The following is a 57,671-nucleotide window of genomic DNA, read 5'->3' as shown; positions in this document are numbered from 1 at the left end:
TTGTGTAATCCATTGCCTTAGCAAGCCGTATTTTTAAATCTTCGAGGTATTTTCTATAATTGCTATCCGTAAGTGCAAAATAGACAATCTCTGCAGACAGATGATTTCCTCCAAAACTAGTCGCTATTTTTATATCAGTTAAATCCTCTATCCAATCTAACTTACTTGCAATATAACCTGTCCGTACAGAGCCAGAAAGTGTCTTTGAGAAACTACCAATTTGTATGACTCGGCAAAGTCCATCCAACGCAGCAAGTCTAGGGGCTGGATTTAATTCAAGATCAGCGAAAATATCATCTTCAATTACGATAAGGTTAGAGTTTTCGACAAGTTTCAGAATTTGATAAGCCATTGTTGGAGTTAATACAGACCCTGTTGGATTATGAATACCTGAATTGGTGATATACAGTCGGGGATTATAAGTTGTGATGGCATTTGCGAATGCGTCAAGATCGGGTCCTATTTGAGTATATGGAATGCCAATGATCTGAATTTGATGTACTTTTAATAATGCATGAAAATTAAAATAGCATGGATCATCAACTAAAACGACATCATTTGGCTTAAGAAAGTAACGGCAAATCAGATCAATTGCTTGAGTCCCTGAGTCAGTCAGCAGAATTTGTTCAGATAGTGCTTCTATGCCACGAGTAGACAATTTGCGAGAGATCAATTCCCTGAGTGGTCGCAAGCCAAGTGGTGTTGAATAATCGGTCAGAACATTATTATGAGTTCTAGAAACCGTACGAATGGCTTTTCGTATATTTTCGTGTGGCATCCAATCATTTGGTAACCAGCCACAACCCGGTTTTAATACATTTTCTTTTGCTTCTAAAGACTGCCTAGATATCCATAGAGGATCAATATTACGATCAATAAATTTGGGATGAATTTCTGAAATAGACAAAGGTGCTAATGGAGCTGAAACAAAAAAACCGGAACCTGTTTTAGATTCAATGATGCCTTGTGCAGCAAGTCGTTCATATGCTTCAACAACTGTTGATATTGATAAGCCGAGCATTTTGGCTAAAGCACGCACAGAAGGTAGACGTGAACCTGTCATTAGAGAACGTGTTTTAATTTGCTCATTAATATAAGAAATCACAAAATTGATCTTTGTATTCTTCATCTAATATTCGCCAACTGTATTGTGTTTAATACCAATACAGTTATTTAATATTGTACTGTATTGTCTATGGAGCATTCACCTTATCACAGTTTAGATTCTCTTTATAGATTCGGAGAATATGTATGAAAGCTGTGAGTAATGGTTGGTTAAATGGATTTCTTGCAGTTGTGATATTTGCAGGCTCACTACCAGCTACTAAAGTTGCTGTGATGGATATGAGTCCAACTTTTGTAACAGTTGCGAGAGCTGCAATTGCAGGTGTATTGGGGTTATTTTTACTTATTTTATCTGGTCAGAAGTTACCAAAACGAGAGGACTGGATTGGTCTTTTATATGTTGCAATTGGTGTGGTTATTGGCTTTCCACTCTTTACAGCTTTAGCAATGAAATATGTGAGTGCAGCACATACTATTGTTTTTATTGGTTTACTTCCACTTGCTACAGCAATTTTTGGAGTGCTACGTAATGAAGAGCGACCAAGTTTAACTTTTTGGATATTTTCAATCTTCGGCGCTTTAATTGTTTTCGTCTTTATGTTGTTCCAAAGTCATAGTTGGTTATTTAACTATGGTGACTTTCTTATGTTGCTGGCGATTTTATTTTGTGGTTTTGGTTATGCCGAAGGAGGAAAACTATCTAAACATTTGGGAGGTTGGCAAGTGATTTGTTGGGCATTGCTGATCCCGCTTCCCATCATGTTATTTTTTTCCTATTCATATTTACCAGCTAATTTTGAGTTGATCTCGCTGAAAGCTAAATTAGGTTTAGCTTATGTATCGATATTTAGCATGTTGATAGGTTTCTTCTTTTGGTATAGAGGTTTGGCGCAAGGTGGGATTGCAGCTATAGGGCAATTACAACTACTACAGCCTTTATTTGGATTGGCAATAGCATCAATTTTTTTACAAGAACAAGTGAGTCTATCGATGCTTATAGTGACGATTTGTGTAATTGTGTGTGTTGCTTGCGCCAAAAGATTTTCTTGAATCAGAAATATTTACAAACAATTTGCAGGTTTGGGAACACCCGCCAATCGGCTTAAGTGGCGTGCAACTAAACCTGTATTGAACTTCTGCTGTAGTTCAGCATTGTTAATCTCAGGGTTTACCGTTTTCATTAAAAATTTTATTAGTGGTCGGGTAGCTGGAGAATGTCCAAACTGTTGATAAAACTGACGTACAGCATTTAAAACCTCAAAATGCCATTCTGTAAGCTCCAAATCTAATGATTTAGCAAGCTCCTTAGCAACTTCATGGTTCCAAACGGTATAGTCAACTAAATGTCCGTCTTGATCTAGTTCTAATTGCATAAAATAGCCTAAGCAAAAATTAAAAATATCTTATTTAAGTGTAATACAATGATGAAATTCTAAAACTAAATCAGCAAAATCAGAGTATTGCAAAATGTTGATTTGCGTGTGATTAGTCTGATTTAGTAAATTAACATCTGAATCTAAACAATATATGCTCCGATAATTATTAAAAATTTCATCAGGTACAGCTAACAAAGCTTCACCCATGATCACGATCGGGTCGTCAACTAATGCAAATTGATATAGTTCGCTCCAAACTTTCGCCAGATTGCTATATGGTGCCTGAATGATAATTAATGTTTTTTTGTTCATGGGGAAATCTCAATCACCAATATAAGACATGATCAAATGATCGAACGAATTCTGGAAGCAGGTTAACCAGTTCTATATCTTGATCAGAATTTTGAACCTCATGACGATCTTTATTTTTTTCTTCAATCAGAATTGGTGTCAAATCATAAAATTCAAAACTTTCCACCATATTGGATGCAATTTTAAAAGCATCACGGAATTGATTAAATTGTAGCTTATTGTTTAGTAGGCTAATTGCAGCGTCTTTGAATAATACTTTGACAGATATACCAAAGGTTGCTAAAACCATAGTAGCAGATAAACTTTCGTTGATTTGCAAACTGGTCAAATTGGGCTGCGTTAGGATGACGAGTACAGTTTTCACACAATTTACCTTTTAAAAGCAACACTCTAATAAAGAACTTAGAATTAAAATTGAATTAACCGCGAACAGCTTTGCACAGCATCAGCTAATTCACCGAGACCGACTAACTCAAATCCTTGAGCTAAGTTGTGATGTTGTAGCGAATGACGTTGCGCATTGTCCGCATCAGTGATTCCTCTAGCGAGAGCAGCACTGACACAGACAGGGAGTCGAATACCAAGTTTTTGCCATTCATGTTTCAAATTACGTTGATCATCAGGAAACCACTGAAAATCATTCGCGACTTGAACACCATCTTGGTAAAAGAAAACACGAAACTCTTCATGCTTGTCTTGCAATGCTTGAGCTAAACCAAAAGCATGCCAAGCGATGATAGACGTTGGTGCTGAGGTAATTAATAGTAGTGTACTCATTGAACATTCACTATAGCTATAGTCGGCAAATGATGGACATATTAAAAAGAAGGTAAGTATACAATGATTTTGGTGACAGGTGGTTTAGGCTTTATTGGTTCCCACATTGCCTTGAGTTTATTGGCTCGAGGTCATGAGATCGTCATTGTTGATAACTTAGCTAATTCTACATTGCAAACGTTGGAACGCCTAGAGTATATCTCAGGTATGTATATACCATTTGCCAAGCTCGATGTCCGAAATACACCTGCATTAAATAAAGTCTTTGAGCAATACTCAATAGACACTGTTATTCATACAGCAAGTTTTAAATCTTTAGAAGAATCAGTGTTAAAACCACTTGAATATTATAACGATAATGTCAGTAGTATTATGAGCTTACTCCGTGCGATGCAACGGATGGGTGTTCGGCAATTAGTTAATATTTCCAGTTTAGCCGTTTATGGTAAATCGGATGATCAATTGATAGAAGACACGGAATTTAATTATACCTATTCAAATCCATATATTCGTTCGCAACAAATGGTTGAAGACATCATTGCTGACACTTACAAAGTCGACCATGATTGGAAAATGGTAAATCTAAGATTGTCTAATATTGTTGGTGCATTTGAACATGGGGTTTTAGGGGAATACGTTCCGCAATTGCCCAAAAATATCGTACCTCTCGCTTTGCAGGTTGCTGCGATGCAAAGAGAGTGCATTGAACTCCAAAATCAGGCAAATACTACTGATGGTACTGTTGAGCGAAGCTTTTTACATGTATTGGATGCTTGTGATGCTGTATTAGCATCTTTACATTGGTTATCAACTCAACAAGGATGTTTAGAGAGTTTTAATATCGCCCATAATGATTTAACTTCAATAAGCAAATTAATTGAAGAAATTAGTAAAGTAACCAAAATGGAGATACGCGTGCAGCCGGCTGTTTATCAACATGAGGAGCTTAGTCAGCTTGGGGCGAATATCGATAAGGCTGCGAAAATATTGAATTGGACTCCTAAGCGTTCTTTAACCCAGATGATTGAGGATGAATGGAGATTTTATCTCAATATTTTGAAGGGCAACTAATAAATAATGATTCTTATTTACATTTATAGCTACTTTCATTAGGATAGAAATATAAGCCAAAGCACCATCCGCTCTAGCCCATTTATAAAAGTTTATTGATTGAATTTGAGGTGTTTTATGCAAATGCGAATTGAACATGACACGATGGGTGAGGTTGCAGTTCCAAACAATGCTTTATGGGGGGCGCAAACTCAAAGAAGTTTGCAAAACTTCAAAATAGGAAATGAAAGATTACCAAGAGCAATGATTAGTGCGATGGGGCTTGTAAAGAAAGCCGCAGCAATAACTAATGCTGAGTTAAAACAACTGCCTCAAGAGTTAAGCCAATATATCGTAGATGCTGCTGAAGAGGTGATTGAAGGCAAGTGGGATGATCAATTTCCACTTGTAGTGTGGCAAACGGGCTCGGGTACGCAAAGTAATATGAATTGCAATGAAGTGATTGCAAATATTGCAAATCAGAAGCTTGGTCATGCTTTAGGTACCCAAAATCCTGTACATCCAAATGATCATGTAAATCGAGCTCAATCGACAAACGATTCTTTTCCTACAGCGATTCATGTTGCTGCCGCACTTCAAATTAATGAATTATTAATCCCTGCCGTTGAGAAGTTAAAAGATACTCTGCACGCTAAATCAGAAGAATTTAATGTCATTGTGAAGATTGGACGTACACATTTACAAGATGCAACGCCGCTTACATTGGGTCAAGAATTTAGTGGCTATGTCTCACAGCTTGAACATGGACTTAAGCGTTTAAACCAGGCATTAGCTGGTTTGTATGAATTACCACTTGGTGGAACGGCTGTTGGCACTGGGTTGAATGCTCATCCAGACTATGCAGTTAAAGCAGCTGAACAATTAAGTGGTTTGACGGGACTACCTTTTATAACAGCACCTAATAAGTTTGAAGCATTGGCAGGAAGAGATGCTGCCGTATTTGCCTCAGGTGCTCTAAAAACACTAGCTGTCAGCCTAAACAAGATCGCCAATGATATTCGATGGTTAGCCAGTGGACCACGCTGTGGATTTGGGGAGTTGCGGATTCCTGAAAATGAACCTGGCTCTAGCATTATGCCTGGTAAAGTCAATCCAACTCAAAGTGAAGCTATGACGATGGTTGTTGCTCAAGTGTTAGGAAATGATACGACGATCAATGTCGCAGGTGCATCGGGTAATTTTGAGCTAAATGTTTTTATGCCTGTGATTGCCTATAATCTTTTACAATCTATTCAATTGCTTGGCGATGCTTGTAATAGTTTTAACGATCATTGTGCAGTAGGAATTGAGCCAAATCGAGATAAAATTGATCATTTCTTGCATAATTCATTAATGTTAGTCACAGCACTTAATCCTGTGATTGGTTATGAAAATTCAGCCAAAGTAGCTAAAACAGCATATAAAGAAAATAAAACCCTTAAGCAGGTCGCTGTAGAACTTGGTTTAGTCTCCGAAGCACAATTTGATGAGGTAGTTAAGCCAGAAAATATGGTCTCTCCAAACACAAAATAAAGCACTTTAAATATATCAAGAAGGAAACCTCACTTTGCTGAGGTTTTTTATGAGTAGTTTTTATAAAGTGAACTGCGTACAATACGCTTTTGATTTATTTGACTGTTGCTTTGTTATGCTCAAAATCTATTTAACAGATACTCAAACCCATATCCAATTTTCAGATATTCCAAATGAAAATCCTGTTAAGTTTCTGTTAAATTTAAAAAAAATATTTCCTAGTACAGCCGATCTATTATTACCTGTACTACCTGAAGACAACAATTTAGAAAACGTAACATGGGAAGCTACATCGAGTGATTTTGATGTATTTAAAAAGCTTGTTGAAGGTTGGGGAATTATTGAGCTACGCCTAAGTGCAATCACAACATATAAAGATAAAAATTTTGCGAATGATTTAGTGAAGAAAGCGCAGATCAGACGTAAGCAAATTTCCCAAAAGCATCCTCAGTTATCATTGATTGAGCTTGATTATATTTTAATGCACGAAATCCATGCTTTGATTGATGCTGAATTAGTAATGATTGGAGAAAAATTCTATTTACCTAAGTTAAGAGAACTTTGGAAAGGAAATTTCTCTGAACAAATTTTGCAATGCAAATTCTAAAAATCTAAAGCAGACAAATCGTCTGCTTTTTTTATTCTTGAGCAAATTTAGAGTAGAATAAAGAACGACCTACAAAGAATTACAACATATTCATGTCCGTATTTCACTACGGCATATATATTGCTTATAGGGATATAAATATTATTGCGGGAGAGAAGTTCTTCAATGAACTCGCCGAAGGAGCAACGACCCCGGAAACTCTCAGGCAAAAGGACTGTAATAATATAAATACAATCTGGAGAGCAGTGCTCTTAATGTAGAAACAACACAATCTATTTTCTACACAAAACACTCACCGAAGGGGAAGGCTTAATGATTAATTGGTAATCATCTGCCGAAACTCTCAGGTACCATGACAGATGGGGCTATACAAAAAAGGAATGCTTTGCATTTCTAGGAGTTAGCTATGCCTCATGTTGTTGTTATTGGTGCGGGGATTACGGGTGTAACGTCTGCATATGAATTAATAAAATTAGGTTATCAAGTGACGGTAATCGATCGTCATCTATTTCCAGCAATGGAAACCTCTTTTGCGAATGGGGGGCAGTTATCCGCTTGTAATGCTGAAGTCTGGAATCAAAAAGCAACAGTGCTAAAGGGCATTAAATGGATGAGTAAAAAAGATGCACCATTGTTGCTCAATCCTTCATTCAGTGTGCATAAATATCGTTGGTTGGTCGAATTCTTAACACATATTAAAAACTACAAAGCAAATACCATTGAAACAGTGGGTTTAGCACTTATGGCTAGACAACGTCTTTTTGAGGTGGCTGAAAAAGAGAATCTGTCATTTGATCTTGAAAAGCGTGGCATTTTGCACATGTACCATACAAAAGAAGATTTCGAAATTGCAAAAAAAGTGAATGATATCTTAGTAGAAGGAAAACTTGAGCGTAATGCAATCACTCCAGAGGAAATGAGAGCAATAGAGCCTACGTTGACTGGAGATTATTATGGTGGATATTACACAGCTGGAGATGCGACTGGAGATATCCATAAATATTCAGTAGGCTTAGCACAAAAAACTGAAGAATATGGTGTTAATTATCGCTTTGGATTAGATGTTGTAGACGTAAAATGTTTACAAGACAAAGTGATTATTCAATGTAAAAAAAGCTCTGAAAATATGGATGCTGAATCTGAAGAGCACACTGAAATTGAAGCGGATTTGATTGTTGTGTGTGGTGGTGTGGGAAGTTATCAGTTAGCAGATATGCTTGGAGATAGCGTCAATGTGTATCCAGTGAAAGGATACTCAATCACAGTGCAACTCAAAGATGAACGTAGTGTCAAGAATGCACCTTGGGTCAGTCTGTTAGATGAAAGTGCAAAAATTGTGACATCACGCTTGGGTGCAGATCGTTTCCGTGTGGCTGGTACAGCTGAATTTAATGGCTATAACCGTGATATACGTGCTGATCGGATTCAACCATTAATCAATTGGGTTAACCAAAATTTTGATATTTCTACAGAGCATTCAGTACCTTGGGCGGGATTGCGTCCAATGATGCCAAATATGCTGCCTGTCGTTAAGCAAGGTCGACAATCACGTGTTTTCTATAATACGGGACATGGACATTTAGGATGGACATTATCAGCAGCTACTGCTGTGATTATTAGTCAAGAAATCTCACAAAAATTTCCAAACTAAATTAAAAATGCCGATGTTTATACATCGGCATTTTTTCATAATTCTTCTTAATCGTATAAACGATATATTCCTGTAAAACGCTCACATCCTTTTTGATCACTTTTAATAACAAGTAGAGCTTTTTGAAAATCAAACTGATATTGGCATTTCTTTTCATTATCAATAATTTGGTTCTTTTTTTCGGGTGTGCTGTATGCAAGCAGAGACATAGTTTGAGTTTCAATGCGATTGTTTGGATTGCGGTAGGCTATACCTTCAATTTTTAGCTTATCTTTATCAAGTTGATGAATCTTTAAATGCACAGGAAGCTCAGACAATCTACCATTCTCAAATTTTAAATAATGTTGCGTGAGCGTTTGATTCATCGATGTATAAAAGTTCAAATCATCAAAACGCAAATCAAATTGTTGCTGAAAACATGTCTTTGATTTGCATTGTTGAATTTGATTAAGCCAGAGTTTTTGCGTGTCGTGTAAAAGTTGCAAAGGTGCATCTGTAACAAGATAAGCTGTTAAAAACTTATTATTTAGCTTTTGAACATTATCCGAATGTTGCTGTAAGCAAATTTTCTTTCCTTGAAATTTGCTATTAGTACAATCGATAGATTTCGCGTACACAAATGTTGAGCAAAAACAACTCAATGTAATAATGTAACCCGTTTTCTTTAATTGATTTCTTACAGTGTTAAACAGCATAATCACTTATACTTTCAGTCTAATTTGCTCAACGTACTATAGCGAAATAGAAAGCCTGAATACAAGATTTGTTCGGTATATTGTAAAAGGAAAATCATATGGTTGCTCAAATTCGTATTGGACAAGGGATCGATGTACATGCGTTTGAAGAAGGTGACTTTGTAACTCTAGCAGGTATTAAAATTCCACATACTCAGGGTTTAAAAGCACATTCAGATGGTGACGTTGTATTGCATGCGCTTTGCGATGCGTTATTAGGTGCATTAGCATTAGGCGATATAGGCCAGCATTTCCCAGATACTGATCCACGATACAAAGGTGCTGATAGTCGAGTTTTGCTCAAGCATGTGTATCAGTTAATCTTAGATCGAGGTTATCATCTAAATAATGCAGATATTACAGTTGCATGTGAGCGTCCAAAGCTTGCTAAGCATAATTTAGAAATGCGCCAATCTATCGCGGATGTTTTAGATGTGGATGTGACGCAAATTAGTATTAAGGCAACAACAACAGAACAGCTTGGATTTACTGGTCGTCAAGAGGGTATCTTAGCGACAGCGACGGTTTTAATTTCTCATCAAGTAAAATGATTTGTATTAATCAGTGACTGTTCTAGTTCTAATGTTGATTTTCTTCCTTGTAGCTGTAATGAAACACTGTGAATTAGACCAGTCCAAGTTTCATTAGGTTCCCATACCTGATGAAGTAACTCTTGGGCAGTTGGCATATCCATATCCATATAATACTGACGATATAAATAAATCAAACAACTCGCACGCATATTTTTTGCGCAGTGTAGCCAGACAATTTCATTTTTAACAAGATGATCTATTAAATCTAAAACAAGTAAGCATTGATCAGAGCTTGGAACTTCCCAGTCAATTGGAATGTGTATGTAATTCAGCCCGATATCTAAGCAAATTTGATCTTGGTGATTGAGATGATCTGCAGATTTACTAGTAGATAGATTAATAACGGTACTGCACCCATATTCTTTAATATGATGAAGTTGATCTATAGTGGGTTGCGCCGAGTTAAATAAGTGCTCATGGACAAAGGAAAAGTGTGGTACTTGTGATAAAGCTTGTTCTAAGGAAGTCATAATATCTACTATTTAATTAGTTTGCTTCTCAAAATATGAGAAATTTACACTAAAGTATTTAATCTAATATACGTCTTTTACTTCAAGTCTTCAATTTTTGTCAAAAAAAACAGCATCAATTGATGCTGTTTTTTTCATTTAGTCTTTCTTTAAATTTTCATTAAGCAAGAATTCCATTAATGCTTTTTGTGCATGCAAACGGTTTTCTGCTTCAGACCAAACCACAGAGTTTTTGTGATCAAGCATATTTTCTGAAATCTCTTCGCCACGATGAGCAGGTAAGCAATGCATAAACAAACAGTCTGGATGTGCCAAATCCATGAGTTTTTCATTTACTTGGAAGTCAGCAAATGCTTTTTCTCTTAATTTTTGCTCTTCTTCTTGCCCCATGCTTGCCCAGACGTCTGTCACGATCAGATCTGCATTCACTGCTGCATCTTCAGCTTTATTGAAAACTTCAACACAGTCGGCAAATTCAGCTAAAAATTCAGGTTTCGGTTCGTAACCTTCTGGAGATGCAATTTTGAGTTTGAAACCCATCATGTGAGCAGCTTCGATATACGAATTACACATGTTATTGCCATCACCAATCCATGCAACTGTTCGACCTTTGATACTACCTCGATGCTCTTCATAAGTTTGCAGATCTGCAAGAAGTTGGCAAGGGTGATGATCGTCAGTGAGACCGTTGATTACAGGTACAGTAGAATAAGACGCAAAGCGCTCTACGATGTCATGACCGAATGTACGAATCATAACGATATCTAGCATGCTTGAAATTACACGAGCTGAATCTTCAATTGGTTCGCCACGACCAAGCTGAGTATCGCGCGGAGATAGGAAAATGGCATTACCACCGAATTGGCAAATTCCAGCTTCGAATGAAATACGAGTACGTGTACTTGATTTTTCGAAGATCATTCCCAAAACTTTACCAACAAAAGGCTGGAATACCGTATTGCTATGTTGCATGCGTTTAAGTTCATGAGCACGATCTAAAATGCGTTGCAATTCTAAAGAAGACAGGTCTCTTAAAGTCAGGAAATGCCGAAGCGCCATAATTACTCCCACAATAATTATTGAATAAAAACAATAATTAAATGTTGTTTAATGGGTGGTGAACAAAAAAGGAATTGACTACTATACTATACGCTCAAGAAAAAGCAAAAGAATTAGACTTTTTGATGAGCTTTTAGAAACAAATCAACAGAAAAATCAATATAATCAAATATTTCTTTGTCTTCAGCGGGTACATCTAGACCCATCAAAATACGCCATTCAACATCCCGAAGAATTCCAAAATACATCGTGGCTGAAAATTTCGGCTTTTCGCAAAAAATTTCACCTGAATGATGAGCTTGTTCTAGCGCAAGTGAAACACTGTTTTGAATGTTCATCGCACATTTATTATAAAGATAGTGGGCAAGGTCGGTATTGTTTTGTGATTGCTCAAGAAACATACGCATGAATGCAATATTTTTAGGCTGTATGATGTGTTGATAAAATCTTTGCAGCGTTTGTACAAGGTAATTTCTTAAGTTTGTAACATTACAAATGTATGGTAAGCATATATCTTTGAAGAAGACTTCGCGGCGGTAATCGCAGATCGCAGTGAAAAGCCCTTCTTTATTGCCAAAATACTTATAAATTGATGTTTTTGAACCGCCGGCATGATGAACAATATCATCTAAAGAAACAGCATCATAACCGCGTTCTAAGAACAGATCAGTTGCACAAATCAGCAGTGCAAGTCGACGCTCTTGTCCACGACGAGTTTGAGGTTGTTCACAACTTGGATAACAAAGATCAGTCATTACTCTGGCTTAGATATAGCGGGATTTTTAATAGTATATCAAAAACCCTATGTAAAGTATGGTTATGAGCTAGATCAATGTTTCAAAACGTCTCAAATAAAAAGCGAGTCATATTGACTCGCTTTTTATGGTTTATGCACTGCGGACTTCGTCATCATCCTCGTCATCAGCAGAGTCCATACCAAGCTCCTTTAACTTTCTGGTCAAGGTATTACGTCCCCAACCTAAAAGTTCAGCCGCATGACGTTTACGACCACGAGTTTGTTGAAGTGCTGCATTAATCAATGTTTTCTCAAACATTGGGGTGGCGATGTCTAAAAGTTTCATTTCGCCATTTTTAAGTTTTTGAATTGCCCATTGACCCAATAACTCATCCCAGTGATGAACAGCAATTCGGTCTACGATTGCAGGACTAGTCGTTGCAACAGATGCAGTTGGATCATTGTTCGATTTTTGGAGAGGAACTTGCTTCAATTCAGCAGGCAGATCTTCAGGATAGACTTCACGACCTGTGATCATGACAGTTAACCAACGGCAGGTATTTTCTAATTGACGGACGTTGCCCGGCCAAGGTAATTGCTGCATATAATCTGTGGTTTCAGATCTAAGGATTTTAGGGCTTACACCAAGTTCTTTGCCTGCACGAGCAAGGAAGTGTTGAGCAAGCATCGGAATATCTTCGCTGCGATGAGAAAGCTTTGGAATATGAATGCGAATAACATTGAGACGATGATATAAGTCTTCACGGAAGCGACCTTCATTCACTAATTTTTCAAGGTCTTGGTGCGTTGCAGCAACAATACGCACATCGACTTTTACTGGAACATGCCCGCCTACACGATAGAACTCACCATCAGCAAGTACGCGGAGTAATCTAGTTTGAGTCTCAAATGGCATATCACCAATTTCATCTAAGAATAGTGTGCCGCCATTTGCTTGTTCAAAACGTCCTTGATGTTGAGTGTTAGCGCCTGTGAAAGCACCTTTCTCATGTCCAAATAACTCAGTTTCAATCAAGTCTTTTGGAATAGCAGCCATGTTTAATGCAATGAAAGGTTTTGCACGACGTGGTGAGTGTTTGTGCAGTGCATGTGCAACTAACTCTTTACCTGTACCAGATTCACCGTTAATTAATACGGTGATATGAGATTGTGATAAGCGACCAATTGCACGGAAAACCTCTTGCATTGCAGGAGATTCACCAATGATTTCTGTAGATTGCAGAGGTGCTGCTGCTTTGGTTGCTTCTTGTTGCTGCAGCTTATTGAGATGTAGAATCGCACGATTAACTAAAGCGAGTGCTTCATCAATATCAAATGGTTTTGGTAAATACTCAAAAGCACCCGTCTGATAACTTGAGACAGCAGACTCCAAATCTGAGTGTGCAGTCATAATGATGACTGGAAGTTCTGGATGAGTATTTTTAACTTTAGATAAGAAAGTTAAACCATCAATTCCTGGCATCCTGATATCAGTTAGAATGACATCAGGAGCTTCATCGTGTAAACGTTCAAGCGCTGTTTGTGCTTCTTCAAAATTGGTAACGTCAAAACCTTCTTCTTTGAATGTTTTTTCAAGTACCCAACGCATGGCACGATCGTCATCAATTACCCAAATTTTATTTCGTGACACGGTCTGACTCCCAAGGTAGATATAAGCTAAATATGGTTTTTCCAGGAATGGATTGACATTCAATCATTCCGTTATGTTGATGCATAATATTTTGCGCGATACTGAGGCCTAAACCTGTACCTTTTGCTCGCCCAGTGACTAAAGGGTAAAATACTGATTCTAAAATACTTTCTGGTACACCTGGTCCATTGTCCTCAATATCTACTCTTACAGTTGAACGGTTTAAAACACCATTTATGGTGACGAGACGTTGGATACGAGTGCGAAGGGTAAGCTCTGGTTCAGAATCTACGAAAAATTCTTTATTTTCAGTCATCGCTTGCACAGCATTTACACTGATATTCAGCATGACTTGAATAAGTTGATCTCGGTCGGCCATAACATCTGGCAGAGATAAGTCATAATCACGTGTGATCTTAATTTTTTTCTTGGTCTGGTTCGCGATTAATGATCTAACTCTTTCTAATGGCTCATGGACATTAACATGTTCATAACTTGGTAATTGGCGTGAACCTAACATGGTATCAGCGAGATTAGTCAATCGATCAACTTCATTAATAATGATATCTGTAAATTCTCGATAACTATCATCACTTAAGCTTCGTGCAAGTAATTGTGTTGCTCCACGTATGCCTGCCAATGGATTCTTAATTTCATGAGCAACACCACGAACAAGTTGACGAGCAACTTGATGTTGTTGCACTAAATTTTCCTCTTTCGAAATTTTAAGCATTCGATCGATAGGGTTGAGTTCAATTAATAATAATGGGTGATAGCTTTTACCTGAATTTAATTGGGAAACGGTATAGTCAACATGAATCGGTTTGAAGTTGACATTAATTACCGCTTCACGTCGGGTGTAATGCTGACCACTGTTTAAAGTATTAAGCAAGGCTTCGTAAGTATTAAAAGTATCATCATGTGCATGGAGTAAATTTAAGACAGGTTGACCTGATGCGCGCAATAAACTGATATCAAACAATGCTTCACAAGCTGAATTCAGATAAAAAATATTTAACTTACTATCGACCAATAAGATGGCAGTCGTCAGATTATCTACTAGAAGTCGATAGTCGATAGTGGTGTGTTGATCCATTTGTGAATCGTCCTGTATTAAAATGGCGCAATTAATATCAATATAAAAGAATAGCCATTAACGTATTGAATCTTAATAATGCAAAATACAAGCCAACTTTGTATTAGCGGAATTTCAATAACTTATTTCGTTAATGTTCTATTTATACGTTATTTTTCACATACATTAAGTTATTTTGAAATTTTATAGTGTTCTAAATTGGTGCAATGTTGGTTTTTGTTAAAAATACTGGTTGTATTTTGGTGCATTACACAAAGAGATGGCTTTGCAGCTATGCGGAAGGCGAGAAAAGACATACAATACGCCGATTCAAGTGGAGCGCAGATTCATGAAGACCCCCAAAGTCGGTTTTGTATCTTTAGGTTGTCCTAAGGCATTGGTAGATTCTGAACGAATTTTAACTCAGTTAAAGACTGAAGGTTATCAAGTTGCATCAGATTATGACGGTGCAGATTTGGTTGTTGTTAACACCTGTGGTTTTATTGAATCTGCAGTACAAGAGTCTTTAGACGCGATTGGCGAAGCCATGAGCGAAAATGGTCGAGTTATCGTAACAGGTTGTTTAGGTAAAGACGAAGACAAAATTCGCCAAATGCACCCAAATGTACTTAAAGTAACAGGTGCAGCAGCATATCAGGATGTAATGGAAGCAGTACATGAGTATGTACCTGCACCGCCAAAACACAATCCTTTTATTGACTTGGTACCTGAACAAGGTGTGCGTTTGACACCTAAACACTATGCTTATTTGAAAATATCAGAAGGGTGTAATCACCGTTGTACATTCTGCATTATTCCAAGTATGCGGGGTGATCTAGTATCACGTCCAGTAGGCAGTGTATTAGATGAAGCAGCAGCATTAAAGCGCGCTGGCGTCAAAGAAGTTCTCGTAATTTCTCAAGATACTTCAGCTTATGGTGTGGACACCAAATACAAATTAGACTTTTGGAATGGCCAGCCTGTTAAAACCAAGTTTTACGACATGTGTGAAGCGTTAGGGCAACTTGGTATTTGGGTTCGCCTACATTATGTCTACCCATATCCACATGTTGATGCAGTAATTGATCTAATGGCTCAAGGGAAAATCCTGCCGTATTTAGATATTCCTTTTCAGCATGCCAGTCCGAGCATCTTAAAATTGATGAAGCGACCAGCTCATAGTGAAAATACATTAGAGCGTTTGAAGTTGTGGCGTGAAAAATGCCCTGAATTGGTGATTCGTTCTACCTTCGTGGTTGGTTTCCCTGGCGAAACAGAAGAAGATTTCCAAATATTGCTTGATTGGTTAAAAGAAGCTCAGTTGGATCGCGTAGGTTGCTTTACTTATTCACCTGTAGAGGGTGCAACGGCAAATGATCTTCCTGATCACGTACCTGAAGAAATTAAGCAAGAACGTTATGAACGTTTTATGGAAGTCCAACAGGAAATTTCTGCTGCAAAATTACAAAAGCGTATCGGTCAAAAGATGACTGTGCTTGTAGACAGCTTGGAAGATGAATTTCCAGTAGCGGTGGCGCGTTCTTACGCGGATGCACCTGAAATTGACGGTAATGTTTTTGTAGAAGATATTGATAAAAGTGTGATTAAAGCAGGTGATCTGCTTGAAGTCGAAATTACTGATGCGGATGAATATGATTTATTTGCAAAGTTAATTCAGATTAAGTCTGCTTAATATTAAATGCGATAAAAGAATTTATGAGATTGGTCGGTTTGGAGTAAAAGTATGTCAGCTTCTAAAAATCCACGTTATGCACGTATTTTGTTAAAGCTTTCTGGTGAAGCTTTAGCGGGTAATAAAGATATGGGTATTGATGCCCAAGTCCTTGATCAAATGTCGCTTTCGATTGCTCACTTGGTTGGTTTAGGTGTACAAGTCGGAATTGTAGTTGGTGGCGGTAACTTATATCGTGGAAGTCAGTTACAAAAAGACGGTTTGGTTGGGCGTGTAACTGGTGACCAAATGGGGATGCTGGCTACAGTTATGAATGGTTTAGCAATGCGTGATGCATTAGTGCGTCGCAACATTAAAACACGTTTAATGTCTGCTCTTCCGATCGGAACAGTTGTTGAATCTTATTCAAGTCGTGATGCGATTCGTCATTTAAGCCAAGGTGAAGTTTGTGTGTTTGTAGCAGGAACGGGAAATCCGTTCTTTACAACTGATACAGCAGCTTGTTTGCGTGGTATCGAGATTGAGGCAAACCTTATTTTGAAAGCGACGAAAGTTGATGGTGTCTACAACAAAGATCCAAGCAAATATGACGATGCTGTGAAGTACGATAACTTAACTTTCGATCAAGTACTTGATGAAAAGCTTGGTGTAATGGACTTAACTGCGATTTGCTTGTGTCGTGACCATAATGTTCCATTGCAAGTTTTTGATATGAACAAATCTGGTGCATTGCTTTCTGTAGTAATGGGCGAAAAAGAGGGTACTCACGTTACGAACTAATGTACGTGAGACCGAAAGCTCTTTATACTAATGTTTAAATATTTTGTAATACCTAATGAATAAGTAAGGAAGATCATATGATTAACGATCTCAAAAAAGATAGCGAACAGCGCATGCAGAAAACACTTGATTCTTTAGAACAAGGTTTTGCTAAAGTTCGTACTGGACGTGCTCACCCATCAATTTTAAATGGTGTGATGGTTCCTTACTATGGTTCTGACGTTCCTTTGAATCAAGTTGCTAACGTAGGTGTTGAAGATTCTCGTACGCTTATTGTTCAGCCATTTGAGCGTACAATGGTTTCTGCAATTGATAAAGCAATTCGTGAAAGTGATTTGGGTTTAAACCCAATTACAGCTGATTCAATTCGTGTACCTTTACCTGCGTTGACTGAAGAAACTCGTCGTGACATGCAAAAAGTTGCTCGTAATGAAGCTGAAAATGCAAAAGTTGCTATTCGAAACATTCGTCGTGATGTTTTAGGTGATATCAAAGCATTATTGAAAGAAAAAGAAATTTCTGAAGATGATGAACGCCGTGCTGGTGAAGATATTCAAAAGATCACAGATAAATATGTTGCAGAAGTAGATAAACGTCTAGCTGCAAAAGAAGCAGAATTAATGAAGGTCTAATTTTTATGACCTTACAAGAAGAACCGCTTCTTCCAAAACATGTTGCCATCATTATGGATGGCAACAATCGTTTTGCAAAAAAAAATAAATTGCAAAAAGGTGATGGGCATCGTGAAGGTAAGAATGTCCTTGATCCGATCGTTGAACATTGTAAAAGAGTGGGTGTTCAAGCTTTAACTGTTTTTGCATTTTCAAGTGAAAATTGGAATAGACCTCAGTTCGAAGTTGATTTGCTAATGAAATTGTTAGAAGACACAATTCATGAACAACTACCTCGAATGGAAAAATTCAATATAGCATTACGTTTCATTGGTGATCGTTCTAAATTATCAAATGAATTAAAAGATTTAATGTTATATGCAGAACAAAAAACGGCATCTTTCAATTCTATGACTCTAACGATTGCAATCAGTTATGGCGGAATGTGGGATATGGCGCATGCAGCCAAGTGTATCGCTCAAGATGTTGTAGATGGAAAAGTTCAAGTAGATCAGATAAATGTTGATTTATTCGATAAATATGTCAGTCTAAATGACTTACCTGCCGTAGATTTATTAATACGTACAGGTGGAGATTATCGTTTATCTAACTTCTTACTTTGGCAAGCGGCATATGCAGAATTGTATTTTACAGATACATTATGGCCTGAGTTTACAGTAAAAGAATTAGACCACGCTTTTGATGTATTTTCAGGGCGAGAAAGACGTTTTGGTAAAACATCTGAACAGATTCAACAAGCGAAAATAGAGAATTAATAATGTTAGAGCGGATTATAACCGCATTGGTATTAGTTGCTGTTGTTTTAAGTTGCATGTTTGCAACGCAATCACATTATCCAATGTTTATTCTTATGATCTTAGCTGCGGGGGTGGCTGGATATGAGTGGTTTAAACTTATGCCTCATGGCGAAGCACTGGTTTCAAAGCCTAAAGCTTGGATTTATGGTGGATGCGTAGCAGCAGTTTCAACTCTTGCGTTGTTTTTTGATGATGTTGCTTTATTACTGTGGGCTGCATCTATTTTAACTTGGCTAGGTAGTATTTACTGGGTCAAAAACTTCCCTGAATCTGATAACTGGTACAATGTATCTTTGTATGCCATAGGTTTTATCCTAATTTCTGCTGCGGTCACCGCATTATATTCAGTTTGGCATAGTTCGCCATGGTGGTTAATGTATTTGTTCCTTCTTGTTTGGGGAGCGGATAGTGGTGCATATTTTGTCGGTCGTAAGTTTGGTAAGAAAAAACTTGCTCCAACAGTTAGCCCAAATAAATCAGTTGAAGGATTATATGGTGGTGTTGCGACGACAGTAATTATTATGTTGGTTGTACAATATTCATATTTAAATTTAACTGCTATTCAACTTATCCTATTTTTAGTTCTATCAATCATCACAGTCTTTGCATCTGTTCTAGGTGACTTGTTTGAGTCAATGATTAAACGCCGTGCTGGAATCAAAGATTCTGGTCGCGTTTTGCCTGGACATGGTGGTGTACTTGACCGAATTGATTCTTTGCTTGCGGCAGCACCAATTTTTGCTGCAGGTATGTATATTTTGAAACTCATTGGTGTAGATCTTTAAATGACGCAAGCTGTATGTATATTGGGTGTCACTGGTTCAATTGGTCAAAGTACATTAAAAGTATTGGAGCAGCATCCAGACCAATACAATGTGTTTGCAGTCTCTGCATATAGTCGTTTAGATGAACTTTTAAAAATATGTAAGCAACATCGTCCAAAAGTTGTTGTTGTGCCTAATGAAAAAGCACTTGAGTTAAAACAACTTTTTAATCAAGAAAATTTAATAAATATAGAGATACTCACTGATCAATCTGGCTTGATTGCAATCGCTGAACATGCCGATGTTGATATTGTCATGGCAGCAATTGTGGGTGCTGCAGGATTACTTCCTACTTTGGCGGCTGTAAAAGCTGGCAAAAGAGTACTCCTAGCAAATAAAGAATCATTAGTTATGTCAGGTGATATTATGATGCAGGCTGCACGTCAGCATGGTGCATTATTATTACCTGTTGATTCTGAGCATAATGCGATTTTCCAGTCTTTACCGCATGATTATCTGGATGTAGAAAGAACAGGACAGCCTCAGTTAGGTGTTTCTCAAATCTTATTAACGGCTTCAGGTGGACCTTTTTTAAATCATACTCTTGATCAATTAAAAGATGTGACACCTCAACAAGCTTGTAAACATCCGAATTGGTCAATGGGACAAAAAATCTCAGTCGATTCTGCCACTTTAATGAATAAAGGTCTTGAGCTTATCGAGGCTTGTCATTTGTTTTCAATTTCAGAACATTTTGTTACAGTCGTGGTTCATCCACAAAGTATCATTCATTCAATGGTGCAATATGTGGATGGTTCAACTTTGGCACAAATGGGAAATCCTGACATGTGTACTCCAATTGCACATGCGTTGGCTTGGCCAAAACGTTTAAAAACAGATGTTCCTGCATTAAACCTATTTGATGTAGCTCACTTAAATTTTCAATCTCCTGACACTATTCGTTTTCCAGCATTAGATCTTGCACGTCAAGCCATGCGTGCTGGTGGGTTGGCACCAACTGTACTCAATGCTGCAAATGAAGTTGCAGTAGCAGCATTTTTAAAACAGCAGATAGGTTTCACACAAATACCACAACTTGTCGATTATGCTTTGCAAAATGTACAAAATGCTAAAGCAGAAAATATAGACATCATTTTGCATACTGATATGATCGCAAGACAAATTGCTGAAAAACACATTGTGGATATAGGAGGCTAAATCGTATGAATGCACTGTTTATGATTGTTGCAGCGATTTTGTTGCTTGGTCCATTAATTGCAATTCATGAATTTGGTCATTATTGGGTGGCACGTAAACTCGGTGTAAAAGTTCTAGTATATTCAATTGGTTTTGGTCCTACTTTATTTAAATGGCAGTCTAAAAAATCAGGTATTCAATATCAATTGTCAGCATTACCACTTGGTGGCTACGTAAAAATGCTAGATGAACGAGAGGGTAATGTTGCTACTGAAGATTTGCCGTATGCTTTTAATCGTCAGTCTCCTTGGAAGCGTATAGCCATTGTTGCAGCAGGTCCTTTAATCAATTTGATCTTTGCTATTTTCCTTTTTTGGATTCTATTTTTACCTGCTCAAGAACAACTTAACACGCGCATTGGTAAAATTATGCCAAACACACCAGCTGCTCAAGTTGATTTGAAAGTTGGTGATAAAATCATAGAGGTGGATGGGCAAACAACGCCGACATGGGAAAAATTAAACTATACGCTTGTTGATAGAGTTGGCGAAACTGGACAAGTTTCAGTTGTTGTTGATCGCAATGGTACTGAGAAGCAATTTAGTTTACCGATTAAAGATTTTTTAAAGGATCAGAGCCAATCACCATTGGATGTTTTAGGCTTTCTTCCATACCGTCCAGTGATTCCTGCAACTGTTAAAGAGCTAAGTGAAGATGGTGCAGCGATTCGTCAAGGCATGAAAGTTGGTGATCGTATAGTTTCGATCAATGGTGTCGCCATGAAAGATTGGTTCGATGTTGTTGATGTAGTGCAAAAATCTCCTGAAAAATTACTCAATATTGCTGTTGATCGTAAAGGTCAAATTGTTAACTTACAGGTTATGCCTCAAGGTCAGCGCGATAATATGGGTAATGTATCGGGCGTGCTTGGTGTGAAAAGTGATGTGGGTAAGATCATTATCCCGAATGAATACAAGCAAACAATCCAATATTCACCACTAGAAGCTTTAGGTGTTGCAGTTGATAAAACTGTTCAGCTCTCTAATATGATTTTTAACTCAATTGTTAAAATGGTGCGTGGTTTAATTGGTTTGGATAATTTATCTGGTCCAATTACGATTGCAAAAGTTGCGGGTCAGAGTGCTGAAATGGGATGGCAAACATTTATATCCTTTATGGCATTGATGAGTGTAAGTTTGGGTATTTTAAATCTATTGCCTATTCCTATGCTCGATGGTGGTCATTTAGTTTATTACTTTATCGAAGCAATTCGTGGTAAACCTGTTTCTGAACAAATACAGATATTTGGTCTAAAAGTTGGTATGGTACTGCTCGGTAGCATGATGCTTTTGGCTTTATTTAACGACTTCATGCGCTTATAAGCGCAAATGGAATTTAACTTACTGGAAAATATATGGGCATGCGTCACACACATTTATTAATGCCTTTGGCACTGGTTAGTGCGATGGCAGCGGTACAACAAGTATACGCAGCAGATGAGTTTATTGCACAAGATATACGAATTGATGGCCTTGTGCGTTTAACACCTGCGAGTATCTATTCGATGTTACCAGTAAATAGTGGCGACAGAGTCAGCGATCCAATGATTGCCGAATCGATTCGTACTCTTTATGCTTCAGGTCTTTTTGATGATATTAAGGCATTTAAAGAAAATAATGTCCTTGTTTTCAAAGTGATTGAACGCCCTGTAATTTCAAAATTGGAATTTAAAGGCAATAAACTTATTCCGAAAGAAGCCTTGGAACAAGGTTTGCAAAAGATGGGAATTGCTGAGGGTGAAGTTTTCAAAAAATCTGCTTTGCAGATTATTGAAACAGAACTTGAACAGCAATATACACAACAAGGCCGTTATGATGCTGATGTAACGGTAGAAACTGTTGCTCGACCAAATAACCGCGTTGAATTAAAGCTGAATTTCAACGAAGGTACGCCAGCAAAAGTTTTTGATATCAATATCATTGGTAATACGGTATTTAGTGACAGTGATATTAAACAGGCTTTCGCTGTTAAAGAAAGTGGTTGGGCATCTGTCGTTACACGTAATGACCGTTATGCACGTGAGAAAATGGCTGCGAGCTTAGAGGCTTTACGCGCTTTATATCTAAACAAAGGTTATATCAACTTTAATATTATTAACTCTCAATTGAATATCAGTGAAGATAAAAAGAATATCTTTATTGAAGTATCAGTTGATGAGGGTAGCCAGTTTAAATTCGGCGAAACAAAATTCTTAGGCGATGCTTTATATAAGCCGGAAGAATTACAAGCTCTAAAACTTTATAAAGATGGTGAAACTTATTCACAAGAAAAAGTGAATGCTGTAAAACAATTATTGCTTCGCAAGTATGGTAATGCTGGTTATTACTACGCTGAGGTAAACGTAGTTCCTGAGATTAATAATCAGACTGGTATCGTTAATTTAAATTACTATATCAATCCAGGTCAGCAAGTTACAGTTCGTCGTATCAATTTCACTGGTAACAGTAAAACAGCTGATGAAGTTTTACGTCGTGAAATGCGCCAAATGGAAGGTGCGTTGGCGAGTAACGAGAAGATTGATCTCTCTAAAGTTCGTTTAGAACGTACAGGTTTCTTCAAAACTGTAGATGTCAAACCAGTTCGTGTTCCAAATTCTCCTGACCAAGTTGATTTAAATGTGAATGTTGAAGAACAACATTCAGGTACAACAACTCTTGCTGTGGGTTATTCTCAGAATGGTGGTATTACATTCCAAGCGGGTCTGAGCCAAACTAACTTTATGGGTACAGGAAATCGAGTATCTGTTGATTTATCTCGTTCTGAAACTCAAGATTATTATAACCTCAGCGTAACTGACCCATACTTTACAATTGATGGTGTAAGCCGTGGTTATAACGTTTACTATCGTAAAACCAAATTAAATGAAGATTATAACGTTAATAACTATGTAACTGACAGTTATGGCGGTAGTTTAAGCTTTGGTTATCCTATCGATGAAAATCAAAGCTTAAGTGCTTCTTTGGGTGTTGATAAGACCAAAGTTAGAACGGGCCCAAGTGTTTCAACTTATATTCGTGATTATTTGTTAGCAAATGGCGGTAAAGAAACTCATAGATCAGCTGAATATTGTCGCGTAGAACTAGAGCCTATAAAAAATGAACAAGGGGAAATTACTGGTTATAAACCATGTCCAGAAGATCAAACATATACTTTTGCAGATCAGTTTGAAGGCGATTTCTTAACCTATATGCTTAATTTGGGTTGGTCTTACAATACACTGAATCGTCCGATTTTCCCTACTTCGGGTATGTCACATCGAGTTGGTTTAGAAGTTGGTTTGCCAGGTAGTGATGTTGAATACCAAAAAGTGACCTATGATGCGCAAGCATTTATGCCATTAGGTAATAATTTTGTACTGCGTGGCTATGGTAAGTTGGGCTATGGTAATGATTTACCATTCTATAAAAACTTCTATGCAGGTGGTTATGGCTCAGTACGTGGTTATGAAAACAGTACTTTAGGTCCAAAATATCCAAGCGTAATTTTCCAAGAAACAGGAAAAAATGACCCGAATCCAGAAGAAGTTGGTGGTAACGCCTTAGTACAATTTGGTACTGAACTTGCGATCCCATTGCCATTCAAAGGTGATTGGACTCGTCAAGTAAGACCTGTAGTGTTTGCTGAAGGTGCACAAGTCTTCGATACACAATGTGATGTGCCTAAAGGCGATCTATTAGTTGATGGTAATAGGGTTGATATCAAACAATATTGCAAAGACAACTATAAGTTTGATTTTGGCAACATGCGTTACAGTGTTGGTGTCGGTTTTACTTGGATTACGATGATCGGTCCTTTATCTCTAAGCTATGCATTTCCGCTTAATGATAAGAAAGGCGATGATACAAAATCTATTCAATTTGAAATCGGTCGTACTTTCTAAGTACGACTTTCCCCTAAAAATATAGAAAAGGAAGTAAGAAATAATGAAAAGATTATCAATATTGATGGTTGCTTTAGGTTTAACGGTTACAGCAAATGCAGGTGGTATTGCGGTTGTAGACTTAGCTAAAGTTGTTGAAAGTAGTACATATCTAAAGCAGCAAAATGCTAGTTTAGGTCAATCGGTAAAACCTACTTCGACTAAACTAGAGCAGTTAGGTAAGGAAATTGAAGGTCTTCAACAGAAAGCTCAATCAGCGAATCAAGCTGATTTACAAAAACTTTCTGCTCAATACCAAGCCAAAGTTAATGAGTTCAATACAACTCAACAAAGTTTACAAACTAAAGTACAGTCATCTCTACAAACGATGAATACAACTTTTGAAAATCGTGTAAAGCAAGCTGCTGAACAATTGAGAAAAGAGAATAACTTAGACTTTATTTTAAATAAAAATTCTACGATTGCCTCTGACGCTCAGTATGATTTAACTGATAAAATGATCCAAAAGGTCAATGCAATGAAATAATCAATGAATAGACGTAGTTATCGTTTAGAAGAGATTGCTCACCTTGTACAAGGTGAGTATTTCGGTCAAAAAGATTTTCAGATTCATAATTTAGCAAGTTTAGAACACGCAGAGAATTATCACATTTGCTTTGTAAATGGTGAAAAATACTTAGCACAAGCTCAGGCTAGTCAGGCGGGTGCATACATTGTCACTGAAGCATTAAAAGAACAATTAAGCTCAAAACACAACTTTATCGTTGTTTCAAATCCTTATTTAGCTTTCGCTATGCTCACACATGTATTTGATAAAAAAAATGTGCAAAGAGGAATCGAAAGTACTGCTCAAATTCACCCTTCTGCGATCATTGCTGATGATGCCTATATTGGTCATTATGTTGTGATTGGAGAAAATTGTGTTGTCGGAAGTAATACTGTTATTCAATCCCAAGTCCATCTAGATGATGATGTGGAAATAGGAAAGGATTGCTTCATTGACTCTCATGTGACCATCACTGGCGAGGCTAAACTCAAAGATCGTGTACGCATTCATGCTAATACGACGATTGGTTCAGAGGGATTTGGTTTTGCACCATATCAAGGTAAATGGCATCGTATCGCTCAATTAGGTTCGGTTTTAATCGGTAATGATGTTCGAATCGGTTCAAATTGTTGTATTGATCGTGGCGCATTAGATAATACTATTCTCGATGATGGTGTCATTATTGATAATCTTGTGCAAATCGCACATAACGTACAAATTGGTCGAAACACAGCGATAGCTGCGAATTGTGCAATTGCAGGAAGTGTGCGAATTGGCAAAAACTGTATCATAGGTGGTGGAAGTGCGGTTGCGGGACATTTAAATATTGCGGATAATGTGACGTTGACTGGAATGTCAATGGTCACAAAAAATATTTCTGAAGCTGGAACGTTTTCTTCTGGAATTGGTCTTTTTGAAAATAACCATTGGAAAAGAACGGTTGTACGCCTAAGACAATTAGCAGATGTGCCATTGACCCAAATCACTAAAAGGCTTGATCATATGCAAGCTCAATTAGAGTCCCTTGAATCAACCCTTAAGTTACGTAAATAATTTATTATGACTGAGTCAACATCTCCAGCATTTACTATGCCTGAATTACCGATGGATATTCTTACAATTCGTGAATATTTACCTCATCGTTACCCATTTTTATTAGTTGATCGAGTTACGGAAGTTACTGAGAATAGTATCGTTGGTTATAAGAACGTATCTATTAATGAAGAGTTTCTCCAAGGGCATTTCCCGACATATCCAATTATGCCTGGTGTTTTGATCATAGAGGCTCTCGCTCAAGTGTCTGGAATTTTAGGTTTTGTTTTAACCAATCAGAAGCCAAAAGCAGGTTCATTGTTCCTTTTTGCAGGTGCGGAGAAAATAAGATTTAAGAAACAAGTTGTCGCGGGCGATCAGCTTATCTTAAAATCTGAGCTAGTTATGCAAAAACGTGGCATTTACAAGTACAATTGTAGTGCCAGTGTTGACGGTAAGATTGCCGCGACGGCTGAGATTATTATTTCCCATCAGAAAATTGAGCAGACATGAGTAGTCAAAATTTAATTCATCCAACCGCAATTATTGACGCATCTGCAGAAATTGCATCTGATGTACAAATTGGACCGTATTGTATTATTGGTCCAAATGTAACTATTGATGCAGGCACAAAATTACGTTCGCATGTTGTGGTCGGGGGATTTACTAAAATTGGAAAAAATAACGATATTTTCCAATTTTCGAGTATCGGGGAAATTTGCCAAGATTTGAAATATCAAGGCGAAGAGACATGGTTAGAGATAGGCGATCACAACGCTATTCGTGAACATTGTACCTTACACAGAGGTACTGTTCAGGATCAAAGTATTACCAAAATTGGTAGCCACAATTTATTAATGGTAAATACCCATATTGCACACGATTGTGTTATTGGTAATCATAATATTTTTGCTAATAATGTTGGCGTAGCGGGTCACGTACATGTAGGTGATCATGTGATCGTAGGTGGAAATGCTGGTATTCATCAGTTCTGCCGAATCGATTCGTATAGCATGATTGGTGGAGCGGCGCTTATTCTTAAAGATGTGCCTGCTTATGTGATGGCTTCAGGTAATCCTGCACATGCATACGGAATGAATATTGAAGGTATGCGTCGTAAAGGATGGTCAAGAAATACGATACAAGGTTTAAGAGAAGCGTATAAGTTGATCTATAAATCAGGTTTGACGACTGAACAAGCGATTGCGCAAATTCGAGATGAAATTCTTGAAAATACGCCTGAAGCACAACTCTTTATTGATTCATTAGAAAAATCAACTCGCGGCATTGTTCGTTGATTTATATCTGATTGAATTTGAAAAAGACACTTAGGTGTCTTTTTTGTTTTTTATATCTTAACTTTCTAAAAATTTTTGGCGATATGGTTTGGGTGATAATTCATATGTACGTTTAAAAGCTTGGCTAAATGCTGTTTCAGACGTGTATCCCACCATATTGGCAATTTGTTGAATAGAGTAGTTACTTTTACGTAAATACTTGCTTGCGAGTCTCATACGGTGTTGCTGTAGATAGGCAAGGGGTGATTCTCCAATCACCTCATGAAACAGGCTTGCAAACTTTGAACGAGACATACAGCATTGTTCCGCAAGGCTTTCAACAGTCCATGCTAATTCAGGTTGATTATGAATTGATGCTAAAGCATAGCTCAGTTCTGGATGATTAAGTGCACTTAGCCAGCCATGTTTAGTTGAAATATTTTGAATATGGTCTCTAATACATTTGATCAGTAAAATACTTACAAGATGATCGATAATGATATCTCGACCTGCTTGAATATTTTGTGTTTCAAGGGCTAGAAAATGCAAACCGATTTGTAGCCACTCAGGCGCAGTTGTTTCTCCATGTTGTACATGAATGACTTCTGGCAAGGCTTGCATGAACGGACGAGCCATGATGGTATCCATTTGACAACGGACGGTTAGAATCAGATTTTTTTCTACTGATTCTGTACCAAACTCGATGGCTTCATTTTTATGTCCATCAAACAAATTAGAAATATCTAAAGCATTAACTAACTTTCTGACCGCATTATCAGCTCCAGTATGTTGCTTTCCAGAGGTTATAATGACAATTTCACCTGCGTTCGCAGTTAAACTATTTTGTGAATTTAATTGAATATAAACAGATCCAACCAAAACGATGTGGACGATAAGAGCAGGTTGCTCATGACATAAAAATGACCATTCTCCTTGTGTTTTCAAGTAGATATATTCGGTTCGATTGAGATGTATATCATCAAAAATTTTACTTAAAGCATCCATAAGAACAATAATTTTATATTTCAGTTAGATTATAGGAAGCAGGGTTAATAATTCAATATGTGTTTAAGGGACAAAAACAGGGTAGATTATGCCAAAGACGCTGACATAGGTTTTTTGGACGTTTGCTACTGTCATGTCAATCATTTTCAATCAAAATATGTATATATATACAAAGACATGGATATGATTATGAATGCGCCAGTAAATGTAGAGCAGCCACTTGCGCCTCTAGCAAAATCAAAGTTAGAGTTGGATCGTAAACGTTATTTATGGGCAATTAGTCCTGCATTACCAGTGATTGGTATTGGGATATTAGGTGGTTACCAATTTGCACCACGCCCACTGAAAAAGATCTTTGCCTTAGGTGGTCCTATCTTACTTCATATTGTGATTCCTGCAATTGATACTATCGTAGGGAAAGATGCAAATAACCCAACATCTGAGGAAGTGAAATTACTAGAACAAGATCCATACTATGCGCGTCTTGTTAAAACTTTCATTCCTTTACAGTATGCTGCAAACATTTATGCGTGTTATTTAACTAGTCGTAAAGATACTTCTTTCCTAGATAAAATTTTACTTGGTATCTCAATGGGTGCGATCAACGGTATTGCAATCAATACTGCGCATGAGCTTAGCCATAAGCATGATCGTCTTGATCATATTTTATCGCACTTAGCGCTTGTACCAACTGGCTATAACCATTTCCGCGTTGAACATCCTTATGGTCACCATAAACGTGCTGCTACACCAGAAGATCCAGCATCTTCTCAAATGGGCGAAACGTTCTATGAGTTTTGGCCACGTACAGTTTTCGGTTCTTTGAAATCTGCGATTGAGATCGAAACGACTCGTTTAAAACGTAAAGGCAAAGAGTTCTGGTCATTAGACAATGAGTTGCTTCAAGGTTGGGGAATGAGTGCAGCTTTCCATGGTTCTATGGTTGGTATATTCGGCAAAGGCGTGATTCCTTATTTAGCTACTCAAGCATTCTACGGAATTAGTTTGTTTGAAGTGATTAACTACATCGAACACTATGGTTTGAAACGTCAAAAAGATGCAAATGGTAAGTATCAACGTACTATGCCTGAGCATAGCTGGAACAACAATAATATCGTAACGAACTTATTCTTGTATCAATTACAGCGTCATTCAGACCATCATGCGTATCCAACACGTCCATTCCAAGCATTGCGTCATTTCGACGAAGCACCAGAATTGCCAAGTGGTTATGCAAGTATGCTATTACCAGCACTCATTCCACCTCTATGGTTTAAAATGATGGATAAACGTGTTGTTGATCACTACAAAGGTGATTTAAACAAAGCGAACATTTATCCTAAACGTCGTGCGAAAATCTTCAAGAAGTTTGGTGTTGTTGATCAATCGCTTGAACAAACATCTTTAGAGACTGTAACTACGGAATAAGCTGAAAAGCTGCTCCCAAAGCAGAAGCACCAATCAGAGATGATTGGTGCTTTTTTATTTTCTTGTATTAAAACCATTAAAAACAAAGGCTTTATATTTTTTATACTGTATATCTATTTAGATATTTAACTTTAAAAAGAATTTCTCATTATTTAAGAGGAAAACATGACAAAACATTATGATTATATTGCTATTGGTGGTGGGAGTGGTGGTATTGCATCAGTCAATCGAGCGGCTATGTATGGAATGAAATGTGCTTTGATTGAAAAGTCTGAAATTGGTGGAACATGCGTAAATGTCGGTTGTGTACCCAAGAAAGTAATGTGGTATGCAGCACATATCGCTGAATCAATCCATAAATATGCTGAAGATTATGGATTTAATGCCCAAATAGAATCTTTTAATTGGCAAACTTTGGTTAAAAACAGACAAGCCTATATAGATCGAATTCATCAGTCATATCAAAATAGCCTAAGTAAAAATAATGTGGATTTGATACAAGGTGCTGCCCAATTTGTAAATCAAAATACAATTGAAGTGAACGGTGAAATTTTCACTGCTGATCATATATTGATTGCAACAGGCACACAGCCATCATTGCCTAAAATTGAAGGTGTTGAATATGGAATTGATTCCAATGGCTTTTTTGAACTCAGTGCTTTACCAAAAACAACAGCAGTTATTGGTTCAGGATATATTGCAGTTGAGCTTGCAGGGGTATTAAATGCATTAGGCTCACAAGTTGGATTGTTCATTAGAAAAGATTTGCCTGTCAGAAGATTTGATCAGTTCTTAAGTGAAACTCTGGTTGAGGTAATGCAAGCTGATGGCGTGAAAATTCATACACAAGCTATTCCCCAAAAAGTGACTAAAAATATCGATGGTTCAGTTAATTTACATCTAGAAAATGGTGAGGTGCATAAAGTCGATTGCCTAATTTGGGCGACTGGACGCGAGCCACATACAGCAAACCTAAATTTAGATAAAGCCAATGTTCAGTTGAACGATCGTGGTTATATTGAAGTTGATAAATTCCAAAATACAACTCAGAAAGGGATTTATGCTGTTGGTGATATTACTGGGAAAATGGAACTCACACCTGTTGCTGTTGCTGCAGGTAGGAGACTATCTGAACGATTATTTAATAATAAACCTAATGAATATCTAGATTATGAAAATATTCCAACAGTGGTGTTTAGCCATCCACCAATAGGAACTATTGGAATTACAGAACAAGAAGCGATTGAGCAGTACGGTGAGCAGTCAGTAAAAGTTTATAATTCTTCTTTTACCGCTATGTATAGTGCAATTACACAGCATCGCCAGCCAACCAAAATGAAATTGGTTTGTGTTGGTGAAGAAGAAAAAATTGTGGGTATCCATGGTATAGGTTTTGGCATGGATGAAATACTACAAGGATTTGCAGTCGCTTTGAAAATGGGGGCAACAAAAAGAGATTTTGATAATACCGTTGCAATTCATCCGACTTCTGCAGAAGAGTTTGTGACGATGAGATAAACGAGAATTATATTTCAAAAAAGGACGTTAATTTAACGTCCTTTTTATTAGTTTTCGAATTAAGCCAAATTATTTCAATTCGCTCGATGATTTACCCAATTCTCGACGTGCGATGATCAATTGCTGAATCTGTTGAGTACCTTCAAAAATATCTAGAATTTTTGAGTCACGTGCCCATTTTTCCAGTAATTCATCTTCACTATAACCTACACTTGCAGCAAGTTCTACACATTTGAGCGTGATTTCATTACCAACACGACCAGCTTTAGCTTTGGCAATAGAAGCTTCTTTTGAGTTTGGTTTTTTGTTGTCTGCCATCCATGTGGATTTAACCATAAGCAGGCGAGCAGCTTCCCATTCAGCTTCCATCCGATAGATTTGCGCAGCTAAGTTTGAGGTTTGTAAATAAGGTGTTTTATAGTCTGGATCAAGCTGATCTTTGAAGATTTCTTTGATACGTTCGAGTGATGCTTTGGCACAACCAATCGCCATTGCTGCAACGAGAGGTCGGGTATTATCAAAGGTTTCCATAACTCCAGCAAAACCCTTTGCAACATCTATCTCAGGATTACCTAACAGGTTTGCAGCTGGAACACGACAGTCAATGAAACTAATGACAGCAGTATCAGACGCTTTAATTCCTAATTTGTGCTCCAAACGTTCAACTTTCATTCCTGGAGTACCTTTGGGTACAACAAAGGATTTTATAGCTGCACGACCAAGCTTTTTATCTAGTGTTGCCCAAACTACAACTGAATCGGCACGATCACCTGAAGTGACAAAGATTTTTTCGCCATTTAAGATGTATTCATCACCATCTTGAGTTGCAGTCGTACGAATAGCAGCTGAGTCCGAACCACAACCTGGTTCAGTAATTGCCATGGCAGCCCATGTCCCTTTAAAACGTTCAAGTTGCTCGTCATTTGCTACTGCCGCAATAGCAGAGTTACCCAAGCCTTGGCGGGGCATACTTAACAATAAACCCGTATCGCCATAGCACATTTCGATAATACCGAGTGCAGTCGACATATTATTGCCGTTTTTGTTACCTGACTCAGTTTCTCCACGTTTGCCAACAGCAGCACCTGCATTTATTCCTTCACCACCTTCATTCATGCCATCAATTAATGATGCCAACATGTCCAATTCTTTTGGATAGGCATGTTCGGCTTTGTCATACTTTCTTGAAATTGGGCGCAACACATTCAAAGCAACTTCATGTGCCTGATCGACCATCATTTTGAATTTTTTAGGATTTTGTAAATTCATTGTAATATCCTCGAATGATCAATTAAGCATGTAAGCCAGAATGTAAGATTGCAGTAGCACGCAAATCACGATACCAACGTTCAACAGGGTGTTCTTTGGTAAAACCATGACCACCTAGGATCTGTACACCATCCGTACCGATTTTCATAGATTTTTCAGCGCACAAAAGTCTTGCAAGGTAAGCTTCACGATGAAATGGTTGACCCGCTTCAGCTAAGCTCGCTGCATTAAGTACCAACATGCGCATTGCATCAATTTCAATAGCCATATCAGCAATCATGAAGGCAACACTTTGGCGATGAGAAATAGGCTCACCGAAAGCTGTACGTTCATTTGCATATTTGATGCAGTATGCTTTGATCGCCTCGCATGTACCTACAGCCATCGCACACCACATCAAGTTCCCAAGATCTACAAATGCTGTGTAATCGAAATCAGCATCACCTAATCGTAAAGCTGGAGTTTGATTGAACTGTAAGGTAGCAGTTTCAGCAGCTTTTAGACCCATCGCTGGATTTGATTTGATGGCAATACTTTCATCACATTGCACGACAAAAATATCAGGTTGACCGTTATATTCTGCACTGACAAGGAATACATCAGATGTATCACCTAAAATGACTAAAGTCTTTTCACCTGTGATATAGAACTGACCATTTTGTTCAGTGGCTTTAGTTTTTAATTGGTATGGATTAAATGCAGGGGTCGCTTCTTGAAATGCAAATGTCGCTGTAATATCTGTGTCTTCAGCAAAGCAAGGCAAATACATACTTTGTACTTGTGTTGATCCCCAACGAGTGATGGCATTGATCACGCTGAACGTGCTTAATAATCCAGCTGTAAGACTGAAATCACCTTTAGCTAAGTTTTCAGCAATTAGGATATTACTGACAATATTTTGTTCTGCGGCAACACCACCTAAAGCCTCAGGTAATGCATAGTAGTTCAAGCCTAAATCAACCAAATGCTGCCAAAGTTCTTCTGGGAATTGTGCATGGTGATCTGCATCATGCGCTAAATTGTAAAGCACTTCCTGAGCAAATTGTGACATCGCATCTGATGTCATTTGTTGCTCTTCAGTCAATCCTAAATCAAATAGATTTTTATTTACTTGATTTGGTAAACGTTGTTTATCAATAGGTTGTGGTTTAAAAGCTTTCTGAGTTTTTGTTAGAACTTTAAAACCAGTTTTTGAACCTTGGTATAGTGACTTTTCTACAAACTTTCTTAATTTGAGTTGATCCAGCACTTCGCTTCCTGCGATTTTAGTGATCAATGATAGCCCGAGACCTTGAGCCTTATTCATCATATTTGACATGATTTTATCCTAGAGGATGATTGTGAATTTATGCTCGCATGCTAAAGCTAAAAAAACTATGTCTTCTTTGACGTGTCAATATTAGAAAGATAAAGGGTTAATTAAGTGAATAAAGATAAATAAGTTAATGTTTTTAAATAATTAAAAAAAATGAATGAAAATTAAAGCAAAAAAAAATTGACCAAACTGACAGAGCAGATTGGTCAATATGACTGAATTAATTTGGTTTATGCAAATTGGCGAATCATTTTGCGAACATTTGTCTTCGCCTCGATCACTGTCATGAAGGTATAAGCACCAATGAATTTACGGCTAATAAACATAAATTCTTTAGGAGGGACTGAGAAATAACGAGAAGCCATAGACTGAGCAGCTTGCTGCATTACGCGACTATGTAGTTGGCTTTTTTTCCAATCATAACGATCTTGTTCATCCATCACACCAGCAGGCATATCAGGATTATTGCTTGGGTTACTAAAAGCTTCGGTCGCAATTAAAAACACATCCGCCATACCTGGTTTTACACTTTCAGGCATCGAATCAAAAAATTCATAACCTGTCATCGCTTTAACCATAGCAGTTTTGTCATGATCATATCCTGCATGGATAAGATTACGTGCGACAGAAAGTAAATTGTCATCAAATTGGCGAATCGCCCCGAAGTCGAGCAATACAATCTTATCCTTTACATCATCACCATTGCCTAAGCGGACAAGGTAATTACCAAAATTAGGATCAGTTTGCATCTCACCCCATTCGAACAGCTCACGTACTGCAATTTCTAGTGAAGCTTCACCAAGTTGATTACGGCGCTCTTGAGGTAAAGAAAGCATAACAGGGCTGTTGATAGGTACTCCACGCTCAAATGTCATACACAGAACTTTGTCAGCACAGAATTCATCAACAATTTGTGGAACAATATAACGCGGGTCATCTTTCAAGCGTTCTGCGAAACGTCGAGTTGTCGCTGCCTCAATGTCATAATTCACTTCACGGTGCATCATTTCACGAACTTCATCAAACCACTGATCGAACTCACGTGTTTGAGGAACCATTCGTGTGAGCTTCAGCATGTTTTTGAAAAGATTCATGTCAGAATCAATCGCTTCTGCAACACCAGGGTATTGAATCTTCAATACAACTTCTAAACCATCAGATTTACGAATTGCACGGTGAACTTGTGCCAATGATGCAGTACCGATTGGCTCATGATCAATCGTTAGATCATTCAGTTTCGAACCTAGTTGCTCATGTAAGTGCGCTTTGATTGCAGGCCATGCTAAAGCAACAGTTTGATTATTCAGCGTATTGAGTGCTTGAGTGATTTCTTCTGGTAAGAAATGTTCACCATATAAAGCCATCATTTGTCCAATTTTAACAATTGAACCTTTTAATTTTCCAATTTCAGAGACCAAATAATGGGCTTGATCAGCCATCGCTTTTTTACGTTTCTTCTCTTTTTCTTCCTCACTAGAAAACATAGAGGTGGCACTTGCAGTTGCCCAACGAGTTCCAGCAAGTAAAGAAGCTTTTGCAATAGATAAGCGACGATCCACAGACGAGGTTTTTAGATTCTTGAGCTTATCGTTCTGATCTGACATGAAAGAAAAATCCTATGCTGAAATCGGAGGGGGAGGAAAGCCGAGAGTTAAATTGTAGTGGATATTACAGCGTTTGAACGTATTAAAATAGTTCAATCGCTTGAATTATCAGTCTAAATTTGTGATTTAAGTCAACAATATCTAAATAGCCTAAGCAAATTGGAGATCGCTTAAGTCAGCTATTTATACATATGTACTAAATTTTAAACTGAATTTTAAGGGCTGATTTACGCATTAGAGCTGCTCGGTTTGTATGTATATGCTTAATCAACATACGTTTGACAATACTATGATGAAAACCTAAAGCATGAGCTTTCACGATAATAATACTGGGTAATGTGAAGAAAAAGTACTTGGTGTCGTCTAAAGTCGCATTCTCGAAAATACCTTCTTCAACCAAAGTATCACGGAGAAATTGCTTTTCAGCTTGAACGGTAGAAGAAGATTCATCATCCCAGTAGCTTTGACGCATCGCCATCAGATTATTATGTTTATAACTCATGAAGTTTTTGCGCCTTTCTCAATTGCATTCAGTCTTTATATAAGGTTTGAAAAATAATTATCAAGAACACCATTCAAAATAGCCTAAGCAAATTGAAAATATTTTTTTTAAAATGCTACACTCATCAAACTTAAGAATCATCGAAATAACCCAGATATCAAATGACACCAGCTTGTAAGTTATTGGAAAAAAATAAAATAGCATTCTCGATTCATGAATATGAAAATGATGCTAACGCGAAGAGTTTTGGTTTAGAAGCTGCTGAAAAACTCAATTTACGTGTAGAAGAAGTCTTCAAAACATTAATGGTCACAGATGAAAAAAACTATTTTATTGCGATCTTACCTGTAAACCATCAACTCAATTTAAAAAAAGTTGCAGCAGCGGTGGGATGTAAGAAATTACAAATGGCAAATCCTAAAGATGCTGAACGTTTGACTGGTTATTTAGTTGGTGGAATTAGTCCATTAGGGCAGAAGAAACGTCTAAAAACCGTCATTGATGCAACGGCGCAGACATTTAATAAAATATATGTCAGTGGTGGGAAAAGAGGGCTGGATATTGGTTTAGATCCTAATGATCTAGCAAAGTTATTAAATGCAACTTTCTCTGATCTATTGGATAGTTAGAGACTTTATCAGACATCTATAGCTTATGCTTTAATACTTCAATCTACTAAAACAATAAAATTTCAGATTTTCATTAGAATATATAATAATGAGAATTATTATCTTTTGTATCTATAATCTTCTATTTCTTTATTTTATCTATATTAATCAATGTCTTGAATAATAAACTGCTAGGAGGATATTGTAATTGCTATTATAAATGATAATTATTATCATTACTTTAATCTTATATGCAGTCGTTGCTGTATTTGAGAAGTGTTTTGAGCTCAAACATTCGAAAAAAAACTAACTCTCTCTTTATAGAGGATACCGACAGATGCAATCACTTGCCAATCGGTTGGCGATACAACATTTCGTCAACGCATATACGCAAGAAACTGGCAAAGGTCACTTGCTTAATAAAACACAGCAAAGTCCGCAACAACAAGCGTTTAGCCAAGGTTTGACGCTGTTATCTATTCCGATTAATTCTATTCATGCTCAATGTGATTTCCCATTATCTTATGTCAGCCGAGTTGGTAGACATCGGTTAGCTAATCTTCCTCAAATCGTAATTTCAGGTCAGCCAAAATCATTTAGTCCAGTTGCAATCGTTGGGTTGTTACTTGAAGAACTAGTTTCTGAATCGTCTTTACCTTTGGATGCTGCTTCTTTAGTAGAGAAGTGGATTCAAAGCCGTGATGCATTGCAACAGTTTTTAATACAACGTGAAGCTGATTTTGATGACTTGGTTAAAGCTGGTCAAAGCTTTATTGAAACTGAACAGGCATTGATTTTGGGGCATAGCATGCACCCAGCGCCGAAAAGTAGAACAGGTTTTGTGCATGAGGATTGGCTAAAGTTTTCACCTGAACACAAACGCAAGACACAACTTCATTATTGGCTAGTGCACCAAGATTACATTGCGGAAGGTAGTGCGACTGATGAACCTATTTCAGCGCAATTAAAAACGGCATTACAGTGGTATTTATCTGAAAATGATCTCAATCTAGTTAAAACCCATAGCGAATATAAATTACTCCCATTGCATCCTTGGCAAGCTCGCTATTTACAGGGTAAAGCTTGGTTTGAACGTTTGAAGCAAACAGGGCAATTGATTGATTTAGGTTTACGCGGCTGGCAATTCTCTCCAACAACATCCATTCGTACATTGGCTAGCTTCAACGCTCCGTGGATGGTGAAGCCATCTCTTTCTGTGATGATTACCAATTCTATTCGAGTGAATTTAGCCAAAGAATGTCATCGTGGTGAATTAACACATCGTCTGTGGCACAGTGAGTTTGGTCAAAATATTCTAAAAAAATGTCCAAGTTTAAAGGCAGTCAATGACCCAGCTTGGATCGCCTTGAAAATTGATGATGAAGTGATTAATGAAAGTATCTGCATTTTTAGAGATCAGCCTTTCCATCCTCAACAGCAAGTCACTTGTATTGCATCCTTGTGTCAGGATCATCCAAGCAAATCTTTAAATCGCTTTAACTCATTATTTTCCAAAATTTCAAAAGCTCATCCTCAGAGGGTTTTTTCAGAGATTGCTTTAGATTGGTTTACTCGTTTCCTCGAAGTCAGTTTGCAACCCTTGATGTATCTATACCATCGTTTTGGTATGGCATTTGAGTCACATCAACAAAATGTATTATTGGAACTCGAAAATCATTTCCCAAAAACTTTATGGCTACGTGATAACCAAGGTTTTTATTATATTGAAGAGTTTGCGACTGAAATTCTACAAGCGCTACCTGAACTGAAAGAAAAAGCCTTTGCGGTAGGTCCGAAAGATTTTGTTGATGAACGTTTTAGTTATTATTTCTTCGGCAATACTTTGTTTGGGATTATTAATGCCATCGGTGCGACAGGCTATATCACTGAAGAAGAATTGTTAGCGCATTTAACTGAATTTTTAGAAGAACAATTACAACAATATCCTGATAGCACCTTATTGCAAGGATTACTGTTCAATTCAACTCTGCCTTATAAGGGTAACTTGCTGACACGTTTGCATGAGTTAGACGAATTGATCGCGCCTGTCGAAAATCAGTCTGTTTACGTGCAACTGCCAAATCCACTGCGTATTTCACAGAAGGATGTCAGTTATGCTTGATTTTATTGGAATTGGTCTAGGACCTTTTAATTTAAGTCTTGCTAGTTTGCTACAAAACAAAAGCTCACTCAACTACGTGTTTTTTGAGCAAAAGGCACAATTTGATTGGCATGCAGGTATGCAACTACCTAATACGGTATTGCAAGTACCGTTTATGGCTGATTTGGTCTCAATGGTTGATCCAACCAGTCCATTTAGCTTTTTAAATTATCTGCGTCATCAGCAACGTTTGTATAAATTTTACTTTTTAGAGCAGCCACATATTCCGCGTTGTGAATATAACCATTATTGCCAATGGGTTGCAGAACAACTTGATTGTATCGAATACCAATCTCGTGTCTTGAGGATTGAACCCCAAACGATAGGTTTTAAAGTAGTCGTTGAATCAAATGGTGTTCAGCAAAGTTATTTATGCCGTCATTTAGTGATTGGAAGTGGTAATGTGCCATATTTGCCTGAATGTTTGGCAAAGATTCAGAAAGTCCGTCCGCAACAATGTCTGCATTCAGCACAGTATATGACGCATGCAGATACAGATTTACATGGCGATGTTGTTGTACTAGGTTCGGGGCAATCCGCAGCTGAAGTGTTTGTCGACTTGTTTGACGAACAGCAAGATACCGATAATCACCAATTTGATTTGCATTGGTTTACTCGTTCTCAAGGTTTCTTCCCAATGGAGTATGCGCCATTAGGTTTGGAACATTTTAGCCCTGATTATGCACAACATTTTTATGATTTGTCTGCACAGCAGAAAGAGCAGCAGTTAAAGCAACAAGCCTTGTTATATAAAGGGATTAGCGCAAAAACCATTCGGGAAATTTATCAAAGACTTTATCACCGTAGCATTGCAGGTCAAAGCATACAGACACATTTGCATAGTCAATGTGATTTGAAAGATGCGGAAGTATTGGATACACAAAAAATCCGACTGCATTTCGAACATCGTGCTACAGCTCAGTCTTTTCATCTCGACTGTGATTTTCTTGTAGCCGCAACGGGTTATTTCACACCTGATTTTGGTTTTATGCAGTCACTCAAGCCATACATCGAACTTGATCATAAACAGCGTTGGCAGATTACAGAAGACTATCGCGTTGTACACAGGTTGAATGGCCATATCTTTGTTCAAAATCAAGAAATGCATAGTCATGGTGTCGGCACGCCTGATTTAGGTCTTGGTGCTTATCGTGCAGCAACGATCATTAATCAACTGCTTGCTAAGCCTCTTTATGAATTAGGCAATCAAGCGCAGACATTCCAACACTTTAATCTCTCTCAAAATCCAAAAATTTGTATGGCAGACGACAAAACTCAATCAAAAGAGTGCGTTTGTGAAAGTTCTGCCAATAAAAACCATTCAATTTTCAAGAAAACAGAACAGAGCGTGATGACAACTCACCCTAATCGTCGTGGTGCTAATACACGGACACAAACTGCTTCTGTACATTCAACTTATGAGAAACTGATATGAACTTTGCAACTTTAAAAATTAATCAGCAGCAATGGCGTGCCGCAGGGCAACGACTTATTGAAATGGCGATTGCAGAGTTTCTATATGAAGAAATTATTGAAGTTAAAGCATTGTCAGCAGGGCATTATCGCTTAGATTTAGGCAATCGTCAGTATGAATTTCAAGGACATCAATATCTACTCGGACATTGGAATATTCAGGAAGCTTCTGTACGTGATGTGACTCATAGTCAGGAAAATGATCAACCTGCTTGGAACTTACATGAGTTTATTGTCGCAATGTCTGACAGTTCTAATGTAAAGCCATTTACCAAAGCATATTTGATCAAAGAAATGAACAATACTTGGTTGGCAGAAGCACATTTGTTCAATGAAACGCGTTTGCCAAGCACAGCGGTTTTGACTGAGCCTCATTACAAAGTTGAAGGCATGCTACGAGGTCATCCTTGGCTCATCATGAGTAAGGGGCGTATGGGTTTTGGTTATGATGATTATCTTAGCTCAGCGCCAGAACTTTCTCCTGAAGTTAAAGTGTTGTGGTTAGCTGTACATCGTGATTTAGCAGAGTATCGAAGTACTGAAGATTGGAGTGCATGTGGTTTATATCAACATGAATTTGATGCCAATGAACTACAGCAATTCATCAATATTCTCCAAGAAAAAAATCTAGACCCACAAAATTATTTTTTGATTCCCGTACATGCATGGCAATGGCACCAATGGCTCGTGCCAACTTATGCCAATGAAATTGTTGATCAGAAAATTATTGAACTGAATATCAGTCAAGATAGTTATGTGCCAATGCAGTCCATTCGCACATTATGCAATACATCAAATCTACAACGTCATTACATTAAACTGCCAGTCAGTATTTTTAATACTGCTGTTTATCGTGGATTACCCTCAAAACGTAATCTTGCTGCTCCAGCAGTGACCGCATGGTTAAAACAGATTCATCAACAAGATCAAGACTTACAAAATACAGGTGTGATTTTCTTGGGTGAGGTTGCAACTTTAACCATTCACCAGCCATGTTTTGACCGCATTGACGGCGCACCATATCAATTTAAAGAACTATTTGGTTGTTTGTGGCGTGAAAGTGTTGATCGCTATATTGATTCATCACAACAAGTTCTCTCTCAAGCAGCTCTATTACATCGTGATATTTCTGGTCAATCGATCCTGAGCGTGCTGATCAAAGCATCAGGATTAAGTCCTTTAGCTTGGTTAGCTCAATTTGCTCAAGTGTGCATGAGTCCATTGTTACTTTGCTTGTATCGCTATGGTTTGGCATTTTCACCACACGGCGAAAACACGATGTTGGTACATGAAAATGGTGTGCCGAAAGCCATGGTTTTAAAAGACTTCATTGATGACATTAATTTAGTGGATGAGGATTTTCCTGAGTTAACCCAGTTACCATCTGAAGCAGACTTATTACTCCGTCACGAAGCGACCGATCTAAGCCATTTTATCTTCACTGGTCTGTTCATGGTGCATTACCGTTATATCTGTAATGTGTTCTTGCAAGACTATCCTGAATATTCTGAGCTTGATTTTTGGCAGACCATTTCCAACACGATTGTTGAGTTTAACCAAAAACATCCAGAACTGGCTGAACGTGCTGATAAATTCGCCATGCTGCGTCCAAGTTACACCAAAATTTGTCTAAACCGTGTACGTCTATTTACCACAAGTTATAACGATGAAGCAGAACGTCCTGTTCCTGTCTTCCTTGATCCTATTGCAAATCCAGTTAGCCCAGAAACATTGAAAACATGGGCAGAACAACCACGCCAAGCTAAAGCAGGCTAATTTTATTCGTCATTTTATAGGTTCGATATGAAAACTATCTCTCAGCAATTACCAGATTATTTTGAATACTTTGAAGATGGTACACAGTACTACTTACGCCAAGTGCAATATCCACAGGATATTCCTTTATTACATCAATGGATGCATGAGCCACATGTAATTCCTCAGTGGCAGTTAAATAAATCGGAACTAGAGTTACAAGTTTACTTCGACAAAATGTTAGCAGATGACCATCACCGTTTATTAATCGTCGGAATTGATGGCAAAGATGTGGGCTATACGGAAATTTATGAAGGTAAACGAGATCGTTTGGGCCGTTATTACGATGGTGATGACAATGATCTAGGTTGGCATTTACTTTTTGGTGACAAATCAGTGTTTGGTAAAGGTTTTTTACGCCCAACCATCCGTTTACTCAGCTTTTACATTTTTGAACATTCGAAAGCTAAAAAAATTGTGGGTGAGCCAGATCATACCGTTAAACCTTATGCAGCAGTGGTGGCAGAGCTTTGTTATGAAAGCCAACGTTTAATACCGATGCCCGAAAAAACAGCGATGTTGTACTACTGCTTCAGAGAAACTTTCTATAACAAGTTTGGGGTTTATTACCAAACATCACAACAACAGCTAGCTAATCAGCCAGCCAAACTCCTGAGTGTTACATGAGCTTATATATCAATGAAATGCATATCTTAGACATGCGCTTTGCGGCGAATGTCTCTGTTGCAGAATTTGAACAATGGTTAGCACGGATTCAGCACTATTTCGAACATAAGCAAAATTTCGTGTTGATCATGCAAACCGATGTAAATACTGAATTTCCTGAAGAATATAGAGCAATCCAAGGCAAATGGTATAAGCAATATAAACAAGATTTTTACCAATATTGCTTGGGTTTTGCTCGTATTGCTCAAGATGAAGAAGATCGTATTCGATTGGATACACCAGCTCTGCACAAAGCTTGGCATGTTCCATATTTTGTGAGCGTAGATAAAGCTGAAGCCACACAATGGGCTTTGCAGAGGTATTTATGAATCAAAATTCATTAAATATTCAGAAAGTCTCAGCCTTGAGCCTGAGTGTCGTGGTGGTTTTATATCTCGCGCATGCCTTACCACTGTATTTTTATAATGTGGCCTTACCTGCGATTCTGCGTCATCAAGGCGTAGATTTACGTTGGATTGGCATGTTGTCGCTGCTCTATATTCCTTGGGCATTAAAGTTTTTTTGGGCACCACTAATTGATCGTTTTTATTTCAAAAAACTCGGTAAACGTAAAACTTGGCTTTTGTTTACGCAAATAGCTTTGGTGTTGGGGGTCGTTGCTTTGGCACTTACCCAATTCGATTACGGTCTTGGTGTATTTGTTATTGTCGGTTTATGGATTTCAACTTTTGCTGCAACTCAAGATATCGCAATTGATGGCTATACGGTCGAAACCTTTTCAGAATCTGAGTATCGACTAGGCAGTATGGCGCAAAGTATAGGTGTTGCGCTTGGCAGTATGGTTGGTGGAGCAGCAACTTTATGGCTGTATGAGCTTTATGGTTGGCAAACTGCACTGATTTCCTTAGCCGCTATGACAGCATTGACGATGTTGGCTATTTTCCAGATTAAAGAAAAATCAAATGTAGAGAAAATCTCAAAACAGCCGCCAAGTCTGATCCGTGCATTTAAACGTCCAGAAATGTTATGGGCATTAGCCTTGATCGTATGTTATCGAATTGTCGAAGCACCAGCTATGGCGATGCTGAATCCGATGCTGATTGATCAGAAATGGTCGTTGCCACAAATCGGCGTGCTGATGTCTGTAATAGGTGCAGGGATTGGATTATTAGCTGCTGTTTCAGCTGCATTTTTATTAAAAAAAATAGCCGCAACACAATTGCTGATCTGGGCTGGTTGGGCACGAAGTTTGGTTTACGCCTTGTTGGGTGTAGCCGTTTTGCTCAGTTGGTTGAATCAATGGCATTTACTTCTTGGTGGCTTTGTCATTGTCATTCTTGCCATCCGCTATATCGCAATGACAGCCTTGTATGCACATTTCATGCAGACCAGCTCCAAAGAACAAGCTGGTACTGATTTTACGATTTTAGTTTGCTTCGAACTATTGGTTTATTTCATTGGCGGTGCAGTCTCAGGTTTCTTAGCCAAAGCATTTGGTTATGGAAACTTCTATCTCATTCTCGCAGTTTCATCTGTTTTAAGCGTGTTGCTTAGTCAACTGCTTATTCGCAAAGCAAAACAAACGCAACAACTCATCTAGGGGTCATTTATGAAAGTTCGTTCACTTTCGACATCATTAACACTGCTCAGCTTGGCGATCAGTACGCAACTTTATGCTCAAAATGTCGAGCAGACTTCAACCGTAAATCAAAGTGCAACGGTTGAGGCTGAGAAGCCAACTCAACTGGCACCGATTGTTATGACAGCAACTCGCTCAGCTCAAAGTATCGCTGAGATTGCGGGAACTGTTTACAGTATTAGCCAAGAAGACATTGCAAAACAAGCTGCTGCTGGTAAAAGTACCGCCGATATTTTAGGACTGTTGGTTCCATCTTTAACACCAAGTTCAGGTACGACTAGTAACTATGGGATGACCATGCGTGGTCGTACAGTGCAATATATGATTGATGGTGTTCCGCAAACGGGATCACGCGATAGTTCACGCCAATTAAATAGCATTAGCCCAGACATGATCGAACGTGTTGAAGTCGTGTCAGGTGCAAGTAGTATTTATGGTGCAGGTGCTACAGGTGGTATCATCAATATCATCACCAAAAGAGGTTCGGGTGATGGTGTAAATTTTGAAACCAAACTCGGCGTTACTTCTGGTGATAATTTCAAAAGTGATGCTTTAGCTTATGAAGCGTTTCAGTCTGCATCATTTAACCAAGGGGATTGGAGTGGTTTCTTAGGTGCTAGCTATACACAACGCGGTGAAATTCAAGATAGTCGCGGTGATCGTGTAGGTCCAGAAGTTGCACAAACAGATCGTCAAGATACTGAAACTGTAGATGTGAATGGTCGTTTAAGCTGGCAGTTGGCAGATAAGCAAAAATTAAGTATCGGTGCGCAATACTATAATGATGAGCAAGATAGTGAATATGGCGCTGATTATGGTCCAGGATTATCTGTTTTACTTCGAGGCGCAAAACCTAGTCAAAAAGCGGTGAAAGGTTTAGAGCTTGATACTCAACCACGTACTAAGCGCAGTGCAGTAAATGCTCAATATGAAAATCAGGATTTTCTTGGTCAGACTTTAAATGCAGAGGCCTATTATCGTACTGAAAAAGGGCGATTCTTCCCAAGTGCAAATTACTTAGCACATGCTGATCATCCACAAAAAGGAATGTTTATTGTTACCCAATCAGAAACAGATATTGATGTTTTTGGTGCTCGTTTAGCACTTCAAAGTAAGCTCAATCTGGTAGAACGTTCATTAAATCTAACTTATGGTGTGGATTATGATAAGGAAAATGGCAAACAAACAGCACAACTTTATGATCTAAATACTTTTATGAGTAGTAATGGTCTTAAGTTTAAGCCTTTGAATAATTATGCTTTTGGTCCTGATGTAGATACTGAAAAGCTTGGTTTCTTCTTACAAAGTCAATTTGAAGCAACTGATCGCTTAAATCTACAAGCGGGTATTCGTCATGAGCGCATCGATAGTGACGTTAAGGATTCAGTTCCTTATTCTGAAGCAATGATTGCAGATGTGGTTCCAACATACCAAGCTAAAACTTTAAAAGGTGGTTCAGTTAAGCATGATGCAACACTCTTCAACGTGGGCGCACTTTATCATTTAACTGATGCACAACAGGTGTTTGCAAACTTCTCGCAAGGTGCAAATTTACCTGATGTACAACGTATGCTAAGAGATGTTCCTGCAAACTTTGTCGTAAGTAACCAAACAATTGATCCAATCAAAGTAAATAGTTTTGAGTTGGGCTGGCGTCTACAAGATGATGCGTTAAGCACAGGGATCACGGCGTTCTATAACAAATCTGATAAGTCATTGAAATTTGGTCCTCCAAGTTTTGCAATTGAAGTTATTGATACAGATGAACGTGTGTATGGTGTTGAAGGTAATGTCAAATATACCGTTTCAGATGATTGGAATGTAGGGGGGACTTTAGCTTATACACGTGGTCAGTTCAAAAACTCAAATGGTAAATGGCAAGAGTTAGATGCAATTCGTGTAGCACCTTTGAAAGCAACGGTTTATTCCGACTGGCAATTCAATGATGGTTTAGGTTTACGAGTACAAGCTTTAGCTATTGATGGTACGGATGAAGCACGTAAAGATGCGATTGCGAATGGTAGTACTCGTCCACCAGCAGAAATCAAAGGTTTTGCAGTGATGGATGTGATTGCCAATGCAAAAGCAGGTCCAGGGACTTTAGGTTTTGGTGTATATAACGTGTGGAATACGGACTATAAGTCTGTTTATAGCCAAGCAGTTTCAACGGTTTACGGCGATATTTCGAGCTTGGCTGCTCAAGGTCGTACCTATGGTCTGAGCTACACTCTCAAGTACTAATCTTATTCAAAAGGCATCTTTTAGATGCCTTTTTTTGATGAATTCCATGATGAACAATCATTTAAAATTTTTAGCTTTGGCTGCGTTAATCAATGGAACGTGTTTTTCCATGATTCTTCCTTTACTGGCACCTTTGACTCGACAGCTACATTTATCCGAATTCCAAGGTGGAGTGATCGTTTCAGCAGGAGCGATCTGTATGGCTATCGCTTCAATATGGGTTGCTAAGAATAAAAGTACTCAATCTCCAGAAAATCTAGTGAATTATGGTTTTATGGGAATGACCATAACATGGGCGCTTTTTACTTTCATTCTGGCTTTGGGCTTAGAGACGATCTTGCCATCAGTATTGATCTTCATGTTATTGGTTTTAAGTCGTGCTTCGACTGGCATTTTTATGGCAATGCCACAAATCGGTCTGCAAAGTTATGTCATGACAGAATCAACTGAAACAACGACTCGTAGCAAGAATATGGCATTGTTTGGTGCGATGAACAGCTTTGGCATGATTGTCGGACCTTTGGCGACTTCGTTGTTATTGTATGGTGGACTATTATTTCCAATGTGGTTCGCGGTTGCTTTACTGGCATTAGTCAGTTTGGCACTCTTCATGATTTTTAAGAAAAAGAGTGATATACGGTCAGATGCAGATAAAGCATCAGAAAAAAGTTCAAATACAGTTTTGAATCAGCAAAATATTATCAAGCAAAATTTAATTTGGTTGGCTTTAGGTTTTTCTACTTATGTTGCAATCGTGACATTAAACATGACTGCTGGATTTTATATCCAAGATAAATTCTTTCTGAGTAGTCAGCAAAGCGCAGTGTATTTCTCTCAATGTATGGTTGTTGTTGGTATCTGTCTGGTAGTGACACAGTTGCTAATCGTAAAAATGATTAAGCTACAACTACATAGTCTTGTATTAATCGGCATTTTGACCATGTGCTTTGGGTTGCTACTATCTCTTTATGCACAAAGTATTGTGGTATTTCAAGCCAGTTATATTTTCTATGGTATTTCAGTCGCTTGCTTATTACCTGCATTTACAACAGGGGCTGCACAAGCAGTCACACAAGATTCACAAGTTAAAATGGCAGGATATTGCACTGCAACTCAAGCTTTTGGTTTGATTTTTGGTCCTCTAGTTAGCACTTATTTATATCAATTTGATCAAAATCTACCTTTCTATTTTTTATTCGCTTTAATGATATTGGTTGGGATATGTATAGGGTGGGTTTTAGTCAAAAAGGGAGAAGAAGTGAGTTCTTTTGTCGAAGATTAAACGCTTAGTGTGATTAAAAATCATTCATATATTCTTTTAAAAAGCAAGGAAACTTACATAACTACATCTTAGGACGTAAACATAGATGGCTGTTTGATTATTTATTAACCTAATTTATTTCATTTATTTAACGGTCGAAATTTAAGCTCATTTCTGGGTTAGCCTATTAGAAGTAAAACAATATAAGAGGAGTAAAGATGTTGATTTTTCATGATTTTCCTGTTCAAGGGGCACTTTTTGATATGGATGGAACAATGTTTGATACAGAGCGATTACGCTTTGAAACATTGAAACAAGCTTCAGAAGAGCTTATTGGACAGGAATTTTCAGATGAATTTTTAATGCAGTGCTTAGGTCTGAGCGCAAAAACTGCAGAGCAACTTGCAAAGAAATTTTATGGGGAAGATGTTCCATATCAAGCAATTAGAAAACGTGCTGATGAGCTTGAGTTGGAATCTGTGCGTCACAATGGTGTTCCAATCAAAAAAGGTTTAATTCAAGTTTTAGAGCGCTTACGCAAATCAGGTTTAAGAATGGCAGTTGCGACATCTAGTCGACGTGCGATAGCAGAAGAATATTTAATTAATGCCAATGTTTATAAATTTTTTGATCTGTTAGTGTGTGGGGATGAAGTCGAAAAGGGTAAACCTCATCCAGAAATCTTTATTACGGCTGCTCAAAAATTAAATTTACAACCTAGTCAGTGTTTGATGTTTGAAGATTCAGAAAATGGAATCTGTTCAGCTCATGATGCGGGTGGTATTACGATTTTATTTAAAGATATTAAAGAACCAAATGATCGAATGTTAGCGAAAGCAAATTTTTATTATCAGGATCTGTATGAATATTTAAATGCTTTAGATCAGTACATCCCTGAAATGGATATGCCACAATTACAAGAACCATTTCCGCAAAGTTTGAATCAATTAACAGTTGGGATTCATGGTTTTGGTGCAATTGGAGGTGGATATATTGCTCAAATCCTTTCGCATTGGGATGGATATACGCGTCCAAAACGTATTTTGGCTTCCACGCGAAATAAGTTGTATTTGGAATCAGTGAATAGTTTTGGTAGCTACAGTATTCGATATGGGCAATCATCTTTTGATGAGCGAATTGATAACTTGACCGTTATTGACGCTAATAATGAAAAACAGATGCTTGAAATGTACACACAATCTAGTCTTATAGCGTTATGTTTGCCTGAGCATGCGATAGCATCTGAATCAAAAATGATTGCTAAAGGTTTATTGGCACGTTTTATGTCACAAGACTTGAATAATCATGAACCAATCACTTTCCTAATTATTTTAAACAAGGTCTGTGCGAAATATTTGGTGCTCAAACATATTCGTGAAGCTTTGCTTGAGATCACGGATGAAGATATTGCTGAGCATATTTTAAGTGAGCATTATTTTTGTGATACGGTGGTCAATCGCATGGTCTCTAAATTGAGTGATCAAGCTTTGTATCGCCAACTCAATATTAAGCATCGTTTATTTAAACAGTATCAAGCCGATTTAAATGAAGAAACGATTGAGTTATCAGATGAAACTGCATTAACTGAAAAACAGGAATGTCAGCTCAGCCAATCATTAGAGGAAATGCGCGAACAGTTCCAAGCGGGGCAGTTTTTACAAAATATGGATTTAATTTTATTCCATAGCGAAACAGATATGCCGATCTATGTTGAAAATCGAAGTCCGCTGTTAAATAAAATGCGCCAAATGATCTTAGTTGATCAAATCTCAGATATTCAAATCATTAAAAATCGCCTCTGGAATGGCTGCCATGCCATGATCGCTTGGCAGGCGAGTCTTATTGATCATGAAATGATTGGAATTGCTTTAGCCGATCAGAAGATCAAGAAATTTGCTGAGCAATTGGTGAGTGAAGTGAAAGCTGGATTGGTAAATATCGTTCCGAATCAAGCCAAACAACTTGATCGCATGGCTGAAAGTTTTATGAGCTCATGCCGTTCTGCTTATAAAGATCCATGTGAGCGTGTTGCTCGTGATCCATTGAGAAAACTGGGTTACAACGAACGCGTACTCGGTAGTATTGAAAATCATATCGTGCAACAATTGCCATATAAGTACTTATTACAAGGTGCTGTTTCGGGTTATGTGTACTCGGTTAAGCTTTTAGAAATTCCTGTTGATGATGTGATTATGCATTTACAAAACTCTATTGAGCAAATGGACATTACTGAGCATGAAAAGAAAGATTTGTTTGAGTTGATTTATACATCAATCTCGACTGAATTAAAGATTTCAGAGCTAGGGCAATCTTTTCGTGTTAAAAATGCCGAGTTTGAAACAGCCTAAATGATTTTTAAAATTATTTAATCTTGCCAGTAAATTATGTTTGAATAACACAACTGTCAGAGCGTTATTGTCGTTGTGTTATTACAAACATCTACCCAAATCGTAAAAACTGAAATTCGCGACTATCCAGAATGGCATCATGGTCGTACAGATTATGCTTTGTGGTATATCGAAATTGATCAACCAGAGTTAGTTGAATATTTAGATGCGATCAAAACACATTTCTCAGATTTCCTACTTACGTCGAATCAACGTCAGTATCACATTACGTTATTTGTGTGCGGTTTTCTAAATACCCATCTTTCTCCATACAATGATGATTTTTCACATGAACAATTCTTACAACATCTAAAATCTATCAATCAATTACAACTTGAACCCTTTGAATTAGAATTCACAACCATCGATAGTTTTAGTAGTGCTTTATTTATTCAAATCATCGATCAAGAAAAAATTTTAGAAAAAATCCGTTCTCAGCTTTCACTTATCTCGAAGGAAATAGCGGCATTGCAATATTGTCCTCATATTACGATTGGACTTTATAGCGATGCATGGAGTAGTGATCTTGTTATAGAGCGAATAAAAAGCTTTGAAGCCAAAAGAATTAAAATTCAAGTGAATCAATTAACTTTCGGTTATTATAAGGCTCAGATTTTACAAGGATTACTGTATCCTTATCATCAATTGGTATTAGGTTAATATGTTGCAATTAGTTTTGGGTGGTGCACGTTCGGGTAAGAGCCGATTGGCTGAAAATATAGCTCAGCAGCGTGGAATCCCTGTGATTTATGTCGCCACAGCGCAAGCTTTAGATGATGAAATGCAGCAAAGAATTCGACATCATCAGCAGCAAAGACCCAAGCAATGGAAACTTTGTGAAGAGCCTATTTTTCTGGCGGATCAATTATTAAAACTAGATCAAGAACATCAAATCATTTTGGTTGATTGCCTTACCTTATGGTTGACCAATCTATTGTTAGCTGAAGATCAAGATTTGCAGCAGCAACAGACAGACAAGTTATTAGAAATATTACCCAAACTTAAATCTGAGATTATTTTAGTCAGTAATGAAACTGGGCTAGGTGTCGTGCCGATGGGTGAAATTAGCCGTCGATTTGTGGATGAAGCTGGTCGATTGCACCAAGCATTAGGGCAGCTTGCTCATAAAGTGATGTTTTGTGTTGCAGGCTTTCCAATGATTTTAAAAGATGAGAATTAACATGACTGAACAAAATGCTTGGTACACAGAATCGGCAAAACAAATTGATTTGGAAGCAAAACATCTAGCCGAACAACGACAACAACAACTCACTAAACCAACAGGGGCTTTAGGAGACTTAGAACAGCTTGCGATTCAGCTAGCAAGTTTACAAGGTACAGTTCATCCCCAAATTCAAAAACCATGGATCACGATTTTCGCAGGTGATCATGGTGTAGTCGAAGAAAATATCTCAGCTTATCCTCAAGCGGTGACACGTCAAATGCTTCAAAATTTCGCGTCTGGCGGTGCAGCAATCAGTGTTATTGCAAAACATCATCAGGCACAGTTACAAGTGATTGACTGTGGAACGGTAGGCGATCCCTATGATTATGTCGGTGTAGAGCGACATTGTATTCGTGCAGGTACAGCCAACTTTGCTCAACACGTTGCAATGACTGAACACGAATGTTTTGCTGCATTAACATTAGGTAAAGCCAGTGTGGAGCTAGCTCAGTCAGAACAGGCTGATATCTTTATCGCTGGTGAAATGGGGATTGGCAATACTTGTTCTGCTTCAGCCATCGCATGTTTGTTGTTGAATGAAGATGCAGCACAACTGACAGGTGTCGGAACAGGAATTAATAATCAACAATTACAACATAAAATTGCAGTCATCAATCAGGCAATTGAACTCCATCAATCCAGTGTTGAGAATGATGCTTTGAAAATTCTAGCTGCCGTGGGTGGTTTAGAGATTGCTGCCATGACAGGAGCATATTTACGTTGTGCTCAAATTGGTTTGCCTATTGTGGTGGATGGTTTCATTAGTTCCGTTGCAGCATTATGTGCTGTTCGCATACAGCCAAGTTGTCGTGACTGGATGCTATTTGGACATCAATCAGCAGAATATGGTCATGTTCGTATTCTTAAAGAATTAAAAGCGCAGCCAATTCTAAAAATGAATCTAAGATTGGGTGAAGGAAGTGGTGCAGGCGCAGCATTGTCAGTGCTGCAATTGGCATGTGTTTTACATAATCAAATGGCAACCTTTGCCGAAGCTGCAGTGACAGGAGATAAAGTTGCGCCTTGATTTACTGCGACATGGTGAAACAACTTTAAGCCATACTTTACGTGGGCATACTGATGATGAACTCACAGAAAAGGGGTGGTTGCAGATGCAATCAACCATACAGCAATATGTCGCTGGAGGTACTAATTGGGATGTTATTTTTAGTTCACCTTTACAGCGTTGTCATGCCTTTGCAATCAATTTAGCAGAGCGACTCGAAACACCTTTGCAATTAAATATGCATATCAAAGAAATGTATTTTGGTGATTGGGAAGGTATTTCGACTCAAAGCATTTATGAAAATGAGCCCGAGTTATTGGCAAATTTTTGGCAATTTCCAACAAAATATCATGCACCAAATGGTGAGTCTTTAGAGCAATTTTTACAGCGCGTTCAAGTTGGCTTTGATGAAATCCACACTCAAATGAAAATACATCAATGGAATAGAGCATTAGTTGTTACGCATGGTGGTGTGATTAAATTACTCACTTGTTTAGCACGATATAAACATCTCAATGATTTATTAAAAATGTCTGCTGAGCTTGGGCAACTGTATTCAGTAAAAATGTATAAAAAAGATAGTCTCTGTTTTGAGGAAATCAAAGAATGACACCATTTTGGATCGCTTTGCAATTCTTGACTGTTTTACCCATCGAACTAAAACAGATACCAACTGCAAAGCAAAATGGTCAATCTGTACTTTTTTATCCACTTGTAGGATTGCTAATAGGATTAATTCTATTTGGACTTTCAATCCTTCTCGTAAAATTACCGATTATTCTTGCTGCAACCATCATTTTAGTAGTTTGGGTTTGGCTTACAGGTGGACTTCATTTAGATGGTCTAGCGGATACAGCAGATGCTTGGGTAGGCGGTTTTGGTGATCGGGAACGGACCTTAAAAATCATGAAAGACCCAAGTTGTGGTCCTATCGGTGTTCTAAGTTTAGTTATTGTTTGCTTGATGAAATTTTCAGCTTTATATGTCTTGCTAGAACAACGGCTCTCTGCATTTTTAACCTTAATACCCATGCTGGGTCGCAGTGTTCCTTTATTTTTATTTCTCACAACACGATATGTTCGAGCGAATGGATTAGGGCGCGCACTGACTGATTCTATTCCTAAAACTGTAGGTTGGCTTGTTTTTGTCATTACATTAACATTACTTTGTGCATTTAAATCGATGGGGTTAGTTGCTTTAATCAGCTTTTTATTGATATTGGTTTACTTAAGAATTTTGTTTATTAAGAGAATCAGTGGTATCACGGGCGATACTGTGGGTGCTGCAATTGAGTTAAGTGAGATGGGTTTAATATTAACTTTTGTGATTGCTTTCTTTTATATCTAAGTGAATTTTTATAGGATTGATCCTTCTCAGAAAAGAAGGATCAATTCCGTTTTAACGTTTTCGAATTGCCAATACACTTCCCAAGATAACTAATACTGCAATCAGTCCCGCAATTGTTCCCAACAGAATGTCTCTAAGCGTTTTATCTATCGGTAACCATGTCCATTTATGCAAATATGCAAAACTAAACCCCTCTAAGGCATCTTGCTGATTTACTTGCGCCGCAATGACACCACTACTTGGTTCTATATAAAGTCTAAGCTGATCATTCAAATTAGTGTCAACCTTGATCACAGGTAAACGTTTATTGATAAAACCATATTCACCGCCAAAACGAGTTACCCACGAACTTTGAGTAAAATGCTCAAAAGGCAAGTTTAAATAAAAGGCTGCCAAATATTTGCTCTGCTCAAGAGGATTCAACTTTTTAGCATGTTGAGCATCAATTAACTCAATGGCTGGGGCAGCATCTTTTGCATGATGATGGTGATCATGTTCTTTCGCTGCGGTCATGCTCCCTTGTAATTGGGGTTTTCCAATCAATTGAACCATCCAGCCTGCATGTGCTTGATTCTGATCAAAAGCAATCGGTACAAGATTGAGTCGCTGAATTGGGCGTTGAACTGCCAATTGCCATGCTTCAGGGTTTAAATCTTGCGTATGGAAGATGGGCTGAATATTTACAAGTTCAGGTTTTTTATGCCAAACATGATAAAAACCACTAAACACCCATAACAAAATAAAAACGCTTAAACTGATGCCCAGATAACGATGAAAAAATCGAATTGGTTTTTTACCTAAACGATGATTTTTACGATTGTGAATTTTGAAGAACAACCCGATTCCCATCAAGGTCAAAGCAAGAATGCCAATTAAAGCAATTTGGATCAAGAAACTTTGTCCTGTCCACGGTTGATCTCCCCAAGTCCATGTATGTCCTAAGCGGAAGATCCGTGCCATCCACATTTTTTGATCATTGGAAATCGTTGCTAATCGAGATTGTGCTGGATCGACATAAGCCCTTAAACCAGTATCAAAATCTACACGCCAAACAGGTAATAAACGATTGACGCTTGGATAATCATCGCTAAATTGAGTCACTAGTTCAGCAGAAAGAATCTGTTGTTGGCTTAAGCCAGTGTACCAAACTGCAAGACGTTTTGCGTCTTGCAATTCTGCATCTTCAATAAGTTGCCCAGTATGACGATCAAAATATTCAGCAATATTTTGATTAGGTTTTAAAACTCGATAAGCGATAAGATCTTTATTAAGTTCAATTGCTTGTAATGCAGAAAATTCGGTAATTTTTTGCATTTCTAAGACTTGAGGAACGGACAATCCACCCCTCAAATCAAGCTGTTGGGATGGAGGCATACGTTTTGCAGGTTGTGGTTGGGTTGCACTCATAATTGGATGCAACACACCAGTTAAAGACCACATCAAAACGAGAATGCCAAGTACCATTCCAAAGCCACGATGAAACTTTAGTAGCTTTTTCAATTGGTTGGCATTCATGACTTATTTCCCAAAATAATAACGTAAACCTAAAAAATAAGTCCGTGGTGCAGCAGGTGTATAACTGGCTTGATTATTACTAAACGAGGTACTTTCCGCATAATGCACATCAGCTGCATTGAGAATTTGCCCATAAATCTCATAGGCATTTTTACGATAATTTGCACGTAGGTTTAGAATCGAATGTCCATCATACTTTTCTGTATTGGCATCATTGATCCAGTATGAACCAACATACATACCTTCGACTGAAAGTAATAGTTCTGGTATAGGTTTAATCTGGTACTCAACTGTTCCAAAGCTTTTTGGCGAGCTAGGCATCGTATTGCCGCTATAGTTAAGTGTTAGTGAGGGTTGAAATTGCTTATATTCATGTTTTGCGATACTGCCTGACAGTTTCAAACGTTGATCGTATTGTTCGCTAAGTTTCCATGTCCCACCAACTTCAATGCCTTGATGTAAAGTTTTTCCAGCATTACGAGGTTCACGTGTGTTGTCTGATTTAGTAAAGCTAAGCACTTCATCTTTACCTTCTAGGCGATATAAAGTAATTTCGCCATCTAAGCGATCATCCAATAACTTGAAACGCAAACCTAGATCAACGTTATCAAAAGTTGCTTCTTTCAGGTCAGGTGTGACTAAATTTGCTCCATAAAGGCTACTCACTTCAGGCGGAACAAAGCCTTGTGACCAATTGCTGTAAAGATCTAATTCAGGCGTAATATTCCAAACAAAACCGAGTTGTGGACTGGCTTTATGAAAATGACGTTTTTCATCTGGAGCACCTGTCACTTTAGAAGGAATAAGCTTATTGTCAAAGTCATAACTGATCCAGTCATAGCGAGCACCGCCGACTAAGTTTAAGTTTGGTAAAACTTGCCAGTTTGCTTGTGTGTAAATTGCTTGATTATTCACATCCACATTAAAATCACGCAGTAATTGGCGTTGTTTAAACCCTGTATAAACACGTGTTTGAGGATCGCGAAACACCTCAATATCATTGGTTTTTACTTGGTTCGGCGAATGTTCTGACATCGCACCAACAATTAATTTCACAGGGTGAAAATTAATGGAATGTTGTAAATTTAAACCATAAGACTGAAAGGCATTATATGTAGTTTGGCCAGTATATGTTCCAGTAGGTTTGCCATTCTTAACATCAGTACGGATGTTATAACTTGGATTCTGTTCAGTGGTGTTATCACGATAATACAGTGTCGCTTGACTTTGGTTTTGATCATTCCAACTGTGGTTCAATTGAGATGAAAGTCTTGTTGCATCAACTTCACGATAAGTAAAGGTTTGATAACTGTAACCAGGTCGTTTACTGAAATCATCAGCATTTAAACTACCTGTCATATCTGCTTTGAGATGATTATAACTGACGATATTTTTAATTTGGGTGGCATCAGATATGCGCCAATCATGTCTTAAAGTTATACTTTGCTTATTACTTTCAGCATGATCTTGCCAGCTATCACCACGCTCACTGGCATAGCCCGATATTCTTAGACCATGCTCCCCAAATTCAGTATCAAAGGTATTCGATGCACCTAGGTCTAGACGGCGATAACCTTCAGAACTAGCACTTAGACCTAGCTCAGCTGTTGGATTTAAACTAGGAGCTTTTGTAAGAAAGTTAATCGTGCCGCCAATTGCATTACTTCCATATAAACTACTCGCTGGACCACGCAGAATTTCAATACTATCAATCCCGGCCAAATTTACTTCATACAGTGCATTATGGTTAAAAACACCTACAGGACGCACAGATATACCATCTTCTAAATACTGATAAACAGCCGCAGTCGTGATTGGTTGGCGTATAGACATCATGTGCTGCTCATTACCCAAGTCATTCATCAAAACACCTGGTGTTTGATTCACTAACTGACCAATAAATGTCGCATGTTTATCTTCTATATCTTGCTTGCTGATTTTGCTAATTGCAGCAGGAGTATTGCTAATCGATTCTCCCTCACGGCTTGCAGTGACAACAATGGTCGCTAAAGTTTGTGTTTCATCTTTTGATGAAGTTTCAGCTAAAGCAATTGAACTATAAGTAGCAGAAAGGCACGCAGCAGCTAATACTGACAAACGAAATTGAGTATTCATATCAAACTCTATAAAAAAGCAATAAACAAGGCGGTACCGCAGTTCTCACTGGATACGATATTTACGGAATTGCGTTTTATAGAGCGAGTGGAGGTGCTTGTTTAATTGGGAAAATATAGTAGATACGTGGTATATGCAGATCTTCTGTCTGAACCGTACCGGGTTTGTCGGAGACCACTTTTCTTGAGAGAATGTCCCGATGAAAAAAGTAAAATACACCCCTGAAATCAGAGATAGAGCGGTTCAATTATTGATTGAATCT

53 protein-coding genes and 1 riboswitch (1 of these 54 running past the window's edge) are annotated in these 57,671 nt (G+C 37.9%); of the genes, 35 read left to right on the top strand and 18 right to left on the bottom strand.

Going from position 1 to position 57,671, the window contains the following annotated elements; all coding sequences use genetic code 11:
* Positions 1–1,129 carry the 5' portion of a PLP-dependent aminotransferase family protein gene (locus ACSC97_RS01490; protein WP_436658949.1) on the bottom strand. The gene continues 272 nt to the left of window position 1, outside the view, so 1,129 of the gene's 1,401 nt are visible here — the first part of the coding sequence; its start codon is at positions 1,127–1,129; its stop codon lies beyond the left edge, outside the window.
* Positions 1,130–1,251: 122 nt separating this feature from the next.
* On the opposite strand from ACSC97_RS01490, the gene ACSC97_RS01485 reads away from it, so the two are divergent.
* Positions 1,252–2,115 (top strand): DMT family transporter, encoded by an 864-nt coding sequence (locus ACSC97_RS01485; protein ID WP_436658947.1) that lies wholly within the window; start codon positions 1,252–1,254, stop codon positions 2,113–2,115.
* Positions 2,116–2,126: 11 nt separating this feature from the next.
* Here ACSC97_RS01485 and ACSC97_RS01480 read toward each other — a convergent pair whose 3' ends face one another.
* Genes ACSC97_RS01480 through tusD form a run of 4 tightly spaced genes read right to left on the bottom strand, consistent with a single transcriptional unit; the run spans position 2,127 to position 3,530 of the window.
* The gene (locus tag ACSC97_RS01480; RefSeq protein ID WP_039047884.1) at positions 2,127–2,438 is read right to left on the bottom strand and encodes a TusE/DsrC/DsvC family sulfur relay protein; all 312 of its coding nucleotides are present in this window, start codon (positions 2,436–2,438) and stop codon (positions 2,127–2,129) included.
* Positions 2,439–2,468: 30 nt separating this feature from the next.
* Positions 2,469–2,753, bottom strand: a complete 285-nt coding sequence (locus ACSC97_RS01475) for a hypothetical protein (RefSeq protein ID WP_042890704.1) — start codon at positions 2,751–2,753, stop codon at positions 2,469–2,471.
* Between the two features lie 13 nt (positions 2,754–2,766).
* Entirely contained in the window at positions 2,767–3,117 is a 351-nt protein-coding gene (locus tag ACSC97_RS01470; RefSeq protein ID WP_004915593.1) for a hypothetical protein, read from the bottom strand.
* A 44-nt stretch (positions 3,118–3,161) separates the two neighbouring features.
* Entirely contained in the window at positions 3,162–3,530 is a 369-nt protein-coding gene (tusD, locus tag ACSC97_RS01465; protein ID WP_004954585.1) for a sulfurtransferase complex subunit TusD, read from the bottom strand.
* 63 nt (positions 3,531–3,593) lie between these two features.
* On the opposite strand from tusD, the gene ACSC97_RS01460 reads away from it, so the two are divergent.
* The 4 genes from ACSC97_RS01460 to ACSC97_RS01445 all read left to right on the top strand — a co-directional run bounded on the left by ACSC97_RS01460 (position 3,594) and on the right by ACSC97_RS01445 (position 8,371).
* Positions 3,594–4,601, top strand: a complete 1,008-nt coding sequence (locus ACSC97_RS01460; RefSeq protein ID WP_004915596.1) for an SDR family NAD(P)-dependent oxidoreductase — start codon at positions 3,594–3,596, stop codon at positions 4,599–4,601.
* A gap of 117 nt (positions 4,602–4,718) precedes the next feature.
* Positions 4,719–6,113, top strand: a complete 1,395-nt coding sequence (gene fumC, locus ACSC97_RS01455; protein WP_436658943.1) for a class II fumarate hydratase — start codon at positions 4,719–4,721, stop codon at positions 6,111–6,113.
* 115 nt (positions 6,114–6,228) lie between these two features.
* Complete coding sequence (locus ACSC97_RS01450; RefSeq protein WP_005402678.1) at positions 6,229–6,720, top strand: hypothetical protein; 492 nt, start codon at positions 6,229–6,231, stop codon at positions 6,718–6,720.
* Positions 6,721–6,857: 137 nt separating this feature from the next.
* Positions 6,858–6,947: riboswitch (glycine riboswitch) on the top strand.
* Positions 6,948–7,126: 179 nt separating this feature from the next.
* The gene (locus ACSC97_RS01445; RefSeq protein ID WP_212638314.1) at positions 7,127–8,371 is read left to right on the top strand and encodes a D-amino acid dehydrogenase; all 1,245 of its coding nucleotides are present in this window, start codon (positions 7,127–7,129) and stop codon (positions 8,369–8,371) included.
* Positions 8,372–8,418: 47 nt separating this feature from the next.
* Here the strand turns inward: ACSC97_RS01445 and ACSC97_RS01440 are convergent, their stop codons facing one another.
* Positions 8,419–9,066, bottom strand: coding sequence for an A1S_1983 family putative colistin resistance protein (locus tag ACSC97_RS01440; RefSeq protein ID WP_436658941.1), 648 nt, complete (start codon positions 9,064–9,066; stop codon positions 8,419–8,421).
* A gap of 98 nt (positions 9,067–9,164) precedes the next feature.
* Between ACSC97_RS01440 and ispF the strand changes: the two genes are divergently transcribed.
* Positions 9,165–9,656, top strand: coding sequence for a 2-C-methyl-D-erythritol 2,4-cyclodiphosphate synthase (gene ispF / locus ACSC97_RS01435; RefSeq protein WP_004915605.1), 492 nt, complete (start codon positions 9,165–9,167; stop codon positions 9,654–9,656).
* On the opposite strand, the gene ACSC97_RS01430 is transcribed toward ispF, so the two are convergent.
* The 5 genes from ACSC97_RS01430 to glnL form a co-directional block, all read right to left on the bottom strand.
* The gene (locus tag ACSC97_RS01430; protein WP_436658939.1) at positions 9,644–10,168 is read right to left on the bottom strand and encodes a protein tyrosine phosphatase family protein; all 525 of its coding nucleotides are present in this window, start codon (positions 10,166–10,168) and stop codon (positions 9,644–9,646) included. The two genes, ispF and ACSC97_RS01430, sit on opposite strands and share 13 nt — an antisense overlap.
* A gap of 138 nt (positions 10,169–10,306) precedes the next feature.
* Positions 10,307–11,227 (bottom strand): ornithine carbamoyltransferase, encoded by a 921-nt coding sequence (gene argF / locus ACSC97_RS01425; protein ID WP_004954568.1) that lies wholly within the window; start codon positions 11,225–11,227, stop codon positions 10,307–10,309.
* Positions 11,228–11,340: 113 nt separating this feature from the next.
* A complete protein-coding gene (locus ACSC97_RS01420) occupies positions 11,341–11,982 on the bottom strand; it encodes a TetR/AcrR family transcriptional regulator (RefSeq protein WP_436658937.1) in 642 nt (213 codons plus the stop codon).
* A gap of 132 nt (positions 11,983–12,114) precedes the next feature.
* Complete coding sequence (gene glnG / locus ACSC97_RS01415; RefSeq protein ID WP_004954563.1) at positions 12,115–13,614, bottom strand: nitrogen regulation protein NR(I); 1,500 nt, start codon at positions 13,612–13,614, stop codon at positions 12,115–12,117.
* Positions 13,601–14,710, bottom strand: coding sequence for a nitrogen regulation protein NR(II) (gene glnL / locus ACSC97_RS01410; protein WP_004954561.1), 1,110 nt, complete (start codon positions 14,708–14,710; stop codon positions 13,601–13,603). The genes glnG and glnL overlap by 14 nt, the downstream gene beginning before the upstream one ends.
* Positions 14,711–15,038: 328 nt before the next feature.
* On the opposite strand from glnL, the gene rimO reads away from it, so the two are divergent.
* The 12 genes from rimO to lpxA all read left to right on the top strand — a co-directional run bounded on the left by rimO (position 15,039) and on the right by lpxA (position 27,369).
* Entirely contained in the window at positions 15,039–16,382 is a 1,344-nt protein-coding gene (rimO, locus tag ACSC97_RS01405) for a 30S ribosomal protein S12 methylthiotransferase RimO (protein ID WP_436658933.1), read from the top strand.
* A 51-nt stretch (positions 16,383–16,433) separates the two neighbouring features.
* Positions 16,434–17,162 carry a UMP kinase gene (gene pyrH, locus ACSC97_RS01400; protein WP_004662027.1) on the top strand — a complete coding sequence of 243 codons (729 nt, stop codon included), beginning with the start codon at positions 16,434–16,436 and terminating at the stop codon, positions 17,160–17,162.
* A gap of 77 nt (positions 17,163–17,239) precedes the next feature.
* Positions 17,240–17,794: a ribosome recycling factor gene (gene frr / locus ACSC97_RS01395; protein WP_004915629.1), complete on the top strand. Its 555-nt coding sequence runs from the start codon at positions 17,240–17,242 to the stop codon at positions 17,792–17,794.
* 5 nt (positions 17,795–17,799) lie between these two features.
* Entirely contained in the window at positions 17,800–18,549 is a 750-nt protein-coding gene (gene uppS / locus ACSC97_RS01390; RefSeq protein ID WP_004915632.1) for a polyprenyl diphosphate synthase, read from the top strand.
* A gap of 2 nt (positions 18,550–18,551) precedes the next feature.
* Positions 18,552–19,376 carry a phosphatidate cytidylyltransferase gene (locus ACSC97_RS01385; protein ID WP_004954552.1) on the top strand — a complete coding sequence of 275 codons (825 nt, stop codon included), beginning with the start codon at positions 18,552–18,554 and terminating at the stop codon, positions 19,374–19,376.
* Positions 19,377–20,573 carry a 1-deoxy-D-xylulose-5-phosphate reductoisomerase gene (gene ispC, locus ACSC97_RS01380; protein ID WP_436658930.1) on the top strand — a complete coding sequence of 399 codons (1,197 nt, stop codon included), beginning with the start codon at positions 19,377–19,379 and terminating at the stop codon, positions 20,571–20,573.
* 5 nt (positions 20,574–20,578) lie between these two features.
* Positions 20,579–21,934, top strand: coding sequence for an RIP metalloprotease RseP (gene rseP, locus ACSC97_RS01375; protein ID WP_436658928.1), 1,356 nt, complete (start codon positions 20,579–20,581; stop codon positions 21,932–21,934).
* Between the two features lie 32 nt (positions 21,935–21,966).
* Positions 21,967–24,492 carry an outer membrane protein assembly factor BamA gene (gene bamA / locus ACSC97_RS01370; protein ID WP_436658926.1) on the top strand — a complete coding sequence of 842 codons (2,526 nt, stop codon included), beginning with the start codon at positions 21,967–21,969 and terminating at the stop codon, positions 24,490–24,492.
* 43 nt (positions 24,493–24,535) lie between these two features.
* Positions 24,536–25,018, top strand: coding sequence for an OmpH family outer membrane protein (locus tag ACSC97_RS01365; protein WP_004915646.1), 483 nt, complete (start codon positions 24,536–24,538; stop codon positions 25,016–25,018).
* A 3-nt stretch (positions 25,019–25,021) separates the two neighbouring features.
* Positions 25,022–26,092 carry a UDP-3-O-(3-hydroxymyristoyl)glucosamine N-acyltransferase gene (gene lpxD, locus ACSC97_RS01360; protein ID WP_436658923.1) on the top strand — a complete coding sequence of 357 codons (1,071 nt, stop codon included), beginning with the start codon at positions 25,022–25,024 and terminating at the stop codon, positions 26,090–26,092.
* Positions 26,093–26,098: 6 nt separating this feature from the next.
* Positions 26,099–26,584: a 3-hydroxyacyl-ACP dehydratase FabZ gene (gene fabZ, locus ACSC97_RS01355; protein WP_004915652.1), complete on the top strand. Its 486-nt coding sequence runs from the start codon at positions 26,099–26,101 to the stop codon at positions 26,582–26,584.
* A complete protein-coding gene (lpxA, locus tag ACSC97_RS01350; protein ID WP_004954536.1) occupies positions 26,581–27,369 on the top strand; it encodes an acyl-ACP--UDP-N-acetylglucosamine O-acyltransferase in 789 nt (262 codons plus the stop codon). The genes fabZ and lpxA overlap by 4 nt, the downstream gene beginning before the upstream one ends.
* Before the next feature lie 57 nt (positions 27,370–27,426).
* Here the strand turns inward: lpxA and ACSC97_RS01345 are convergent, their stop codons facing one another.
* Positions 27,427–28,353, bottom strand: a complete 927-nt coding sequence (locus ACSC97_RS01345; protein ID WP_004954535.1) for an AraC family transcriptional regulator — start codon at positions 28,351–28,353, stop codon at positions 27,427–27,429.
* Positions 28,354–28,542: 189 nt separating this feature from the next.
* Here ACSC97_RS01345 and ACSC97_RS01340 point away from each other — a divergent pair, with 189 nt between their 5' ends.
* Both ACSC97_RS01340 and gorA read left to right on the top strand, forming a co-directional pair.
* Positions 28,543–29,781 carry an alkane 1-monooxygenase gene (locus ACSC97_RS01340; protein WP_436658920.1) on the top strand — a complete coding sequence of 413 codons (1,239 nt, stop codon included), beginning with the start codon at positions 28,543–28,545 and terminating at the stop codon, positions 29,779–29,781.
* Between the two features lie 165 nt (positions 29,782–29,946).
* Positions 29,947–31,299, top strand: coding sequence for a glutathione-disulfide reductase (gene gorA / locus ACSC97_RS01335; RefSeq protein WP_436658918.1), 1,353 nt, complete (start codon positions 29,947–29,949; stop codon positions 31,297–31,299).
* A gap of 69 nt (positions 31,300–31,368) precedes the next feature.
* Here gorA and ACSC97_RS01330 read toward each other — a convergent pair whose 3' ends face one another.
* From ACSC97_RS01330 to ACSC97_RS01315, 4 genes are all read right to left on the bottom strand, one after another.
* Positions 31,369–32,568 carry an acyl-CoA dehydrogenase family protein gene (locus ACSC97_RS01330; protein ID WP_039047903.1) on the bottom strand — a complete coding sequence of 400 codons (1,200 nt, stop codon included), beginning with the start codon at positions 32,566–32,568 and terminating at the stop codon, positions 31,369–31,371.
* 22 nt (positions 32,569–32,590) lie between these two features.
* Positions 32,591–33,877, bottom strand: a complete 1,287-nt coding sequence (locus ACSC97_RS01325) for an acyl-CoA dehydrogenase family protein (RefSeq protein ID WP_243484897.1) — start codon at positions 33,875–33,877, stop codon at positions 32,591–32,593.
* Positions 33,878–34,113: 236 nt separating this feature from the next.
* On the bottom strand, positions 34,114–35,487 hold the full coding sequence (locus tag ACSC97_RS01320; protein WP_004915684.1) for an ABC1 kinase family protein: 1,374 nt from the start codon (positions 35,485–35,487) through the stop codon (positions 34,114–34,116).
* Between the two features lie 196 nt (positions 35,488–35,683).
* On the bottom strand, positions 35,684–35,989 hold the full coding sequence (locus ACSC97_RS01315; RefSeq protein WP_004915688.1) for a hypothetical protein: 306 nt from the start codon (positions 35,987–35,989) through the stop codon (positions 35,684–35,686).
* Positions 35,990–36,150: 161 nt separating this feature from the next.
* Here ACSC97_RS01315 and ybaK point away from each other — a divergent pair, with 161 nt between their 5' ends.
* The 15 genes from ybaK to ACSC97_RS01240 all read left to right on the top strand — a co-directional run bounded on the left by ybaK (position 36,151) and on the right by ACSC97_RS01240 (position 53,779).
* The gene (gene ybaK, locus ACSC97_RS01310) at positions 36,151–36,618 is read left to right on the top strand and encodes a Cys-tRNA(Pro) deacylase (RefSeq protein ID WP_436658914.1); all 468 of its coding nucleotides are present in this window, start codon (positions 36,151–36,153) and stop codon (positions 36,616–36,618) included.
* Positions 36,619–36,934: 316 nt separating this feature from the next.
* Complete coding sequence (locus ACSC97_RS01305) at positions 36,935–38,719, top strand: IucA/IucC family protein (RefSeq protein WP_436658912.1); 1,785 nt, start codon at positions 36,935–36,937, stop codon at positions 38,717–38,719.
* The gene (acbB, locus tag ACSC97_RS01300; protein WP_436658910.1) at positions 38,712–40,193 is read left to right on the top strand and encodes an acinetoferrin biosynthesis monooxygenase AcbB; all 1,482 of its coding nucleotides are present in this window, start codon (positions 38,712–38,714) and stop codon (positions 40,191–40,193) included. Before ACSC97_RS01305 ends, acbB begins: the two co-directional genes overlap by 8 nt.
* On the top strand, positions 40,190–42,007 hold the full coding sequence (gene acbC / locus ACSC97_RS01295; RefSeq protein WP_125298671.1) for an acinetoferrin biosynthesis protein AcbC: 1,818 nt from the start codon (positions 40,190–40,192) through the stop codon (positions 42,005–42,007). The genes acbB and acbC overlap by 4 nt, the downstream gene beginning before the upstream one ends.
* Positions 42,008–42,034: 27 nt before the next feature.
* Positions 42,035–42,673: an acinetoferrin biosynthesis acetyltransferase AcbD gene (gene acbD, locus ACSC97_RS01290; RefSeq protein ID WP_436658908.1), complete on the top strand. Its 639-nt coding sequence runs from the start codon at positions 42,035–42,037 to the stop codon at positions 42,671–42,673.
* Positions 42,670–43,041, top strand: coding sequence for a hypothetical protein (locus ACSC97_RS01285; protein ID WP_004961737.1), 372 nt, complete (start codon positions 42,670–42,672; stop codon positions 43,039–43,041). Before acbD ends, ACSC97_RS01285 begins: the two co-directional genes overlap by 4 nt.
* On the top strand, positions 43,038–44,273 hold the full coding sequence (locus ACSC97_RS01280) for an MFS transporter (RefSeq protein ID WP_436658905.1): 1,236 nt from the start codon (positions 43,038–43,040) through the stop codon (positions 44,271–44,273). Before ACSC97_RS01285 ends, ACSC97_RS01280 begins: the two co-directional genes overlap by 4 nt.
* Positions 44,274–44,282: 9 nt before the next feature.
* Complete coding sequence (locus ACSC97_RS01275; protein ID WP_436658903.1) at positions 44,283–46,553, top strand: TonB-dependent receptor; 2,271 nt, start codon at positions 44,283–44,285, stop codon at positions 46,551–46,553.
* A gap of 49 nt (positions 46,554–46,602) precedes the next feature.
* Positions 46,603–47,835 (top strand): MFS transporter, encoded by a 1,233-nt coding sequence (locus ACSC97_RS01270; protein ID WP_436658995.1) that lies wholly within the window; start codon positions 46,603–46,605, stop codon positions 47,833–47,835.
* 197 nt (positions 47,836–48,032) lie between these two features.
* Entirely contained in the window at positions 48,033–50,162 is a 2,130-nt protein-coding gene (mtlD, locus tag ACSC97_RS01265) for a bifunctional mannitol-1-phosphate dehydrogenase/phosphatase (protein WP_436658901.1), read from the top strand.
* Between the two features lie 75 nt (positions 50,163–50,237).
* Positions 50,238–50,861 (top strand): 2'-5' RNA ligase family protein, encoded by a 624-nt coding sequence (locus ACSC97_RS01260; protein ID WP_436658899.1) that lies wholly within the window; start codon positions 50,238–50,240, stop codon positions 50,859–50,861.
* A gap of 1 nt (position 50,862) precedes the next feature.
* Positions 50,863–51,381 carry a bifunctional adenosylcobinamide kinase/adenosylcobinamide-phosphate guanylyltransferase gene (gene cobU, locus ACSC97_RS01255; protein WP_234857274.1) on the top strand — a complete coding sequence of 173 codons (519 nt, stop codon included), beginning with the start codon at positions 50,863–50,865 and terminating at the stop codon, positions 51,379–51,381.
* 1 nt (position 51,382) lies between these two features.
* Positions 51,383–52,453 carry a nicotinate-nucleotide--dimethylbenzimidazole phosphoribosyltransferase gene (gene cobT / locus ACSC97_RS01250; protein ID WP_436658897.1) on the top strand — a complete coding sequence of 357 codons (1,071 nt, stop codon included), beginning with the start codon at positions 51,383–51,385 and terminating at the stop codon, positions 52,451–52,453.
* On the top strand, positions 52,443–53,042 hold the full coding sequence (locus tag ACSC97_RS01245) for a histidine phosphatase family protein (RefSeq protein ID WP_099948718.1): 600 nt from the start codon (positions 52,443–52,445) through the stop codon (positions 53,040–53,042). Before cobT ends, ACSC97_RS01245 begins: the two co-directional genes overlap by 11 nt.
* Positions 53,039–53,779 carry an adenosylcobinamide-GDP ribazoletransferase gene (locus ACSC97_RS01240; RefSeq protein WP_436658894.1) on the top strand — a complete coding sequence of 247 codons (741 nt, stop codon included), beginning with the start codon at positions 53,039–53,041 and terminating at the stop codon, positions 53,777–53,779. The genes ACSC97_RS01245 and ACSC97_RS01240 overlap by 4 nt, the downstream gene beginning before the upstream one ends.
* A gap of 51 nt (positions 53,780–53,830) precedes the next feature.
* On the opposite strand, the gene ACSC97_RS01235 is transcribed toward ACSC97_RS01240, so the two are convergent.
* Together ACSC97_RS01235 and ACSC97_RS01230 are read right to left on the bottom strand one after the other, a co-directional pair.
* Positions 53,831–55,294 (bottom strand): PepSY domain-containing protein, encoded by a 1,464-nt coding sequence (locus ACSC97_RS01235; protein WP_436658892.1) that lies wholly within the window; start codon positions 55,292–55,294, stop codon positions 53,831–53,833.
* A 3-nt stretch (positions 55,295–55,297) separates the two neighbouring features.
* Positions 55,298–57,409, bottom strand: coding sequence for a TonB-dependent receptor (locus tag ACSC97_RS01230; RefSeq protein WP_436658890.1), 2,112 nt, complete (start codon positions 57,407–57,409; stop codon positions 55,298–55,300).
* Positions 57,410–57,671 lie beyond the last annotated feature (262 nt).

The sequence above is a fragment of the Acinetobacter sp. P1(2025) genome (genome assembly GCF_051390655.1).
In the GTDB taxonomy this organism is placed as follows: Bacteria; Pseudomonadota; Gammaproteobacteria; order Pseudomonadales; family Moraxellaceae; genus Acinetobacter; species Acinetobacter junii.
The sequence above is the reverse complement of the archived record's forward strand: the minus strand, read 5'-3'. Positions and strand labels throughout refer to the sequence as shown.

Coding starts and splice junctions, on each gene's coding strand:
- ACSC97_RS01430 (WP_436658939.1), bottom strand. CDS start 10,168: ATGACTTCCTTAGAACAAGCTTTATCACAAGTACCACACTTTTCCTTT.
- cobU (WP_234857274.1), top strand. CDS start 50,863: ATGTTGCAATTAGTTTTGGGTGGTGCACGTTCGGGTAAGAGCCGATTG.
- ACSC97_RS01275 (WP_436658903.1), top strand. CDS start 44,283: ATGAAAGTTCGTTCACTTTCGACATCATTAACACTGCTCAGCTTGGCG.
- ACSC97_RS01305 (WP_436658912.1), top strand. CDS start 36,935: ATGCAATCACTTGCCAATCGGTTGGCGATACAACATTTCGTCAACGCA.
- ACSC97_RS01315 (WP_004915688.1), bottom strand. CDS start 35,989: ATGAGTTATAAACATAATAATCTGATGGCGATGCGTCAAAGCTACTGG.
- ACSC97_RS01345 (WP_004954535.1), bottom strand. CDS start 28,353: ATGGATGCTTTAAGTAAAATTTTTGATGATATACATCTCAATCGAACC.
- ACSC97_RS01320 (WP_004915684.1), bottom strand. CDS start 35,487: ATGTCAGATCAGAACGATAAGCTCAAGAATCTAAAAACCTCGTCTGTG.
- tusD (WP_004954585.1), bottom strand. CDS start 3,530: ATGAGTACACTACTATTAATTACCTCAGCACCAACGTCTATCATCGCT.
- lpxD (WP_436658923.1), top strand. CDS start 25,022: ATGAATAGACGTAGTTATCGTTTAGAAGAGATTGCTCACCTTGTACAA.
- glnL (WP_004954561.1), bottom strand. CDS start 14,710: ATGGATCAACACACCACTATCGACTATCGACTTCTAGTAGATAATCTG.
- ispC (WP_436658930.1), top strand. CDS start 19,377: ATGACGCAAGCTGTATGTATATTGGGTGTCACTGGTTCAATTGGTCAA.
- ACSC97_RS01280 (WP_436658905.1), top strand. CDS start 43,038: ATGAATCAAAATTCATTAAATATTCAGAAAGTCTCAGCCTTGAGCCTG.
- ybaK (WP_436658914.1), top strand. CDS start 36,151: ATGACACCAGCTTGTAAGTTATTGGAAAAAAATAAAATAGCATTCTCG.
- ACSC97_RS01385 (WP_004954552.1), top strand. CDS start 18,552: ATGTTAGAGCGGATTATAACCGCATTGGTATTAGTTGCTGTTGTTTTA.
- ACSC97_RS01485 (WP_436658947.1), top strand. CDS start 1,252: ATGAAAGCTGTGAGTAATGGTTGGTTAAATGGATTTCTTGCAGTTGTG.
- ACSC97_RS01240 (WP_436658894.1), top strand. CDS start 53,039: ATGACACCATTTTGGATCGCTTTGCAATTCTTGACTGTTTTACCCATC.
- frr (WP_004915629.1), top strand. CDS start 17,240: ATGATTAACGATCTCAAAAAAGATAGCGAACAGCGCATGCAGAAAACA.
- argF (WP_004954568.1), bottom strand. CDS start 11,227: ATGGCGCTTCGGCATTTCCTGACTTTAAGAGACCTGTCTTCTTTAGAA.
- ACSC97_RS01230 (WP_436658890.1), bottom strand. CDS start 57,409: ATGAATACTCAATTTCGTTTGTCAGTATTAGCTGCTGCGTGCCTTTCT.
- ACSC97_RS01480 (WP_039047884.1), bottom strand. CDS start 2,438: ATGCAATTAGAACTAGATCAAGACGGACATTTAGTTGACTATACCGTT.
- ACSC97_RS01270 (WP_436658995.1), top strand. CDS start 46,603: ATGAACAATCATTTAAAATTTTTAGCTTTGGCTGCGTTAATCAATGGA.
- uppS (WP_004915632.1), top strand. CDS start 17,800: ATGACCTTACAAGAAGAACCGCTTCTTCCAAAACATGTTGCCATCATT.
- pyrH (WP_004662027.1), top strand. CDS start 16,434: ATGTCAGCTTCTAAAAATCCACGTTATGCACGTATTTTGTTAAAGCTT.
- acbB (WP_436658910.1), top strand. CDS start 38,712: ATGCTTGATTTTATTGGAATTGGTCTAGGACCTTTTAATTTAAGTCTT.
- ACSC97_RS01365 (WP_004915646.1), top strand. CDS start 24,536: ATGAAAAGATTATCAATATTGATGGTTGCTTTAGGTTTAACGGTTACA.
- ACSC97_RS01330 (WP_039047903.1), bottom strand. CDS start 32,568: ATGAATTTACAAAATCCTAAAAAATTCAAAATGATGGTCGATCAGGCA.
- ispF (WP_004915605.1), top strand. CDS start 9,165: ATGGTTGCTCAAATTCGTATTGGACAAGGGATCGATGTACATGCGTTT.
- ACSC97_RS01445 (WP_212638314.1), top strand. CDS start 7,127: ATGCCTCATGTTGTTGTTATTGGTGCGGGGATTACGGGTGTAACGTCT.
- fabZ (WP_004915652.1), top strand. CDS start 26,099: ATGACTGAGTCAACATCTCCAGCATTTACTATGCCTGAATTACCGATG.
- ACSC97_RS01340 (WP_436658920.1), top strand. CDS start 28,543: ATGAATGCGCCAGTAAATGTAGAGCAGCCACTTGCGCCTCTAGCAAAA.
- rimO (WP_436658933.1), top strand. CDS start 15,039: ATGAAGACCCCCAAAGTCGGTTTTGTATCTTTAGGTTGTCCTAAGGCA.
- ACSC97_RS01475 (WP_042890704.1), bottom strand. CDS start 2,753: ATGAACAAAAAAACATTAATTATCATTCAGGCACCATATAGCAATCTG.
- fumC (WP_436658943.1), top strand. CDS start 4,719: ATGCAAATGCGAATTGAACATGACACGATGGGTGAGGTTGCAGTTCCA.
- acbD (WP_436658908.1), top strand. CDS start 42,035: ATGAAAACTATCTCTCAGCAATTACCAGATTATTTTGAATACTTTGAA.
- ACSC97_RS01450 (WP_005402678.1), top strand. CDS start 6,229: ATGCTCAAAATCTATTTAACAGATACTCAAACCCATATCCAATTTTCA.
- acbC (WP_125298671.1), top strand. CDS start 40,190: ATGAACTTTGCAACTTTAAAAATTAATCAGCAGCAATGGCGTGCCGCA.
- lpxA (WP_004954536.1), top strand. CDS start 26,581: ATGAGTAGTCAAAATTTAATTCATCCAACCGCAATTATTGACGCATCT.
- rseP (WP_436658928.1), top strand. CDS start 20,579: ATGAATGCACTGTTTATGATTGTTGCAGCGATTTTGTTGCTTGGTCCA.
- mtlD (WP_436658901.1), top strand. CDS start 48,033: ATGTTGATTTTTCATGATTTTCCTGTTCAAGGGGCACTTTTTGATATG.
- ACSC97_RS01460 (WP_004915596.1), top strand. CDS start 3,594: ATGATTTTGGTGACAGGTGGTTTAGGCTTTATTGGTTCCCACATTGCC.
- ACSC97_RS01440 (WP_436658941.1), bottom strand. CDS start 9,066: ATGCTGTTTAACACTGTAAGAAATCAATTAAAGAAAACGGGTTACATT.
- cobT (WP_436658897.1), top strand. CDS start 51,383: ATGACTGAACAAAATGCTTGGTACACAGAATCGGCAAAACAAATTGAT.
- ACSC97_RS01285 (WP_004961737.1), top strand. CDS start 42,670: ATGAGCTTATATATCAATGAAATGCATATCTTAGACATGCGCTTTGCG.
- ACSC97_RS01420 (WP_436658937.1), bottom strand. CDS start 11,982: ATGACTGATCTTTGTTATCCAAGTTGTGAACAACCTCAAACTCGTCGT.
- gorA (WP_436658918.1), top strand. CDS start 29,947: ATGACAAAACATTATGATTATATTGCTATTGGTGGTGGGAGTGGTGGT.
- ACSC97_RS01325 (WP_243484897.1), bottom strand. CDS start 33,877: ATGATGAATAAGGCTCAAGGTCTCGGGCTATCATTGATCACTAAAATC.
- ACSC97_RS01235 (WP_436658892.1), bottom strand. CDS start 55,294: ATGAATGCCAACCAATTGAAAAAGCTACTAAAGTTTCATCGTGGCTTT.
- bamA (WP_436658926.1), top strand. CDS start 21,967: ATGGGCATGCGTCACACACATTTATTAATGCCTTTGGCACTGGTTAGT.